General features: G+C 67.7%; 52 protein-coding genes (1 of these 52 running past the window's edge). 32 read left to right on the top strand and 20 right to left on the bottom strand.

The annotated features are described in order from the left end of the window. Positions 1–1,075, top strand: partial view of an aspartate aminotransferase family protein gene (locus DIZ26_RS01225; RefSeq protein ID WP_112236763.1) — the 3' portion only. Its footprint begins 215 nt before the window's first position; only the last 1,075 of its 1,290 coding nucleotides appear in the window; the start codon falls outside the window, past its left edge; it ends in the stop codon at positions 1,073–1,075. Position 1,076: 1 nt separating this feature from the next. On the opposite strand, the gene DIZ26_RS01220 is transcribed toward DIZ26_RS01225, so the two are convergent. The 5 genes from DIZ26_RS01220 to DIZ26_RS01200 form a co-directional block, all read right to left on the bottom strand. Beyond that, complete coding sequence (locus DIZ26_RS01220) at positions 1,077–1,982, bottom strand: aminoglycoside phosphotransferase family protein (RefSeq protein ID WP_112236761.1); 906 nt, start codon at positions 1,980–1,982, stop codon at positions 1,077–1,079. A gap of 41 nt (positions 1,983–2,023) precedes the next feature. After that, complete coding sequence (locus tag DIZ26_RS01215) at positions 2,024–2,887, bottom strand: amino acid ABC transporter permease (protein ID WP_112237174.1); 864 nt, start codon at positions 2,885–2,887, stop codon at positions 2,024–2,026. Beyond that, positions 2,887–3,534: an amino acid ABC transporter permease gene (locus DIZ26_RS01210; protein ID WP_112236759.1), complete on the bottom strand. Its 648-nt coding sequence runs from the start codon at positions 3,532–3,534 to the stop codon at positions 2,887–2,889. Before DIZ26_RS01210 ends, DIZ26_RS01215 begins: the two co-directional genes overlap by 1 nt. A 70-nt stretch (positions 3,535–3,604) precedes the next feature. Further along, entirely contained in the window at positions 3,605–4,525 is a 921-nt protein-coding gene (locus DIZ26_RS01205; RefSeq protein ID WP_112236757.1) for a glutamate ABC transporter substrate-binding protein, read from the bottom strand. Between the two features lie 66 nt (positions 4,526–4,591). Further along, positions 4,592–5,353 carry an amino acid ABC transporter ATP-binding protein gene (locus DIZ26_RS01200; protein WP_198675820.1) on the bottom strand — a complete coding sequence of 254 codons (762 nt, stop codon included), beginning with the start codon at positions 5,351–5,353 and terminating at the stop codon, positions 4,592–4,594. A gap of 255 nt (positions 5,354–5,608) precedes the next feature. Between DIZ26_RS01200 and DIZ26_RS01195 the strand changes: the two genes are divergently transcribed. Then, a complete protein-coding gene (locus tag DIZ26_RS01195; RefSeq protein WP_112236755.1) occupies positions 5,609–8,281 on the top strand; it encodes a glycosyl hydrolase in 2,673 nt (890 codons plus the stop codon). 68 nt (positions 8,282–8,349) lie between these two features. Here DIZ26_RS01195 and DIZ26_RS01190 read toward each other — a convergent pair whose 3' ends face one another. Next, positions 8,350–9,909, bottom strand: a complete 1,560-nt coding sequence (locus tag DIZ26_RS01190) for an amidohydrolase family protein (protein WP_112237170.1) — start codon at positions 9,907–9,909, stop codon at positions 8,350–8,352. A 509-nt stretch (positions 9,910–10,418) separates the two neighbouring features. On the opposite strand from DIZ26_RS01190, the gene DIZ26_RS01185 reads away from it, so the two are divergent. Genes DIZ26_RS01185 through DIZ26_RS01175 form a run of 3 tightly spaced genes read left to right on the top strand, consistent with a single transcriptional unit; the run spans position 10,419 to position 14,141 of the window. Next, entirely contained in the window at positions 10,419–11,954 is a 1,536-nt protein-coding gene (locus DIZ26_RS01185) for an outer membrane protein assembly factor BamB family protein (RefSeq protein WP_157979520.1), read from the top strand. A gap of 32 nt (positions 11,955–11,986) precedes the next feature. Continuing rightward, positions 11,987–13,477, top strand: coding sequence for a tRNA (N6-isopentenyl adenosine(37)-C2)-methylthiotransferase MiaB (gene miaB, locus DIZ26_RS01180; protein WP_112236750.1), 1,491 nt, complete (start codon positions 11,987–11,989; stop codon positions 13,475–13,477). Between the two features lies 1 nt (position 13,478). Continuing rightward, on the top strand, positions 13,479–14,141 hold the full coding sequence (locus DIZ26_RS01175; RefSeq protein WP_112236748.1) for a phosphotransferase: 663 nt from the start codon (positions 13,479–13,481) through the stop codon (positions 14,139–14,141). 11 nt (positions 14,142–14,152) lie between these two features. On the opposite strand, the gene DIZ26_RS01170 is transcribed toward DIZ26_RS01175, so the two are convergent. The 4 genes from DIZ26_RS01170 to DIZ26_RS01155 all read right to left on the bottom strand — a co-directional run bounded on the left by DIZ26_RS01170 (position 14,153) and on the right by DIZ26_RS01155 (position 17,244). Further along, positions 14,153–16,027 (bottom strand): LamG-like jellyroll fold domain-containing protein, encoded by a 1,875-nt coding sequence (locus DIZ26_RS01170; RefSeq protein WP_112236746.1) that lies wholly within the window; start codon positions 16,025–16,027, stop codon positions 14,153–14,155. 76 nt (positions 16,028–16,103) lie between these two features. Then, complete coding sequence (locus DIZ26_RS01165) at positions 16,104–16,556, bottom strand: NUDIX hydrolase (RefSeq protein ID WP_112236744.1); 453 nt, start codon at positions 16,554–16,556, stop codon at positions 16,104–16,106. Between the two features lie 109 nt (positions 16,557–16,665). Continuing rightward, on the bottom strand, positions 16,666–16,911 hold the full coding sequence (locus tag DIZ26_RS01160) for an antitoxin (RefSeq protein WP_112236742.1): 246 nt from the start codon (positions 16,909–16,911) through the stop codon (positions 16,666–16,668). 90 nt (positions 16,912–17,001) lie between these two features. Then, positions 17,002–17,244 carry a hypothetical protein gene (locus tag DIZ26_RS01155; protein WP_112236740.1) on the bottom strand — a complete coding sequence of 81 codons (243 nt, stop codon included), beginning with the start codon at positions 17,242–17,244 and terminating at the stop codon, positions 17,002–17,004. A gap of 176 nt (positions 17,245–17,420) precedes the next feature. Here DIZ26_RS01155 and miaA point away from each other — a divergent pair, with 176 nt between their 5' ends. From miaA to ggt, 4 genes are all read left to right on the top strand, one after another. Further along, entirely contained in the window at positions 17,421–18,410 is a 990-nt protein-coding gene (gene miaA, locus DIZ26_RS01150) for a tRNA (adenosine(37)-N6)-dimethylallyltransferase MiaA (protein ID WP_198675819.1), read from the top strand. Then, positions 18,397–18,918 carry a SigE family RNA polymerase sigma factor gene (locus DIZ26_RS01145; RefSeq protein WP_112236738.1) on the top strand — a complete coding sequence of 174 codons (522 nt, stop codon included), beginning with the start codon at positions 18,397–18,399 and terminating at the stop codon, positions 18,916–18,918. Before miaA ends, DIZ26_RS01145 begins: the two co-directional genes overlap by 14 nt. 3 nt (positions 18,919–18,921) lie before the next feature. Beyond that, positions 18,922–19,596: a hypothetical protein gene (locus DIZ26_RS01140; RefSeq protein ID WP_112236736.1), complete on the top strand. Its 675-nt coding sequence runs from the start codon at positions 18,922–18,924 to the stop codon at positions 19,594–19,596. Positions 19,597–19,673: 77 nt separating this feature from the next. Then, positions 19,674–21,497 carry a gamma-glutamyltransferase gene (gene ggt / locus DIZ26_RS01135; protein ID WP_112236734.1) on the top strand — a complete coding sequence of 608 codons (1,824 nt, stop codon included), beginning with the start codon at positions 19,674–19,676 and terminating at the stop codon, positions 21,495–21,497. 61 nt (positions 21,498–21,558) lie between these two features. Here ggt and DIZ26_RS01130 read toward each other — a convergent pair whose 3' ends face one another. From DIZ26_RS01130 to DIZ26_RS01120, 3 genes are read right to left on the bottom strand one after another with little or no spacing between them, the layout of a single operon-like run. Further along, a complete protein-coding gene (locus DIZ26_RS01130) occupies positions 21,559–22,785 on the bottom strand; it encodes an FAD-dependent monooxygenase (protein ID WP_112236732.1) in 1,227 nt (408 codons plus the stop codon). Positions 22,786–22,794: 9 nt separating this feature from the next. Further along, positions 22,795–23,082: a hypothetical protein gene (locus DIZ26_RS01125; RefSeq protein ID WP_232828076.1), complete on the bottom strand. Its 288-nt coding sequence runs from the start codon at positions 23,080–23,082 to the stop codon at positions 22,795–22,797. A 10-nt stretch (positions 23,083–23,092) separates the two neighbouring features. Further along, positions 23,093–25,408 carry an ATP-binding protein gene (locus tag DIZ26_RS01120; RefSeq protein ID WP_112236728.1) on the bottom strand — a complete coding sequence of 772 codons (2,316 nt, stop codon included), beginning with the start codon at positions 25,406–25,408 and terminating at the stop codon, positions 23,093–23,095. A gap of 186 nt (positions 25,409–25,594) precedes the next feature. On the opposite strand from DIZ26_RS01120, the gene DIZ26_RS01115 reads away from it, so the two are divergent. The 9 genes from DIZ26_RS01115 (at position 25,595) to DIZ26_RS01075 (ending at position 31,987) form a co-directional block, all read left to right on the top strand. Beyond that, on the top strand, positions 25,595–26,050 hold the full coding sequence (locus DIZ26_RS01115) for a carboxymuconolactone decarboxylase family protein (RefSeq protein WP_112236726.1): 456 nt from the start codon (positions 25,595–25,597) through the stop codon (positions 26,048–26,050). A 25-nt stretch (positions 26,051–26,075) separates the two neighbouring features. Next, positions 26,076–26,366 carry a hypothetical protein gene (locus tag DIZ26_RS01110; protein WP_112236724.1) on the top strand — a complete coding sequence of 97 codons (291 nt, stop codon included), beginning with the start codon at positions 26,076–26,078 and terminating at the stop codon, positions 26,364–26,366. A 70-nt stretch (positions 26,367–26,436) separates the two neighbouring features. After that, complete coding sequence (locus tag DIZ26_RS01105) at positions 26,437–26,946, top strand: SigE family RNA polymerase sigma factor (protein WP_112236721.1); 510 nt, start codon at positions 26,437–26,439, stop codon at positions 26,944–26,946. Next, on the top strand, positions 26,943–27,752 hold the full coding sequence (locus DIZ26_RS01100; protein WP_112236719.1) for a hypothetical protein: 810 nt from the start codon (positions 26,943–26,945) through the stop codon (positions 27,750–27,752). Before DIZ26_RS01105 ends, DIZ26_RS01100 begins: the two co-directional genes overlap by 4 nt. Positions 27,753–27,776: 24 nt before the next feature. Next, entirely contained in the window at positions 27,777–28,628 is an 852-nt protein-coding gene (gene dapF / locus DIZ26_RS01095) for a diaminopimelate epimerase (RefSeq protein WP_112236718.1), read from the top strand. A gap of 84 nt (positions 28,629–28,712) precedes the next feature. Further along, a complete protein-coding gene (gene hflX / locus DIZ26_RS01090) occupies positions 28,713–30,188 on the top strand; it encodes a GTPase HflX (RefSeq protein ID WP_112236716.1) in 1,476 nt (491 codons plus the stop codon). 79 nt (positions 30,189–30,267) lie between these two features. After that, on the top strand, positions 30,268–30,954 hold the full coding sequence (locus DIZ26_RS01085) for a DUF6345 domain-containing protein (protein WP_112236714.1): 687 nt from the start codon (positions 30,268–30,270) through the stop codon (positions 30,952–30,954). 1 nt (position 30,955) lies between these two features. Continuing rightward, entirely contained in the window at positions 30,956–31,672 is a 717-nt protein-coding gene (locus DIZ26_RS01080; RefSeq protein ID WP_112236712.1) for a hypothetical protein, read from the top strand. Positions 31,673–31,687: 15 nt separating this feature from the next. Then, entirely contained in the window at positions 31,688–31,987 is a 300-nt protein-coding gene (locus tag DIZ26_RS01075; RefSeq protein WP_112236710.1) for a hypothetical protein, read from the top strand. A 64-nt stretch (positions 31,988–32,051) separates the two neighbouring features. Here DIZ26_RS01075 and DIZ26_RS01070 read toward each other — a convergent pair whose 3' ends face one another. Continuing rightward, entirely contained in the window at positions 32,052–34,430 is a 2,379-nt protein-coding gene (locus DIZ26_RS01070) for an immune inhibitor A domain-containing protein (RefSeq protein ID WP_232828075.1), read from the bottom strand. Between the two features lie 223 nt (positions 34,431–34,653). On the opposite strand from DIZ26_RS01070, the gene macS reads away from it, so the two are divergent. The 6 genes from macS to DIZ26_RS01040 all read left to right on the top strand — a co-directional run bounded on the left by macS (position 34,654) and on the right by DIZ26_RS01040 (position 42,613). After that, on the top strand, positions 34,654–35,793 hold the full coding sequence (macS, locus tag DIZ26_RS01065; RefSeq protein WP_112236708.1) for a MacS family sensor histidine kinase: 1,140 nt from the start codon (positions 34,654–34,656) through the stop codon (positions 35,791–35,793). Next, on the top strand, positions 35,790–36,431 hold the full coding sequence (locus DIZ26_RS01060; protein WP_112236706.1) for a response regulator: 642 nt from the start codon (positions 35,790–35,792) through the stop codon (positions 36,429–36,431). The genes macS and DIZ26_RS01060 overlap by 4 nt, the downstream gene beginning before the upstream one ends. Positions 36,432–36,537: 106 nt before the next feature. Continuing rightward, positions 36,538–38,835 carry a protein translocase subunit SecD gene (gene secD, locus DIZ26_RS01055; protein WP_112236704.1) on the top strand — a complete coding sequence of 766 codons (2,298 nt, stop codon included), beginning with the start codon at positions 36,538–36,540 and terminating at the stop codon, positions 38,833–38,835. Positions 38,836–38,979: 144 nt separating this feature from the next. After that, a complete protein-coding gene (locus tag DIZ26_RS01050) occupies positions 38,980–40,959 on the top strand; it encodes an ATP-dependent DNA helicase (RefSeq protein ID WP_112237164.1) in 1,980 nt (659 codons plus the stop codon). A 27-nt stretch (positions 40,960–40,986) separates the two neighbouring features. Continuing rightward, complete coding sequence (ligD, locus tag DIZ26_RS01045) at positions 40,987–41,952, top strand: non-homologous end-joining DNA ligase (protein WP_232828074.1); 966 nt, start codon at positions 40,987–40,989, stop codon at positions 41,950–41,952. A 61-nt stretch (positions 41,953–42,013) separates the two neighbouring features. Continuing rightward, a complete protein-coding gene (locus tag DIZ26_RS01040) occupies positions 42,014–42,613 on the top strand; it encodes a GNAT family N-acetyltransferase (protein ID WP_198675818.1) in 600 nt (199 codons plus the stop codon). 126 nt (positions 42,614–42,739) lie between these two features. On the opposite strand, the gene DIZ26_RS01035 is transcribed toward DIZ26_RS01040, so the two are convergent. Together DIZ26_RS01035 and lexA are read right to left on the bottom strand one after the other, a co-directional pair. Continuing rightward, a complete protein-coding gene (locus DIZ26_RS01035) occupies positions 42,740–43,252 on the bottom strand; it encodes a glutathione peroxidase (RefSeq protein WP_112236702.1) in 513 nt (170 codons plus the stop codon). A 48-nt stretch (positions 43,253–43,300) separates the two neighbouring features. Beyond that, entirely contained in the window at positions 43,301–44,077 is a 777-nt protein-coding gene (gene lexA / locus DIZ26_RS01030) for a transcriptional repressor LexA (RefSeq protein ID WP_112236700.1), read from the bottom strand. A 420-nt stretch (positions 44,078–44,497) separates the two neighbouring features. On the opposite strand from lexA, the gene DIZ26_RS01025 reads away from it, so the two are divergent. Next, on the top strand, positions 44,498–44,974 hold the full coding sequence (locus DIZ26_RS01025; protein ID WP_112236698.1) for a LysM peptidoglycan-binding domain-containing protein: 477 nt from the start codon (positions 44,498–44,500) through the stop codon (positions 44,972–44,974). Positions 44,975–45,532: 558 nt separating this feature from the next. Here DIZ26_RS01025 and DIZ26_RS01020 read toward each other — a convergent pair. Both DIZ26_RS01020 and DIZ26_RS01015 read right to left on the bottom strand, forming a co-directional pair. Then, positions 45,533–46,861 carry a Gfo/Idh/MocA family protein gene (locus tag DIZ26_RS01020; RefSeq protein WP_232828073.1) on the bottom strand — a complete coding sequence of 443 codons (1,329 nt, stop codon included), beginning with the start codon at positions 46,859–46,861 and terminating at the stop codon, positions 45,533–45,535. A gap of 207 nt (positions 46,862–47,068) precedes the next feature. After that, a complete protein-coding gene (locus tag DIZ26_RS01015; RefSeq protein WP_112236696.1) occupies positions 47,069–48,019 on the bottom strand; it encodes a nucleoside hydrolase in 951 nt (316 codons plus the stop codon). Positions 48,020–48,355: 336 nt separating this feature from the next. Between DIZ26_RS01015 and nrdR the strand changes: the two genes are divergently transcribed. The 3 genes from nrdR (at position 48,356) to DIZ26_RS01000 (ending at position 52,944) form a co-directional block, all read left to right on the top strand. Continuing rightward, entirely contained in the window at positions 48,356–48,847 is a 492-nt protein-coding gene (nrdR, locus tag DIZ26_RS01010) for a transcriptional regulator NrdR (protein ID WP_112236694.1), read from the top strand. 207 nt (positions 48,848–49,054) lie between these two features. Continuing rightward, the gene (locus DIZ26_RS01005) at positions 49,055–51,934 is read left to right on the top strand and encodes a vitamin B12-dependent ribonucleotide reductase (RefSeq protein ID WP_112236692.1); all 2,880 of its coding nucleotides are present in this window, start codon (positions 49,055–49,057) and stop codon (positions 51,932–51,934) included. Between the two features lie 380 nt (positions 51,935–52,314). After that, complete coding sequence (locus DIZ26_RS01000) at positions 52,315–52,944, top strand: hypothetical protein (RefSeq protein ID WP_112237156.1); 630 nt, start codon at positions 52,315–52,317, stop codon at positions 52,942–52,944. A gap of 175 nt (positions 52,945–53,119) precedes the next feature. Here DIZ26_RS01000 and DIZ26_RS00995 read toward each other — a convergent pair whose 3' ends face one another. Continuing rightward, a complete protein-coding gene (locus DIZ26_RS00995; RefSeq protein WP_232828072.1) occupies positions 53,120–53,404 on the bottom strand; it encodes a hypothetical protein in 285 nt (94 codons plus the stop codon). A 139-nt stretch (positions 53,405–53,543) separates the two neighbouring features. On the opposite strand from DIZ26_RS00995, the gene DIZ26_RS00990 reads away from it, so the two are divergent. After that, complete coding sequence (locus DIZ26_RS00990) at positions 53,544–53,933, top strand: helix-turn-helix domain-containing protein (RefSeq protein WP_198675817.1); 390 nt, start codon at positions 53,544–53,546, stop codon at positions 53,931–53,933. A 139-nt stretch (positions 53,934–54,072) separates the two neighbouring features. After that, positions 54,073–54,282, top strand: coding sequence for a KTSC domain-containing protein (locus DIZ26_RS00985; protein WP_112236690.1), 210 nt, complete (start codon positions 54,073–54,075; stop codon positions 54,280–54,282). 4 nt (positions 54,283–54,286) lie between these two features. Here DIZ26_RS00985 and DIZ26_RS00980 read toward each other — a convergent pair whose 3' ends face one another. After that, positions 54,287–54,610, bottom strand: a complete 324-nt coding sequence (locus DIZ26_RS00980; RefSeq protein WP_112236688.1) for a YciI family protein — start codon at positions 54,608–54,610, stop codon at positions 54,287–54,289. 152 nt (positions 54,611–54,762) lie between these two features. On the opposite strand from DIZ26_RS00980, the gene DIZ26_RS00975 reads away from it, so the two are divergent. Further along, on the top strand, positions 54,763–54,984 hold the full coding sequence (locus tag DIZ26_RS00975; RefSeq protein WP_112236686.1) for a hypothetical protein: 222 nt from the start codon (positions 54,763–54,765) through the stop codon (positions 54,982–54,984). Between the two features lie 110 nt (positions 54,985–55,094). Beyond that, entirely contained in the window at positions 55,095–56,417 is a 1,323-nt protein-coding gene (locus DIZ26_RS00970; RefSeq protein WP_112236684.1) for a serine hydrolase domain-containing protein, read from the top strand. The last annotated feature ends 525 nt before the right edge of the window (positions 56,418–56,942 follow it).

The raw sequence follows: 56,942 nt of genomic DNA, 5'->3' as shown, positions 1-56,942 counted from the left end.
CAGCGGCATCGCCCACACCTCGACGGTGTACCTGATCCGGCGGCAGATCGAGCTGGCCGAGAAGATCGCCGAGTTGTCGGGGATTCCGGACGCCAAGGTCTTCTTCACCAACTCCGGCACCGAGGCGAACGAGGCGGCCCTGCTGCTGGCGACGCAGAAGCGCCGCTCGAACCAGGTGCTCGCACTGCGCAACTCGTACCACGGACGCGCGTTCGGCACCGTCGCGATCACCGGCAACCGGGGCTGGTCCGCCAGCAGCCTGTCGCCGGTGAACGTGCAGTACGTGCAGGGCGCGTACCGGTATCGCAGCCCGTTCAAGGATCTGCCGGACGCGGAGTACATCAAGGTCTGCACGGACGACCTGCGGGAGGTCATTCAGACCACCACAGCCGGCGACGTCGCCTGCATGATCGTGGAGCCGATCCAGGGCGTCGGCGGCTTCTCGTCCCCGCCTGACGGCCTGTACGCCGCGTTCAAGGAGGTGCTCGACGAGTTCGGCATCCTGCTCATCTCCGACGAGGTGCAGACCGGCTGGGGCCGCACCGGCGAGCACTTCTGGGGGATCCAGGCGCACGACGTCGTACCGGACGCGATGACGTTCGCGAAGGGCCTCGGCAACGGGTTCGCCATCGGCGGCGTGGTCGCGACACCCGCACTGATGGACAGCCTGAGCGCGAACTCGTTGTCGACGTTCGGCGGCAACCCGATCTCGACCACCGCGGCGAAGGCGACCATCGACTACCTGCTCGACAAGGATCTCCAGGCCAATGCGGCCAAGCGCGGCGCGCAGTTGATCGACGGCCTGCGCGGCATCTCGGAGGAGTTCCCCGAACTTGGTGACGTCCGCGGCAAGGGCCTGATGCTGGCGGCCGAGATCGTCACGCCGGACGACAACAAGCCGGATCCGGCCGCCACGGCGAAGCTGCAGCAGGAGACCAAGAACCGTGGCCTGCTGATCGGCAAGGGCGGCCTCTACGGCAACGTTCTGCGGATGGCGCCGCCGATGACCCTGACCGAGGAAGAGACCACCGAGGCGCTGGAGATCATCCGCGACTCCTTCAACACCCTGCGCTGAGCTACCCGGCCGCCGCGTGGTCCTTGAGGACCTCCTCGATCACGCGGCGGTTGGTGGCAACGCTCTCCTCGTCGGTCCCGAGGTCGGCGGCCATCACGATCAACGCCTTCCACAGCGCCCATCCACGCGCGCGAGCCCAAGTGCCTGCGTCCTGATCGACCGTACGACGGAATGCCTCGCGCCCGGCCCCGTCGAACATCGTCCAGGCGATCACCAGGTCGCACGCGGGGTCGCCGACCCCCGAAGTACCGAAGTCGATCACTGCAGAAAGGCGGCCGTTCTCGACAAGAAGGTTGCCGCTGGCAATGTCTCCGTGGAACCACTTCGGCGGCCCGTCGTACACCGACCCGATCGCGGCCTCCCAGACCTCAGCCGCGGCAGCGGTGTCGAGGTGTCCCTCGAGTACTTCGAGCGCCTGGCGGGTCTCGCCGTCGTAGTACACCGGCGGCGTACCCCGATAGAAACTGTGCGCCCCGGCGACCGGCCCGTCGGTGGCATCGCACTTCTGCAAAGCCAGAATGAACTCGGCCACTGCCGTCGCGAACTCGACCAGGTCGTCGATCCGCTCCGGTGCTGCCGTCTCCCCGGCCAGCCAGCGCCGAACCGACCAGTTGAACCCGTACCCCTCGCCCGGAACCCCTTTCCCCAAAGGCTCCGGCACCGCAACCGGCAACTGCGGCGCCAGGACCGGCAACCACCGATCCTCCTTGTCCACCGCAGGCGCATACCCCGCCGCGGTAGGCAACCGCACCGTCATCGAGTCCCCCAACCGGTAAGTCCGGTTGTCCCACCCCTCCACCGCCACCGGCTCGACCGCCAACTCCCCCCACTGCGGAAACTGCGCCTTCACCAGCCGCCGCACCAACCCCACGTCAATCCCGGCACGACCGTCGTCCTGCGAAGTCATCCCCGCAGTCTTCCTTCAGCCGCAGACCGAGGCAACGCGTTTTAGGCGGCGCCGCCGTCGTCGAGGGGGGCGGCGGTGACGGTGGTTCCTGGGGCGATCTTGCGGTTGCGGCGGGTGCGGGCTTCGAGGTACCGGGCCAGCAGGGAGAGCAGGGAGCACAGGCCGATGTAGATGACCGCTACGACCATGTAGGTCGGGATGTAGGGGAAGCCGAATTCGAGGCGGCCGCCCATCTGCTTGGCGACGTACAGGAGTTCGTTGTACGTGATGATGAAGCCGAGCGCGGTGTCCTTCAGCAAGACGACGAGCTGGCTGACGATCGCGGGCAGCATCGCTCTGACTGCCTGTGGCAACAAGATCAGCCGGACGACCTGGTTCTTGCGCAGTCCCATGGCGTAGGCAGCTTCGCGCTGGCCCTTCGGTACCGCGCTGATCCCGGCGCGGAAGATCTCGGCGAGGACGGAGCCGTTGTAGAGGGTGAGGCCGAACACGACGGCGTGAAACGGGGTCAGGCCGAGGTGGTACTGCAGGCTGCCGTAGTAGAAGAAGAACATCAGGATCAGCAGCGGGATCGCGCGGAACAACTCGACGACCAGGGTGGCCGGAACGCGGACCCATTTGTGGTCGCTGATCCGGGCGGCGGCGAACACTGCGCCGAAGATCAGCGCGAGAACGGTGGCCGCCCCGGCTGCCCGCAGCGTGTTCAGCAGGCCGGTGAGCAGTTCTTTCTGGATGGCCTTGTACTCGAACTGCGCCCAGCGCCGGGCGGCGAACTGCCCGTTGTCGTTCAGCCGCAGAACGAGCCAGATGACGACGGCCACAACGGCCACGATGACGACGACATTGAGGATCCGGTTGCGCAGTCTCGCGCGCGGGCCCGGAACGTCGTAGAGGACTGCGCTCATCAGGCTACCGCCGTCCGTCGTTCGGCCCACCGTTGCAGGAAGACCAGGGGAGTGATCAGGATCAGGAAGCCGATGGTGATCCAGACCAGCGTGAGCATCTGGTTCTCACCCCGTTCGGCCATGGCCGCCGGGATCGCGCCGGCTTCCAGGACCGAGAACCCGGCCGCGATCGTGGTGTTCTTCAGCAGCGCGATCAGCACACTGGTCAGCGGTGGCACGATCGCGCGGAAGGCCTGCGGGAGCACGACGATCGTCAGTACCTGCATGAACGTCATTCCCACCGCACGGGCAGCCTCGGCCTGACCGGGGGAGATCGTGTTGATACCTGCCCGGACCACCTCGCAGATGAACGCGGAGGTGTAGAAGGTGAGGGCGGCCACGGCCGCCCAGAAGAAGGTCGGCAGGCTGAGCTGCGTCTTGGCGGCGCCGAAGAAGAGGAATGAGAAGACCAGCGTCAGCGGCGTGTTCCGCAGCGTGTTGACGTAGCCGGTGCCGATGCCGCGCAGTGCCGTGACCGGGGAAACGCGGAAGCCGGCCAGAACGGTGCCCAGGATCAGACTGAGGACGCCGGCCACCAGGAACAACCTGAGCGTCGTCCAGAAACCGTCCCGGAACAGTTCCCAGTTGTCGGTGAGGACCGAGAGCATCGCGACCTTCCAGAAGAGGGGGACAGCCAGGGCGACCCCGGACGAACCGGGGTCGCCCTGACCCGATGGATCAGTACTTCTCGAGCGAGGGCGGTGTCGCGGCGGCGCCGGACTTACCGAGCGTCTCGTCGTACAGGGCCTTCCAGGTGCCATCGGTGAAGGACGACTCCAGGCCGGCGTTCACCTTGTCCCGCAGAGCCTTGTCGGTCAGCGGGAGGCCGATGCCGTACTTCTCGGTGCTGAACGGCTTGCCGACCACGCGCAGCTCGTCCGGCGCGTTCGCGGCGTAGCCCTTGAGGATGGCGTCGTCGGTGGTGACGGCGTCGGTCTTGTTGTCCAGCAGCTGGGAGACGCACTCGGAGTAGGTCTTGAACTCGGAGATGTTGCTCGCCTCGGTGAGCTGCTCGTCCTTGACCCGCTGGATCGGGGTGGAGCCGGTCGCGGAGCAGACCTTCTTCCCCTTGAGAGCGGTCTTGCCGGCGTCCATCGACGTGTCGGACTTGCGGACCAGGAGGTCCTGACCGGCGACGAAGTACGGTCCGGCGAACGAGACCAGCTTCTTGCGCTTGTCGGTGATCGAGTACGTGCCCACGTAGTAGTCGATCTGTCCACCGCCGATCGCGGTCTCGCGGTTCGCGGACGGGATCTCCTGGTACTCGATCTTGTCCGGGTCCAGGCCGAGCTGCGCCGACACCATCCGGGCGATCTCGATGTCGAAACCGCAGCGCTTGCCGTTGGCGTCCTTGTAGCCGAGGTTCGGCTGGTCGGCCTTGACCCCGACGACCGCGTGGCCGCGGGCCTTCATCTTGGTGAAGGTCGGGCTGCCGGTCACGTCCGCGCCGCTGGCCACGGTGAACTTGTGCAGGTCGCCGCAGGAGCCGGTGGTGCTGCCGCCGCCACCGGCGGTCGGCGAATCGTCCTTGCCACAGGCACCGACGGTCAGCGCGAGCGCCGCGACGCCGAGAGTGGCGACGAGGTTGCGCATTCTCATTGAGGTTCCCCTTCGTGTGTTTTTACTGCAGTTGCGGCCTGCCCACGGGGCCTGCCGGGCGTCTGGTCAGTGCTTGAGGATCTTCCCGAGGAAGTCCTGCGCACGCCGGGAGGTCGGGTTGGTGAAGAAGGTCTCGGGGCTGGCCTCTTCGACGATCTCGCCGTCGGCCATGAACACCACCCGATTGGCCGCGCTGCGGGCGAAACCCATCTCGTGGGTGACCACGACCATCGTCATGGACTGCCTGGCCAGGTCGATCATCACCTCGAGGACCTCCTGGATCATCTCCGGGTCGAGGGCCGAGGTGGGCTCGTCGAACAAGATGACCTTGGGCTCCATCGCGAGCGCGCGAGCGATCGCGACGCGCTGCTGCTGGCCGCCGGACAGTTGCGCCGGGTACTTCGAGGCCTGGTTGGCGACCCCGACGCGCTCCAGCAGTTCCATCGCGCGCTTCTCGACGATCTTGGGGTCGGCCTTGCGGACCTTCAACGGGCCGAGGGTGACGTTTTGCAGGATGGTCTTGTGGGCGAAGAGGTTGAAGCTCTGGAAGACCATGCCGACGTCGGCGCGGAGGTTGGCCAGGGCCTTGCCCTCGCTGGGGAGGGGCTGGCCGTCGAGGGTGATGGTGCCGGAGTCGATCGGTTCGAGCCGGTTGATCGCGCGGCACAGCGTGGACTTGCCGGAGCCGGACGGGCCGATCACGACCACGACCTCGCCCTTGTTGATGGACAGGTTGATGTCCTTCAACACGTGCAGGTCGCCGAAATGTTTGTTGACGCCCGTCAGGGCGACGAGACCAGTTGTCGTCACGGTGCCGGAATCGCTCATGGCGAGAACTTATCGGAGCCGGGGGTGAGCCGCACGGCTGCGGGGTCCCACGGAGGTAACGATCTGCGACCGAGGTGCCGTTGAGTGACCGATTGGTTACGCACCGAACGATCGTGCAGGATTTCCCTTTGTTCCGTCTCTCGTCGCCGCGATCCCTACCGTTGAGCGCACCCCGGACGTATGGTCCGAGCGGCTGTGTGCTACGGGAGCGCCGCCAGACCAACGGCGCCCCGCCGAAATATGTCGGAGAGTGTCATGCGTATCTCGCTGACCGGACGTACTCGAAAGATCCTGGCAGGTGTCCTCGGTGTGGGGCTTGTCGCCGCCGGCGTGGGCGGCTATGCCGGCCGGTACGAACTCAAGGAGGAGTGGCTCAAACATCAGTGGGCCGACAAGCACTACAACGCGGCGGTGATGGAGAAGGCGCTGATGATCGCCGGCGGCAACCCGTCGGAGATGCAGAGCGAGTCCAAGGAAGCGTTCACCATCGCCGACGAGTTCGAGCAGGCTCGAACGGCACCGGGAATCGTTGCCCCGGGCGCGTACTCCGCGGCCTTCGCCCAGCTGACCGCGATGCAGCACACGGCCGGGACCTGGAGCGACGTCACCAAGGTTCCCTACAACGCGGACGACCCGCGCTACCGCGACTGGTATTCGAACTCCAGTGGTGGCGCCGGGCACGTGACCGGCCGGATCACCGGCCTCGCCGCCGACAACTCGAACCACGTGTACGCCGCCGGCGCGAACGGTGGCGTCTGGCGCTCGAGCGCGGGCGGCGGCAACTGGACCCCGCTGAGCGACTCCCTGCCCTCACTGAGCGGCGGTGACCTGCAACTGGCCGGGGACGGATCGCTCTGGTATGCGACCGGCGAGGCCAACACCGGCGGTACGTCGTACGTCGGGTCGGGCGTCTATCGCCTGGCTAATCCGACCTCGGGCGTCTTCGCTCCGTCGGACCGGGTCGGTGGCAAGGAACTCGAGTCGACCACGGTCGGCCGGCTGCGCTGGGGTGGCGGCCAGGTGTTCGCCGCGACCAACCGCGGTGTCTGGTACCACGACGCGTCGACCAAGGCGGGCGCCTGGAAGGTCGCGTTCTACCCGAACCCGGACTTCATGCCCGAGATCAAGGACGACGCCGGCAACGTGCTGGTGCCGGCCGGAACCCAGACGGGTGGCGCCACCAACGCGGCGTACAAGAACATCGTCAACGACATCGCGATCGACCCGAAGAACCCCAAGCACGTGATCGCCGCGATCGGCTGGCGGTCGGGCGACACCTACAACGGCTTCTACGAGACGAACGACTTCACTGCCGGTCCGTCGAGCTGGAAGCGGCTGAACGTCGTCCTCGGCGGTATCAAGAACAGCACCGACGTCGGCTACACGACCTTCGCGTTCTCCAAGACCGGCGACCGGTTGTACGCGCTGGTGCAGCAGCCGAGCAAGATCAACGGCAGCACCAGCCTGGCCGGCATCTTCGTGTCGAAGACCGGCAGTCCGGCCGGTCCGTGGAACAAGATCGCGGATCCGCAGATCCTGCACAACAGCGGCTCCGCACTGAGCCGCAAGGGCTACGCCGTCGGCGTACAGGCCTGGTACAACCAGTTCCTCGCCGTCGACCCGGCCAACGCCGACCACGTCTGGGCCGGTCTGGAAGAGGTCTTCGAGACCACCGACGCCGGCTCGCACTGGGCGACAATCGGCCCGTACTGGAACTTCGGCTTCGGCTGCTGGGACATCTCGGACGCGAAGAACACGTGCCCGATGACCCCACACTCGGACCAGCACTCCGTTGCCGTCGGTACGGCGGGAGGCAAGCCGGTCGTGTTCGTCGGCAACGACGGCGGTCTCTACCGGCGCCCGGTGAACGGTCAGATCAACGCGAACAAGAACGCCACCGACTGGTCGTCGCTCACCGACGACGGGACCATGGACGCGCTGCAGTACTACTCGGTGTCCGTCGGCAAGGACACCAAGAACGGCGGCGTCGTGGTCTCCGGCGGTCTGCAGGACAACGGAGTCTCGAACCTGTTCTCGGTCAAGCCCGACGGCAGCACCAGCGAAACCGAGATGGGCTCGAACTTCGGTGGTGACGGCGGTGACGGCGCGGCCGACCCGCAGAACGGGTGCAACCAGCTCCAGGAGTACACGTCGCTGGCGGTCAAGATCACCAACAACTGCGCGCTGAACCCGGGTGCGTTGAGTATCGACCAGGCGAGTTCGTGGAGTCTGGACCCGGGTGACCCGGCGCCGCGGTTCATCGCGCCGGTCGCGATCGACTCGGCGAACTCCAGCGGGTTCATCGCCGGTGGTCAGTACGTCTACACCTCCACCAAGGGCTGGGGGATGCGGAGCGCCTCGGAGTGGACCAAGGCGTTCGACCTCGGCGCGGGTCACTCGGCGACCGCGGTCGCGATGCGCGGCGGCGTCGGCTGGGTGAGCTGGTGCGGTCCGTGCAACAACGCCGGGTTCGCTCGCGGGCTGGCGACCAACGCGGGTGGCAGCTGGCACCAGGTCACGCTTCCCGGCACCTTCCCGAACCGGTACCTCGCCGGGGTAGGGATCGATCCGGCGTCGGGTCAGCACGCGTACGTCGCGGTGAACGGGTTCTCCCGCCGCTTCACCGAGGGACCGGGTGCGGGTGTCGGCCACGTCTTCGAGACCAAGGACGGCGGCGCGACCTGGACGGACATCTCGGCGAACCTGCCCGATATCCCGACCAGCGCGGTCAAGCAACTGGCGAACGGTGCGCTGGTGGTCGGGTCCGACCTGGCGACCTTCTACCGGGCGCCGGGTGCGACGAACTGGCAGGTCCTGGGCAACGGTGCGCCGACGACAACCGTGATGGACATCGAAGCCGGGCCTGACGGCCGGGTGTACGCCGCAACTCACGGCCGCGGGATCTGGAGCATCACCCCGCCGGCCTGAGTCACTCCAGCCAGGACGGCTCGCTCTCTCGAGGCGAGCCGTCCTGCTGTCCTGTCGTTCCCTGTTGGTCAAGCGGGGCGGCTGGTTCCGCAGCAGCCGCCGGTGGCGATCGCGGCGGCCGAGGGAGGCTGCTTCACCGCGGTCTCGACGTCGGCGAGCATCTTCTGCCGGGCAGCGGGAGAGATGACCCGGCCCCGAGTGATGACCGAGTGGATCCGCCGGGTGTTGCGGATGTCCTGCAGCGGGTCCGCGTCGAGTACGACGAGGTCGGCGAGCTTCCGCGGCTCGACCGTACCGGTGTTCAGCCCGAGGAATCGCGCGGGCTCGATCGTCGCAGCGGCCAGCGCCTGCCTCGTCGATGCGCCGGCGCCGACGAGCAACTCGAGTTCGTCGTGCAGGGCGAAGCCGGGTACGGAGTACGGCGTACCGGTGTCTGTGCCGGCAAGGACCGGTACGTCGTGTGCGAACAACTCGCGGACGAATCGTTGCCGGTACTCCCACATCTGCTGCTGGTGCGCGATCTCCTCGGCACCGCGGTTCGCCTTGTAGAGCGTGTCCATCACGTACTCGAACGTCCCGATCGAGTCCTCACTGAGGTACTTCAGCGTCGCCGGATCCGGACCGGTGAAGTCGGGCAGGTCCAGCGCGTGGTGCATGGTCAGCGTCGGCGTGACTCGGGTCCGGTTGCGCCGGAGCGTGCCGAACACGTCGGCCGCCCGTGCGGGGCTATAGGTGTTCGCGGCGATCCACTCGATCGGGTGCATCTGGCGGAACCAGCCGTTGTAGTCGCCGGTCTTGACGGTGATGGCGCGCTGCATACGGCGTACGTCGGCCTCGCGAGTCGACACAGACAACGCCAGCGAGTGGATGTGCTCGATGCTGCGCTGCCCGGCGGCGCTGACCTGCTTGATCGACACCTGGTCGGGCGCATGCCCGTGCACGGTGAGTCCCTGCTTCTTCGCCTCGTCGAGAATAGCCCGGTACGCCGTGGGGCTGAGTCGCGAGTACACCTTGACGAAGTCGGCGCCCTCGCCTTTCACCAGCCGTACTGCGGCCCGCGCGCCTGCCTCGTCCTTCACCACCAGCACGTGCAGCAGGTTCGGGTCCCACAAGGTCGGGTCGCCGTCGATGATCTGACTCGCCACAACCATCCGCGGTCCGAGCAGGGTGCCCGCCTCGATCCGATCACGCCAGTCGTACAGAACGGGGTCCGGGGCGGCCATCTCGCGGACCGTGGTGAGCCCGTTCGCCAGGTAGAGCGGCGGCGAGACGTGCTTATCGCCGAGCGAATGAACGTGCATATCGGCAAGCCCAGGGATGACGAACTTGCCGGACAGATTGAGCTCAATAGCACCACGCGGCACCGGCAACCGGCCGACTCCGATGATCCGATCGCCGCTGATCAACACAGTCTGATGCTTGTCCCGCCTCCCGCTGACCACGTCGATGACGGTGACATCGGTCAACGCGGTGATCCGGGTACCACGCTGATTGCGCGTGCTGATGCCGGAAGTGGCAGCGGCGGGGGAGATGGCGGCGGCGGAGGAGTTTGCGGAGAAGGAGCCACCGGCAACCACTGCGACCCCGGCGGCGCTACGAGCGAGAAATTGACGACGAGAACTGTTCATGGGTTCCAGTGTTGTGGCGCGGACCGCTCGCAACAGGAGTCGCAGAACCCCGATCACGGGTAGTGCTAACTCCACCCCCACCCCGTCGCCGGCGGGCGCTCCTGCGTCGCGTCCTTCGATGTCTGGCTCCCACCCGCCCTGGGGCGCGGGCGCCTGCGTCGCCTGCTGAGTGGGTGCGTGGCTGGGTTTGCCAGCCAACCATCCGTTGCTTGAACGAAAGACAGGCGAGTGGCGATGGTGGCAGACGACATCGACATGGGACTCGACTGTCAAGGACGTCGGCCTACATCGGCCGCGGAGCAGCCGTGCCCGTAAGACCTCCCCGCTTCGGAGGCGTTCGGCGGCCTGAGCCAACACATCTTGCAGACGACGAGTAAGGCTGCGCACCTGCTGGGTCGGAGCCGGATGCCGAAGGGCTCGACGCCGGAGCGCCCGTAGGCGGCGGCGTGGGCGAGACGCGCGCTCGCCTACAGGCAGTGGGACCCCGCAGCCCACCTATGCTCTGCCGGGTGAAGTTTCAACTGGTCGCTCGTGGGCGGGCAATCTTTCTGGGGATCCTCGCGTTGGTAGGCCTCGGCGCCGTGGGGTGGGCGATCGCCGTACCGCGACCGGTCCTCTACGTCCTGGGTCTGCTGCTCTGCGCACCTCTGATCGTCCTCCTGGCCGCTGAAATCGTCCGGCGGCGCACGTCGCGGCGGCTGATTCTCTGGTCTGCCGGGTTGCTAGCCGCGGTTGTTGTGCTGGTGGTTGCGATCGCGGTTCCGCGGGCGGCTCTGGACGGTCAGAGCCGATCCGGCGTCAAGTGGTCCGCATCGCTGGACGATCGGGTGCCGATGATGAGCGGAATCTCGGTCTGGGCGATCGGTGACCGTATTTATCTTTTGAGCGCCGAGCAGCCGCTGCGGTCCTACGAGAAGTCGACGGGCCGGTTCGTTGCCAGCTATCCGGCAGCCCGGTACGAAAAGACGGCGGTCGCTGCCGACGGTTCGGTCGTCGGCTGGTCGGCCTCCGCCGAGGGCGGGGGCAACCTGACCTACTACGCCCGCGACGGCGAGAAGCTCTGGGCCAAATCCTTCAAAGGTCGCGGGGCGATCGGCTCGCTCGGCTACTTCACGCCTGTCGTGGCGGCGTCCGAGGGGCTGGTCGTGCTCGCGGACTGCAAGTTCAGGGAGTTGAGTGAGGCCAAGCCCTGTACCTGGACCGGCGTCGACAAGACGGGCAAGACCGTCTGGACGCAGCAGGACTACCGGGCGGCCGAGAACTTGGCAGGGCGGACCCGCATCTTCCGCCGTACGGTCCCGGCGTTGCCGTCCGTGGTGGTGGGGCTGCGTCAGGTGGACAAGGAGCGCCGCGAGTACGTCATCCGGTCCGCTGCCGACGGCCGTGAGCTGAACCGGCACCTTATCCAGCCGCTGAGCGCGCTCGGCTTGCAGGGTGATCTGACCGTGATCGCGGAGAAGGTCGATGACAACTGCCAGCTGCTCGGTTTCCGCGACGGCAAGCAGACGGTCGCGACCTCGGGAATGCCCTGTCTGCAGGGGATGGACACGGAGTACGCAGGCACCCTTCAGCTCACCCCCGAACGGGCGTACCTGCTGGAGGGCGGGAATGCGCGGACGGTGTCGCTGAAGGACGGCAGTTGGCGGTCGATCGGCGGCCTGACCATCTCCACCGGTGACGAGCCGGCGGTGGCTGGGTCCGACGAGATCGTCTACCGCAGCGGCGGCACCCTCACGGCCGTCGACGCCGGCAGTGGCGACCAGCTGTGGAAGAAGGACGTTCCAGGCGACATCGTCGGGATGTACGTCGACAACGGCGGCCTGCTGGTCTTCAGCAAGCCGAACGTCCACAACCCGTTCCTGTCCCACGCCGACCAGGACGAGCGGGCGATCCAGGTCACCTCGTGGGTGTCGCGGACCGGGAAGCAGACGGCTTCGCTGCTGGTCCGGAACGGCAACGCGACCCGTGGCGCCTCAGCCGGCCCGGGCCAGAGCTTCCTGGTCGCCTACGACGTCCCGGCTGTGCGACTGGTCGGTGCCGACTGAGACCGCCGTACGACGTAGGCTTGGTGGCTGTTATGCGTACATATGAGGTCCGCACCTACGGGTGTCAGATGAACGTCCACGACTCCGAGCGCCTGCGCGGGCTGCTGGAGGACGCGGGCTATGTCCGTGCGCCCGAGGGTGACCAGGCCGATGTGGTCGTGTTCAACACCTGCGCGGTCCGGGAGAACGCCGACAACAAGCTGTACGGCAACCTCGGTCATCTCGCGCCGGTGAAGGCCAAGAAGCCGGGGATGCAGATCGCGGTCGGCGGCTGCCTGGCGCAGAAGGACAAGGCGACCATCACCAAGAAGGCGCCCTGGGTGGACGTCGTGTTCGGCACCCACAACATCGGTTCGCTGCCGGTGCTGCTGGAACGGGCCCGGATCGCCGAGGAGTCCCAGGTCGAGATCCTGGAGTCGCTCGACGTGTTCCCGTCGACGCTGCCGACCCGCCGCGAGTCGCCGTACTCCGCCTGGGTCTCGGTCAGTGTCGGCTGCAACAACACCTGCACGTTCTGCATCGTCCCCGCGCTCCGCGGCCGCGAGAAGGACCGCCGGCCGGGCGACGTACTCGCCGAGGTCGAGGCACTCGTTGCCGAAGGCGTGCTCGAGGTGACGCTGCTCGGCCAGAACGTCAACTCGTACGGCGTGGAGTTCGGCGACCGCTACGCCTTCTCCAAGCTGCTCCGCGCCTGTGGCGGCATCGAGGGGCTCGAGCGGGTCCGGTTCACCTCGCCGCATCCGCGCGACTTCACCGCGGACGTGATCGAGGCGATGGCCGAGACGCCGAACGTGATGCCGTCGCTGCACATGCCGCTGCAGTCCGGCTCCGACCAGATCCTCAAGTCGATGCGCCGTTCGTACCGTCGCGATCGCTACCTGAAGATCATCGAGGACGTGCGCGCGGCGATGCCCGAGGCGGCGATCACGACCGACATCATCGTCGGCTTCCCCGGGGAGACCGAAGAGGACTTCCAGGGCACGCTCGACGTGGTCCGGCAGGCGCGGTTCGCGGGCGCGTTCACCTTCCAGTACTCCAAGCGGCCCGGCACTCCGGCGGAGTCGATGGAGGACCAGGTGCCGCGCGACGTAGTACAGGACCGCTACGAGCGGCTCGTTGCTTTGCAGGAAGAGATGGCCTGGGCCGAGAACAAGGCGATCGTCGGCCGGTCGCTCGAGGTGCTCGTTGCCGAGGGGGAGGGGCGGAAGGACGCCGCGACCCACCGGCTGTCCGGGCGCGCGCAGGACAACCGGCTGGTCCACTTCGCGCTGCCCGAGGGTGTCGAGAAGCCGCGTCCTGGCGACATGGCGACCGTCGAGGTCACGTACGCCGCTCCGCATCACCTGGTCGCGGACGTCTTCGGCTCCGTACGGCGTACTCGCGCAGGCGACGCGTGGGAGCGCCTGCAAGACGCGCCGGCCACATCGTCGGCTGCTTCGCCCGGCGTGATGCTCGGGATGCCGCAGATCGGCGTGAAGCCCGCCCCGCTCGAACCCGCCACGGGCGGCTGCCAAGTTGGCTGACGTGATCCCAGCCGACGCGGAGCCGTTCGCCTCGGGGCGGGACGCGGATGTCTACTCGATCGACGACGCGTGGGTGCTGCGGCGGTATCGCAACGGTTATCCGGTGCGCGACGAGGCCGATTTCATGCGCTGGGTCGCGAAGTACGACTACCCGGTGCCGGCCGTCCGCCAGGTCGACGGTGCCGACATGGTCATCCAGCGCCTCACCGGCCCGACCTTCGCCGACGCAGCGCTGGCAGGCGACATCACCGCGGTCGAACTAGGCCGCCTCCACGCCGACCTGCACCGCCGCCTCCACGCGATCCCACCCCCGAGCGGCACCCCCGGCCTCGTCGTCATGCACGGCGATCTCCACCCCTACAACGTGATCCAGACCGCCGACGGTCCCGTCGTGATCGACTGGCGGAACGCGGAAGAGGGCCCGCCGGAGTTCGACATCGCCATGACAGCGATCATTTTCGCCCAAGTAGCACTGGACCCGGGCTGGGCCACCCTCTCTCCACTCCTCCGCGAGTCGTTGGCGACCTATCTCGCCAACTCCATCGACCCCACGCCGGGCCTCGACGCCGCCCTGGACTCCCGCGGTAACAACGTCACTCTTACCCCGGAAGAGCTGGCCCTCCTCCCGGCGCAGGCCGAGCTCATCCGTTCACTCCTGCGGTAGCTCATCTGCGCTTATGCAGTGAGGAACTGGTTCGGCTTCAGGGCATGGTCGACGATGCGGATGTCGCCTATCCAGCCGGCGAAGCCCTGGTCGATGGTGTTGGCGTAGTGGCCGGCGCCTAGGAGCCAGGGGGCGCCGGTGGTGCTGAGGCCGTTCGAGGGGGTTGCCGGATTGCGGAGGAGTTCCGACGAGTCGACGTACAGGGTGCTGTGTTTGCCGTCGTTGACGACTGCCAGGTGGAACCAGCGGCCGGCGAGTTGTTCGTGGCCCCAGTTGGTGAAGGTGTCGTTCTGGTCGAGCGGGTAGACCGCCCACTGGACCTGGCGACCGCCGGAGAAGCCGAGCTTGGCGACCGGCTCGAACGGGTCGCTGCCCGTTTTCCCGACGTCGGCGCCGGTACCGAGTCGGCTGAGCAGCCCCTCCCAGGCGTGGTCGGCGCCGTCGTCGGCGAGTTTGACGAAGGCTTCGATCGTGTAGCCGGTGCGGAAGGCCTGCCGGTTCAGCGGCGCGTTGTCCGCAGTACGGAGGTAGCCGCCGCGCGCAGGATCCTTGCCGCCGGCAAATATCCAGCTCGCGTGCGCGGGCTGGTCCGGGTGATGGTCGGTCGAAGGCTTCAGGCTGTCGGCGGGACTGTCCGGCAGCAGGACCGGCGTGAGGTCGTTGCCGCGCCCGGACCGGTCGATCACCTTGCTGCCAACGGCTCCGTCGAGTCGCCAGTACGCAAGCGTGCCGGGGATGACCAGTTCGCGGGCCGGGCGTTCCGGACGGACCGGCCGCGGGTCGAACCCGGCGAAGCGGGCGGCGAAGTCGAGCGGTACGGAGAAGCGGTTGGTCTCGTCGGTGAGTTCGACTTCGCCCTCGGCGAGCAGGCTGCGCCGGGCCGGCTCCTGGTCAATGATCCACGGCGAGATGGTCTCGACGTCGATCGTGTTGCGCGCCAGGTCGAAGTGGTAGAGGCGGATCATCGCCGAGCCGCCGTAGTACCGGTCCTGGTAGTTGGTGATGTGCAGGTGCACGTCGTGACCGGCCTTGTTCTGCCGGACCACGCGGCCGGACGGCCAGAAGTGGCCGTTCAGGGTGAGGAAGATCTGGTCGTTGCCGTCGACAAGTTGTTCCCAGACGCGGTTGCCGTGATCGGAGAACCTCGCGACCGGGTCGCCCGCGTCGGCGTACACGAGCTCGTGGATGGTCAGGATGACGGGCATCCGAGGGTGCTCGGCGATCACCTTGCGGGCCCAGGCGAAGCCGGCGTCCGACGGCCGCCAGTCCATTGCCAGCAGCAACCATTGCCGGCCGGCCGCGCGGAACACGTGGTACGAGTTGTACCCGTCCGGCGTCGAACCGCCGTACGTGCTCGATCTGCGGAACCGGTGCGGCCCGAACGTCTGCAGGTACGGCGTATCGCCGCGCTGGTCGTCGGTGCGGCCGTCGATGTCGTGGTTGCCCGCGAGCACGGAGTACGGCATGCGGGCGCGGTCGAGTACGTCGAACACAGGACCGGCCTGGGCGAACTCCAGCGCGAGCGCGTTCTCCACCACGTCGCCCAGATGCGCGGTGAAGACGATGTTGTCGGCGGCGCGCTGCTCGATCAGATACTCGAAGCTCGCGGTCAACGGCGCGGGATCGCCCCGATCGGTGTCGAACAAGTACTGCGTGTCCGGCACGACCGCGAGCGTGAAGCGCGGGCTGTCCGGATTCCCGGTACGCCGCGCGGCCGCGCTCGTGGTGACCAAGGCGCTGTCGTCCATCGTCGAGGCGCCGGCCGTCGTACTGGCGGAGGCCGGTGAGAGGGCGCCCGGCAGAGCGCCGACCCCGAGCGCGCCGACGCCGGCGGCACCGGCCTGAAGCAGCCGCCGCCGGCTCGTACCGTCGTTCTGGATCGTCATTCAGAGCCTCCGCAGTCGTTGACAACGAAGGCACTGTAGGGCTCCTCACCCCGCCCGACGGTGAACAGCCGGAGAACTACTCGAAACCTTGCGCGATGATCGCGGGGAGTCCGCCGGATCGGACCCCGGCGAGGACTCGGGCCTCGTGGGGGACGACCGGGTCGGGGAGGTTGTCCAGGGAGTACCAGCCGAGGCCGGCTGCCTTGCCTGGCTCCATCAGGCGGGGCTCGCCCTGCCAGCGGGTGGTGATGAAGAAGAAGTCGACGCGTTCGTCGATCGGCTGCCCGTTGCCGCCGGTGCGGTGCATCGCGGTGAGGGGGACCAGGTCGGCCGGGTCGATCTCGACGCCGACCTCCTCGCGCACCTCGCGGATCGCCGCGGCGAGCACCGACTCGTCCTTCTCGACATGACCGGCGGGCACGGCCCAGTAACCGTCCATGTAGCCGGTGTCGGCCCTGAGCAGCAACAACACCTCGTCGCCGCGCCGAAGTACGACGTACGCCGCGGGAATCACCTGGAACCGATCCATGCCCGCAACCCTAGACGGACCCGCCGACCACCCGATCCGGCGAGGCGGGGGAGGGGAAACAGTGAAGGGCCGCGAGGGGGAATCCTCGCGGCCCTTCGGAGACGCGACGTCAGGCGGGGTTGTTCGGCCCGTTGGCGATGTCGTCGTCCTGACCGTCGAGACCGTCGAGACGGTCCTTGGCGACGTCGACACCCTGGTCGATCTTGTCGCCGTACTTGCCGCCGGTCTTCTCGTCAACGAAGTCGCCGGCCTTGTCGAGGCCCCCACCGACCTGGTCGCCGTGCTGGTCGACGAGGTCGGTCGCCTTGTCCTTGAGTTCCTCGGCCTTGCCCTTGAACTTGTCGAAGATGCCCATCTCGTGGGGCTCCCATTCCTAGCGTAGTGAACTACTTACAGACAGCTAGCGGCGATCTTCCCACCTGGAAGCCCTTGAGTGTGGGATGTCTCAGTTTCCGCCGGCCGGCGGCGCCTCGACGTCCCCGCCGCTCTCCTCCGGGCCGTCCCCACCGACCTCGACGTCGCCACCACTCTTGGCTTCGACGTCCCCACCACTCTTGGCCTCGACGTCGCCACCGCTCTTGCCCTTCAGCTCCACATCGCCGCCGCTGCGCTTGGCGGCGTCGAACTCGCCGTCCAGGTCCAGGTTGTCCTTGGCCGCGTCGGTCTCTTCGTCGAACGGATTCGTCACTGTATGTCCTCCCGAGTCGGTACTGCGGTGAATGTGTCGGCCCCCCACAGCGGACCGCACTCCTTGCCCCCGTTCCTACCGAACACACAGGGTCATCACAACCCTCTCGGGCCCGTCTTGGGCAAGAGTTCACGCCTCGTCACGTGGTTCAGGGCAGGCACTGTCACACTGGGCGGATGGTCGTGCCACTCGTCGTCGCGGTCGCCGGTCCCACAGCGGCCGGCAAATCCGACCTCTCCGTTGCCCTGTGCAAGCGATTGCGCGGTGAGGTGGTCAACGCCGACGCCATGCAGGTCTACCGCGGGATGGACGTCGGTACGGCGAAGATCACCGTCGCCGAGCGGCAGGGCATCACCCATCATCTGCTCGACATCCTCGACGTCACGCAGACCGCGACCGTCGCGGAGTTCCAGCAACTCGCCCGGGCCGCGATCGACGACTGCCTGCGGCGTCAGGTGGTGCCCGTGCTCGCCGGCGGCTCCGCGCTGTACGTCCGCGCCATCCTCGACGATTTCGCCTTCCCGGGCACCGACCCCGCAGTACGGGAGCGGCTGGAAGCCGAGCTGGCCGAGCACGGATCCGGCGAGTTGCACCGGCGTCTCGCCGAGGTGGACCCGCCCGCCGCCCAGCAGATCCTGCCGAGCAACGGCCGGCGGATCGTGCGCGCGCTGGAGGTCATCGAGATCACCGGTACGCCGTACGTCGCGACGCTGCCCGAGCACACCTACATCTACCCGGGTGCGGTTCAGGTCGGACTCGACGTACCCCGGCCGGTCCTCGACGAGCGGATCAACGCCCGGGTGGACCGGATGTTCGAGAACGGGTTCGTCGACGAGGTGCGCGATCTGCTCGGCAAGGGGCTGCTGGACGGCCGTACGGCGAATCGCGCGCTCGGGTACTCCCAGGTGATCGCGTTGCTGGCCGGTGAGCTCAGCGAGGCCGAAGCGCGCGAGCGGACTGCTCAGGCGACCAGGCGGTTCGCGAGGAGGCAGGATTCCTGGTTCCGCAAGGACCCCCGGATCACCTGGCTGGCCTACGACGATCCCGACCTGGTGGAGCGCGCGGCAACCGTCGTACGAGAGTCCGTAGTACAGGGCAACCGTTCGGCGCCGAGTGGCGTAGTTGAGGTGGAAGAAGGCCTGGGGGCTGTGGATGCGAGGGGGTGACCGCGAGGCCGAGTTCCGCGAGTACGTGCTCGCGGATCGCACCAGACTGATGCGTACGGCGATGCTGCTCACCGCGGGCGATGTGCACACCGCCGAAGATCTGGTCCAGACCGCGTGTACGAGGGTGTACGTGCACTGGCACCGGATCCGGCACGAGGGCGCGGGGCCGTATGCGCACCGCATCCTGGTCAACGCCTTCCTGGACGAGCGCCGCCGGGCCGGCCGCCACCCCGAGGTGGTGACCGCCGAGACGTTCGAACCGCGGCTGTCCGAGGAGAAGGACCAGGTGGACACGCTGGCCGTCCGGCGCGCGCTGCTCGACCTGGCGCCGCGGCAACGGGCAGTCCTGGTACTGCGGTACTTCCAGGATCTCGACGTGGCCAGTTGCGCGCGGATCCTGGAGTGCACCGAGGGGACCGTGAAGAGCCAGACGGCGAAAGCCTTGAAACGACTGAAGGATCTGATGGCCGAGGACCCGGCCGCCGATCCCGCGACCGGGAGTAGTTGAGACGTGGACGACGTGAAGTTGCTGCTGACGCGGTTCGCCGACCAGGCGGTCGACGGCCTGCCGCCGGCCGACGTGGACGCGGATGTGGCCCGTGGGCGCCGGGCGCTGTTCCGGATCCGCGCGCGCCGCCGTACCACCGGTGTGCTCTGCATCGCCGCGGTCACCACGGCCGTGTTCGGCTTCGGCAACCAGTTGAAGTGGTGGGGCGGTTCCGACAAAGAGGTGGCGACCGGTGGGGCGCCCGCCAAGGCGCCCGTGACTCCGACGTCGGCTACGCCACAGAGCGAGGAGACGATCTCGACCTTCGCCGGTGCCGCGCTGGAGCTGGTCCCGAACACCAAGCCCTGGAGCACCGTCGCGTGCACGCTGGTACCGCAGGGCTGGACTCCGAAGACCCCGATCGCCGCTGACCGCGTAGTACTGACGCCTCCGAGTGCGCGAACGTCCGACGACCAGGCCACGCTCGTACTGCGATCCGCCGCCGACGCGCAGAGTCTGTCGTCGGTGCGAGTGACGCAGGCCGGTGGCAAGGTCTTCCACATCGGGACAGCGGCCGGTCGCGAGGTCGGGCAGGTCAAACTCGGCGAGCGGTGGCTGGTGGTTCAGTTGCCCGCCGAGCACCCCGGCTGGGACGACATCTCGCTGCAGCGGTTCATGGCTTCCTGCTCAGTGTCCTGACACGGTTCGACTGGCGTTTGCGCCGCTGAGCAGGTAGGCAGGGCCTGTCCCTGTACGCCGACCCCGCGGAGGACCCGGTGACACCGAAAAGCTTGGCCGCAGCCCTGACGGCTGGCGCGCTCGTCCTGTCCGGCCTGACTGCCAGTACGGCGGTCGCCCACCGGCACGCCCCGCCGGCGAAGACGCCCACCGCGATCGGCTTCGGCGGCGCCGTCGCCTCCGTCGATGCCGACGCCACCAACATCGGCCTCTCGGTACTGCGCCGCGGCGGCAACGCGGTCGACGCGGCAGTCGCCACAGCGGCCGCGCTCGGCGTGACCGAGCCGTACTCCGCCGGTATCGGTGGCGGCGGCTACTTCGTCTACTACAGCGCCAAGAACCACAAGGTCTACACGCTCGACGGCCGCGAGACCGCACCGGCGACGATGCCGAACAACGCCTTCATCAACCCGGCGACCGGCAAGCCGTACAACTTCTTCCCCGAACTCGTCACCTCGGGCGTCTCGGTCGGAATCCCCGGCACGCTGGCGACCTGGGACTCGGCACTGCACAACTGGGGATCGCTGTCGCTCGGCAAGGCACTGCAGCCCGCCGCGAACCTGGCCGACCGCGGCTTCGTCATCGACCAGACCTTCCGCAACCAGACCCTCGACAACAAGGCCCGCTTCTCGGCGATCACGCCGACCGCCAAGCTGTACCTGCCGGGCGGAGACGCGCCGGTGGTCGGATCGGTGTTCAAGAACAAGGACCTGGCGAAGACCTACGAACTGCTGGGACGCCAGGGCCCGTCCGCCTTCTACACCGGGCCGATCGCGCATGAGATCCAGAAGGTCGTGCAGACCCCGCCGAAGGCGCCGGGTGCGACCTTGCCGGTGATGCCCGGCTATCTGACGACCGCTGACCTGGCGAAGTACAAGGTCATCAAGCGGGACCCGACGAAGGTCCACTACGACGGGCTCGACGTCTACGGGATGGCCCCGTCGTCGTCGGGTGGAACGACGGTCGGGGAGGCGCTGAACATCCTGGCGCCGCAGCACCTGTCGAGGATGTCGACCCCGCAGGCTCTGCACACGTACCTCGAGGCGTCGGCACTCGCCTTCGCCGATCGGGCTGCCTACGTGGGCGATCCGGCGTACGTGAATGTGCCGGTCAAGGAGCTGCTGTCGCGCGGCTTCGGCGCCGAGCGGTCCTGCTTGATCGATCCGCAGCACGCGTTGGTGAAGCCGTTGAAGGCTGGTTCGCCGGACGGTTCCTACTCGCCGTGCACTCCGGGTGTCGCGACGACGCAGCGGCCCGACACCGAGGGGTTGTCGACGACGCACCTGGTCACTGCCGACAAGTGGGGCAACGTGGTCTCGTACACGTTGACGATCGAGCAGACCGGCGGCAGCGGCATCCTCGTACCGGGTCGCGGCTTCCTGCTGAACAACGAGCTGACCGACTTCACCGCCGCCTACGACCCCGCCGACCCGAACCGCATCCAGCCCGGCAAGCGTCCGCGCTCCTCGATGTCGCCGACGATCGTGCTCCGTGGCGGCAAGCCGTTCCTGGCTCTCGGCTCGCCCGGTGGCTCGACGATCATCACCACGGTTCTGCAGACGCTCACCAACCGGCTGGACCGCGGGATGACGTTGCCTGAGGCAATCGCTGCACCGCGTGCATCCCAGCGCAACACGGCGACGGTGACCGCGGAGCCGCCCTTCATAGATGCCTATGGCAAGGACTTGGCGCCGTACGGCCACGTCCTCGTCCCCTCCGGCGACGCACTCACCTCCGCAGCCGAGATCGGCGCAGTCGCAGCACTCGAGTTCCTCCCCGGCGGCGGCTACCTCGCAGCAGCCGAACCCAAACGCCGAGGCGGTGGCGCCGCAGGAACCGTCCACCAACTCTGGCCGAACTGAGCCGGTACGACGGAGGAGCAGCCCGAACGCAGCTCCTCCGTCGTCGCTCGGGCTACCTGACCTACTGCTTGGCGGGCGAGGCGGTCGGGGCTGCGGAGTCCGGCACCTCCGCGTAGTCGGGCAGCTCGATGCCGTTGATCGCGCGGCCGACGAGCTCGGTGAACCATTCGCCGGCGAAGTCGGGGATTGGCTCGGCGTCTGGGCCGGGGATGGCGCGGCTGCGGGCGTTCAGCCGGCCGATCTCCTGGTTGGCCTCGACGAACGAGCGCATCCGCGCCTCGTAGCCGGCGAACCCGGCGTCGGGGTCCCACCCGGCGGCGGCCAGCTCTCCGGCCAGCAGGTAGGCGCCGACCAGGGCCAGCCCGGTGCCCTGCCCGGACATCGGCGACGAGCTGAACGCCGCGTCCCCGAGCAGCACCACCCGTCCACTCGACCAGCGGTCCATCACCACCTGGGCGACCTGGTCGAGGTAGAAGTCCGGCGTGTCGTCCAGGTGCGCGAGGATGTCCGGGGTCAACCAGCCCAGGCCCGCCATCCGCTCACGCAGCAGCACCTTCTGCGCCGCGATGTCGCGGTAGTCGACGTCGAAGTCGGCCGAGGCGAAGTAGAACATGGCCATCGCGCGGGCGGCATCCTGGATGGGCCGCAGGAGGGCGGAGCGCCCGGACTCGGGATCCTGGTACTCGAGCAGCCAGCGGTCCAGCCCGAACTCGTTGGGCACACTGTAGAAGGCCAGCACGTGTCCGAGGTGGTGGAGAAACCGCTCATGCGGCCCGAAGACCATCGCTCGCAGCGCCGAGTGCAGCCCGTCGGCCCCGACCACCAGGTCGAAGCGCCGCCGGTTGCCGCCCGCGAAGACCACGTCGACCCCGTCCGCGTCCTGGGCGAGCTCGGCGATCCGGTCGCCGAACACGTACTCGACGCCGTCGCGGGTGTCGTCGTAGAGCACCTGGGACAGGTCCCCGCGCAGGATCTCGATGTCCGCGATGAACCCGTCGCCACCGTCGTCGTCGGCGCGGAAGGTTTCCAGCACCTGCCCGTCCGCGTCCACGAGGTGCGCACCGGCCGTGTCGGTGCACGCCGCGCGCACCGCCGCGTCCAGCCCCATGCGCACGATGACCTCTTTGGCCACCCCGCGCGCGTCCACCGCCTGCCCTCCGGGGCGCAGCTCGGGAGCCCGCTCCACCACCGTCACCTCGGCCCCCCGCCTGCGCAGCCAATGGGCCAGCGCGGGCCCCGCGATGCTCGCTCCCGCCACCAACACCTTGGGTCCGCGTGAATTCGGCATGGGCGGATATTAGCGTCGGTCCGGGTCTCCGAACTGCTTCAATCGTTGAGGTGCTGAAGGCAAAGGTGCTGGTTCGACAGCCGGTTCTTCGGCTGTAGGAGAGTCCAGCCATCCGTCGTACTGCGTCAGCAACTCATCCAGTACTACGGCATCCGTAGCGGCGGGCAGGAGAACCATCCAAGGATGGTCCTCATCGTCGTCCTCGCCCTGGAAATGACCTCGGCGGAGGTTGCCGTTGAGCGCGTCGGCGACGTTCTCCGCGTCCTCGCGTTCGAAGAAGTAGGCGACCAGTTCCACGATCACAAGCCTACTGGGACACCGCGGCGAGGCCCGCCCGTGCGATCGCTGCCTCGCGCGCATAACCGGTCGACTCCGCGAGTTCCAGAGCCTGCTGGTAGATCGCGCGGGCATCGTCGGGCAGGCCGGCTGCCAAGGAAGTCTCGGCGTAGCTGTTGAGGAAGTTGACGGCCCACTGGCGTTCCGCGGATTCCTCGACCAGCTGCAGTGCTTTCCGATGGTCCGCGAGCGCTTCCTCGTAGCGTCCGGCCTCGCGCAGAGCTACGGCCAGGTAGTTGAGGCACCAAGCCTGGTTCTGTACGTGGTCGTCCTCGCGAGCCAGCCGCAACGCCTCGGTCAAATGCGCGATCGCCCGCTCCGGATCCGTCGCGCCGATCGCGGCACCGAGGGTGACCAGAGCGGTGATCGGCGGCGGCCAGTCCTCCGCATCGCTCTGCAGAGCCAGCGCCGTCCGAGCCAGGGCGGCGGCTTCGTAGAGTTGGCCGAGCTGGTACGCCGCCCAGGCCTGGAACGCCGTCGCGTGGGCGACTCCCTTCGGTTGCTGGTCCCGGTCGAAAAGCTCGGCGGCCGACCTGAACAACTCCATCGCCCGCGACGTCTCGCCGAGATCCTGGTGAAGGTAGCCCCGGCGTACCGCGAGAGAGGCCGACTCGGGCATCGTCGCCGCCGCCGATTCGTAGTACTGCAAGGCTTCCGGGAAGCGGCCGGCGCTGTAGCGGGCGAAGCCGAGATCCGCTTGCACCGCCGCGACGACTGCCGGGTCGCCAAGGCGTTCGGCCGCTGCCAACGCGTGCTCGAGCAAGCGGTTCTCGTCGGCGGACGCCGCGCGACGGAAGTAATACGGGCGGAGCAGTCGCGGCAGGCGGCTGACATGGAGATCGGACCCCACCGCCAGAGCCTCGACCAGGTTCGGATATTCCTCGTCGAACCAAGCCAGCGCGGCCTCCTGATCGGCGAACCCAGGCAACGCGTCCGGCGCGGGACAAGGCAGCGGCGTCTCGTCCGGATACGCATACCTCAGCAACTTGCCGGCTGCCGCCGCGCTGTGCAGGTAGTAATCCAGCACCCGTACTACGGCCTGCCGCTGCTCCGCCGATGATTCCTCGGCAGCAGCAAGCCGCCCGGCGAAGGCGCGCACGAGGTCGTGCAGACGATAGACGGCCGGTCGCGGTTCCTGCACCAGGTGGCTGTCGACCAGATCCTCGAGCGACTCCTGCGTAGCTGCCAGGCTGTTGCCGGTGAGCGCCGCCACGACGTACGCGTCAAAAGTTGCTCCAGGCAACAGGCCGAGCAGCCGGAAGGTTCGCCGTTGGCCGTGATCGAGTTGGCGAAGCGACATCGACAAGGCCGTGTCGACATGATCGGACCCGGTTCGCAGCCGGTCGGCCAGGACGCCGATGGTCCAGCCGGGGCGATGCCGCAGCCGCGCCGCCGACAATCTGATGGCCAACGGCAACCCGCCGCACAGCCGTAGTACCTCGGCCGTCGCCTCAGGTTCCTTCGCCACCCGGTCGCCCGGGCCGCTCGCCTGCTGGAGGAGTTCGATCCCATCGGCATCGCCGAGCACGTCCAACGACACCGGCGGTACTTGATCGAGCTCGACGAGCCGGTTGCGGCTGGTGATCAGGACAGCGCTTGCGCCGGCTCCGGGGAGCAACGGCCGGGCATGCTCGGCGTCGGCGGCATTGTCCAGCAGGACCAGCACTCGCCGCTGCGCCAACTCCGCGCGCCAGAGCGCAGCGAGCTCCTCCACCCCGGCCAGGCTGTCGGCAGTCGGAATCTCCAGCGCAGCCAGCAACATCCGCAGCGCCGCGACAGGCTCCAGCGGCTCACGGCCAGGCGTGAAACCGTGCAGATCGAGATACAGCTGACCATCGGCGTACTCCGGCGCCAGCTGATGCGCCAGATGCACCGCCAGGCAGGTCTTCCCGACGCCGGCCATCCCGTCGATCGCGACCGCCCGCGCTGCGGTCAAGCTCTGTCGCACCGCGTCGAGTTCTTCCTGCCTTCCGGTGAAATCCGCGACGTCCAGTGGGAGGTCGTTGCGGCCGGCCACCTTCGGGCGCGCTGCGGCTGGTGGCGGCGGAAGCTGGGACGCCTGCTCCCAGAGCTCGCGCAGCGGCCGGGGGTCGCGCTGCACGAGGCGGCACAACGCGACGACCGACGACCAGGGTGGCAGGCTGCGACCCGCGAAGTACCGCGACAGCGACGACGAGCTGATGCCGGTCGCACGCTCCAACTCGCGCAGGCTGCGCCCGGACAACTTCTGGATCGCCTGCAACCGCCCGGCCAGCTCGGTCCGGGGCGATTCGGCCCGCTGTGTCACGCCCCACCTTCCGCCCTGTCCCAGCCCGGGACGATCTCTTCGCTGCAGGTTAGTGCAGGTGGGAGGCCGGTCGGCTGTCCCACGGTGTCCCACCGACGTCGCCGGGACGGTGCTCCCGATGGTCCGATCGGTCCTGTTCACACCGAACGAACCGAACGAGAGACCAAGTCGAGAAGGAGCAGCACGATGCAGTCACGGATGAAGAACCCGGTCATGGTCATCACCGAAGCGATGGGTCCCGCGCAGCAACTGATGGGCGCGGCCAAGCTGGGCGGCGTACCGGACACCACCCTGGAACTGGTCCACCTGCGGGTCAGCCAGATCAACGGGTGCAGCGCCTGCGTCGACGGCGGCACGAAGACCGCCCGCAAGAACGGCGAGACCGACGACCGTCTGGGCACGGTCGCCGCGTGGCGGGAGACGTCGTACTTCACCGACGCCGAGCGGGCCGCGCTGGCGCTCGCCGAAGGCGCGACCCGGCTGGCCGACGGCGCCCGGGGAGTCTCCGACGAGGTCTGGGACGAGGCCGCCAAGTACTACGACGAGCGAGGGCTGGCCGCGCTCGTCCTGATGATCGGGGTCACCAACCTGTTCAACCGGCTCAACGCCACCACCCGCCAGATCGCCGGTGCCTGGGGCTGAGCGACGACGTCCCGAGGAGGACGCGATGACGACCACCGTACGAATGCACACCTACCGGGTCAGCCCGGATGAGCTGACCGAGTTCCTCGGCCGGCGGGCAACCCTCGTCGCCGACCTGCGGGCGGAGCACCCGGGTCTCACCCAGGTCGAGCTGATCCGCCTGGAAGACGGGACCTACCGCGACACCTGGCACTGGGACTCCTTCGAGCAGATGGCTGCCGCGTTCCCGGCGGCCGGCTCGCCGCAGGCAGTTGCCGTCCAGGCGTTTCTCACCGACGCCGATGCGCTGAACGGCGAAATCGTCGACGAGCACTGACCGGAACTTCCGTGCAACCGATCGGTGACCTGGCCTGTAGTTCAGGGTGAGATCGAGGACAGGGGCACGGATGAGCCGAGACGGTGAGTTTCTGGAGTACGTCGCCGCGCACCGCGGCCGAATGCTGCGGACCGCGCGGTTGCTGGCCGGCGGGGATCACCACTGGGCCGAGGACCTGGTCCAGACCGCGCTGACCAAGTTGTACGTGCACTGGGGCAAGGTGCGCCAGACCGAAGGCGTTTCGTCGTACGCCGATCGCATCCTGATCAACGCGTTCATCGACGAGCGCCGTCGGTTCTGGCGCTCCCGGGAGACCAGTACCGCGGAGTTCGACGACCCGCAACCCCCTCGCGGGCCGGATCACGCCGACCGATTGACGGTGCTCGACGCACTCGCCCGACTACCCCGGCGGCAACGGGCGGTGGTGGTACTCAGGTACTTCCAGGACCTCGACGTGGCCGCCGTGGCACGCGTGATGGACTGCAGCGAAGGCACCGTGAAGAGCCAGACGGCACGCGCCCTGACCAAGCTCCGAGATCTCATCGACGACCCTCTGGACACCTTGGAGCGTGCCCGATGACCAACCTCAAGAATCTCCTGGACGAGGCGGCCGGCAGCGAACCACAGCTCACCGACGCCGATCTCACCGCCGACCTGACCCGCGGCCGCCGCTCACTGCGTCGCCGCCGCATCGCAGGCATCGCGACCGCTGCCACCGGCACCGTCGCCGCCGTAGGCGTCGCCTTGTCGCTGGCACCGTCCGTCGGATCCACCGACACGGCCGCGGCCGGTGATGGGCAGCAGACCGTCACCAAGACCTGCGGACAGCTGCGAACCGACTACGGACTGAAGGTCACCGAGTCCTCGGTGGCGCACGAGATGGCAGAGATCAAACTGGAACTGCCCGGCTTCGTGGCGAAGCCGGCGGTCCGGCCGCGGGACGGCCAGACGGTGGGCACGATCACGGTCACGAACTCGGTCTGGGACATGGTGACCTTCACCGACAAGCCGACCTTCACCACCAAGGGAACGGTCCAGGTGCCGCCACCGGGTGAACATGGCTGGTCGGACGAGGCATGGAGGCAGGTGGCTCGCAACTGCCTCGACCGCAGCAACGCAGTGGCGAGCGTGAAACTCGTCGCCAGCGGCAAGCAGTTGCCGGGTGCCAAGCTGTGGTGCGACCTGAAGCCGGCCGGCTGGACCCCGGTGGTCCGGCCGCCCGCAAACGGCCAGTACCGGTTGGACTTCCTCCCGCCGGGCGGCGGCGCCCCGCTCGTCGTCAGTGCTGACGCCAAGCGGGTCAACTCCTTCACCATTCCGTCAGCGGCGAAGCTCAATTCGGGAACCCAGCACCGGTTCACGGCGTCTTGCCACCCGGTCAGGTAACGCCTGCCCCGTAGGATCAGGGGTGTGGGAGAGACTTTCAGCTGGCTCAAGGGGCACGGCACGGAGAACGACTTCGTGCTGTTGCCGGATCCCGACGGGACCGTGCACGGGGACCTGGATGCCGCGTTGGTGCGGTTCCTGTGCGATCGGCATGCCGGGATCGGGGCCGACGGTGTCCTGCGGGTGATCGAAGGGTCGAAGCAGGCGTACGTCGAGGACGGCGGCGCCTGGTTCATGGACTACTGGAACTCCGACGGGACGATCGGGGAGATGTGCGGCAACGGGATCCGGGTCTTCGCCCGGTACCTCGCCGAGGCAGGGCTGGTCGGGGACAAGCCGGTCCGGATCGGGACCAGGGCCGGGGTCAAAGAGGTCTCGTTCAACGACGACGGCACAATCACCGCGGACATGGGCGAGCCGAGCTTCCCGGGCCCGGCCGGCATCGTTGTGGAGGCGAACGGTCACCAGTGGCCGGCCCTGCACGTGAACATGGGCAACCCGCACGCCGTTGCCTTTGTCGACGATCTCCGCGAGCCCGGCGCGCTGGTGGATCCGCCGACCTGGTCCCCGGCCGAGGCCTACCCGAACGGCGTGAACGTCGAGTTCGTCGTCCGCCAAAGCCCGAACGAGGTACAGATGCGCGTGCACGAGCGCGGCTCGGGGGAGACCCGGTCGTGCGGCACCGGGACCTGTGCCGTGGCGGTGGCGTCCGCCCGGGCGGCCCGGCAGGAGGCACCGGTCACGTACAAGGTCGGCGTACCGGGGGGTGAGCTCACCGTCACGTGGCGTGAGGACAACCACGTGGAGATGACGGGGCCCGCCGTGATCCACGCTCGCGGTGAGTTTTCGCGAAGCTGGCTGCCCGCTGAGGCGTAGTACGGGGAATTCGGTACCACGTGCGGTCGTTGGACTGTTAATCGGGTCGCCTGTCCGGGCGCTCCGTGCCACGATGGAAGGTATATGACGACCCAATCGCATTCATACGAAGAAACAGATGTCGAACTCGACCTGGACCAGGGCGAGGACTCGGACTCTTCGTCGGGTTACGACAACTCGCTGAGCACCGAAGGACTCGAGCTCGAGGAACGCCAGGCGCTACGGCGCGTGGTCGGGATGTCGACCGAGCTGACCGACATCAGCGAGGTCGAGTACCGCAAACTTCTGCTGGAGCGCGTCCTGCTGGTCGGGGTGTGGACCGAAGGCAGTGCCGAGGACGCCGAGAACTCGCTCGCCGAGCTGAAGCTGCTCGCCGAGACCGCCGGTTCCGAGGTACTGGACGGCGTCATCCAGCGGCGCAAGAAGCCGGACCCCGCGACCTTCATCGGTAGCGGCAAGGTGCACGACCTGCGCGACCTGGTCGCGTCGCTCGGTGCCGACACCGTGATCGCCGACGGCGAGCTCGCGCCTGCCCAGCTGCGCAACCTGGAGGACAAGCTCAAGGTCAAGGTGGTCGACCGGACCGCGCTGATCCTGGACATCTTCGCCCAGCACGCGAAGAGCAAGGAAGGCAAGGCCCAGGTCGAACTGGCCCAGCTGCAGTACATGAAGCAGCGGCTGCGTGGTTGGGGTGGCAACCTGTCCCGCCAGGCCGGTGGCCGGGTCGGTGCGGCCGGTGGCGGTATCGGTGGCCGTGGTCCCGGTGAAACCAAGATCGAGACCGACCGGCGCCGGATCAACACCAAGATCGCCAAGCTGCGGCACGAGCTGAAGGCGCTGAAGGGCACCCGCTCGACGATGCGCCAGGAGCGCCGCCGGCACTCGATCCCGTCGGTCGCGATCGCCGGGTACACCAACGCCGGCAAGTCCTCGCTGCTGAACAAGATCACCGGTGCCGGAGTGTTGGTCGAGAACGCGCTGTTCGCGACCCTGGACCCGACCACTCGGCGTACGACGACGTCGGACGGCCGCGTCTACACGTTCACCGACACGGTGGGATTCGTCCGGCACCTGCCGCACGACATCGTCGAGGCGTTCCGCTCCACGCTGGAGGAGGTCGCCGACGCGGATCTGCTGCTGCACGTGGTGGACGGTTCGCACCCCGACCCGCTGGCCCAGATCCAGGCGGTCCGCGAGGTGCTCGCCGAGATCGGCGCGGGTGACGTCCGGGAGATCATCGTGATCAACAAGGCCGACCTGGCCGATCCGATGGCCCTGGCGCCGATCCTGCACCGGGAGCCGCACGCGATCGTGGTGTCCGCGCGGACCGGCGACGGCATCGACAAGCTGACCGCCCTGGTCGAGGCGTCGCTGCCCCAGCCGGACGTCTCGGTCGACCTGCTGCTGCCGTACGACCGCGGCGACCTGGTCTCCCGGATCCACTCCGAGGGCTCGGTCGACACCCTGGAGCACACCGGCGAAGGCACCCGCCTCGCCGCCCGGGTCCACGCCGGCCTGGCCGACGAGCTCGCGCCGTACGAGGTCAGTACTACGCACTGAGCAAGCACGATCCGAGGGCGTCGCCGAGGTCTTGGCGACGCCCCTCGCCGTGTGTCATCCTCCGCTTAGGGGTGGGGGAATGACCGTTCGTGTCGGTGTGGCCTGGTCGACGTACTTCCAGCGGCCACTGAATCAGCGGCTCCGTTACCGGCGGCTGCGTTACGCCTATCGTGCGCCCGTACTGTTCCTGCAGGGCATGCTCGGTTCGGGCGCCGACATCGAGGTGATCGACCTCGACGAGAATCTGGTCGGCGCCAGCCTCGGCCGCGGCAGCGCCGCGCAACGGGTCGACATCCTGTACGTCGCGACCCACGGGATGACCACGGCGAACGGATTCGCGCTCGGCCTGCACTCGGCCGACTGGTCGCTGCTGAGCGGTGGCTTCGGCGCCGGCGGCCCGGCGATCGTGGTCTTCGACTGCTGCAACCTCGTCGATCTGACGGTCGCGCAGTGGGACGACGTCTGGCGTACCGCACAGCTCGGGCCGCAGCTCCGGCTGATCCTCGGGTTCTCGACGCCGGCATCCGTGTCGCAACAGGCATCCATCCGCGGTACGGCGTTCGCTCGCGAGCTCGGGCTGCAGACGGTGACCGACGCCTGGTTCGCCTCGATCCAGAACACCAGTTACGTCGGCACCGACCGGCCGATCTCGATCGCGCTCGGCGACGACGATGCCGATGCGCAGTACCAGCTCGACAACCTGCGGATTGGAGCCTTGCCCGGTCCGCGAACCAGCGCCGTACCAGGCGTGGCCTGGAGGTCGTGAGATGCGCTGGCAGGAGCTCTCCGCGGGGGACGCCGGCTACTGGGCGGCCGAACAGATGTCCCGGTCCGACCCGCTGCCGACGATGGTGTTCGCTCCCGTCGAACGCCAGGTCGCCGAAGCTCGGCAGTTGCTGGCGCAGCGTGGCCTCCCCGGCGACGTACTGAGCTGGTCGGGGACGGTCCGGATGCGCAGCGAGTACGGCGAGTCGGCGTCGGAGTGGGAGGCCGCGATGGAATATCTCGCGATGACCGAGAGCTCTCGCGATTTCGATGTCGACTCCGAGGACGAGCTGCCGGGATTCGTGACGCGGCAGGTCTCGACCCGGCTGTACGAATGGCAGTCGATCGGCCCCGGCGGACGGGTGACGGCGTACGACCTGCCGCACGCGCATTTCGTCGACGTGACGGTGAGGCCGCTGGTCACCCGGATCCGGGGCGGCCGCTGGCGCCCTCCCGAGCAGGTGGAGACCGCCGTCCGGGCGATGGTCGGACCGGCCCGGGACTACCGGCTCCGGGCAGTCTTCGGGTACCCCGAACCGTCGGCGTACGAGGCGGCGAACCTCGTCCGGCCCGCCTTCGTCTTCGTGCTCGACGGACCCTCGGACGGCGAGGGACCGAGGTGGCGCGTCGGTATCGCCGTACCGGCGACCTTCGGCGGTGAGGGCGATGCCGAGCCGGATGACGACGGCGGCGACATGGATTCCGACTGGTGCGTGTGACGTGGGGAGGCTCGGATGAACGACTGGGTGGTGTACTTCGGTATCGCGCTGGGTGTGCTGGTGGCGGTGCTGTACCCGGTTCTGAAGGGGTACATCCAGAAGGACTTCGGGCCGACCGCGGCACCGGGGCTGCCGCCGTGGGTGGCGAAGTACGCGCGGCTGTTCGTGTTCTGCTTGCTGTCGGCCCTGATCGTGATGGCGGTGTTCCGGGCGGCGAAGCCGGACGTGAAGATCACCTTCTGGGTCGCGATCGTGATGGGCTTCGGCTACGAGGCGACCGTGGAGAAGGTGTTTCCGAGCCTGACGAAGTTCTGAGTCCGGACAGGCCGGCGGCCCTGGGAGTTGCTCCCAGGGCCGCCGGTTTTTGTTGCTCAGGGCATTAGCTGCGCTTCGAGACCTTGACGGTCATCGAGGTGCCGCTCTGACCGGTGACCTTGATGTTGACCCCGTTGTTCGGGATCTTCACACCGGCACTCGGAAGCTCCGGGTACCAGTAGGTCTTGCTGTCGTTGAACGTCGGCACCGCTGCCTGGCCACGGATGTAGCTGGGCTGGCCGTTGAAGTGCAGCGTGAACGAGTCAGCCTTGGTGAGCCCGAACGGAGCGTCGTAGCCGCTGACGCGCGGGCGCCAGACGGTTCCGTCGATCCGGTTGATCGGGACCGGCCGCGAGTCGATCGGCAGCGCACGGCCCGAACCCGGGTGCACGCTGGTGTTGTTGTCCGGCGTCGAGGTGTCGACGTACCAGATCAGCAGACCCGGCTGGTACGGGAAGTGCTCGACCTTGTCCGGCTGGGTGTTCAGGAAGCCGAAGTTGTACGGGCCGGTCTTGAGGTTCGCGTCGTACGAGATGTGGTTCACGTTCGTCGCGATGTAGTAGTTGTCGTACAGCGTGGTGATGCTGCCGCCGACGGAGGTGAAGCCGTTCAGCGTCCAGCCCTCGGGTGACGTCTCCGCACCCGAGTCGACCACCGTGGTGGTGCCCGAGGTGACCTTGAGGTCGTCGACGAAGAAGCCCTTGCCGCCGGCCGCCGTGTCGGTCACGTAGTGCAGCTGCAGGCCGATCGTCTTGCCCGCGTAGGCGGACAGGTCGAAGGTGGCCGGGACCCAGCCGGCGCTGGTGCCGTCGATGCCGTTGCCCTCGGCCGCCTTGGTGATGCTGCCGGGGATCGCCTTGTAGCCGGTGCCGTCGTTGACCTCGACGTAGGCGTAGTCACACGGGTCCGGACCGCAGTCCTCGATGTCGTAGTTCGCCTGGAAGGTGAGGCTGGCCGAGCCGGCCGGCAGGGTGACCTGACGGCTCATCGAACGGTCGAGGTTGTTGCCCTGCCCGCTCCACCACTGCTTGCTGCCGACCGGGGGAGTGACCAGCGGACTGACCACCTGCTTCTTCGGCAGCGTGACCACCAGGCCCTGGGCCTTGGCGGTGTTGTACTCGAACGGGCCGAGCTCGACGGTCCGGTTCTGGCCGGAGTTCACGATCTCGTAGTCCAGCCAGCCGAGGAACATCTTGTCCCAGGCGCCGAAGTCGGCCGCCTGCTCGCCGATGCCGCCGTCGGTGGGCTTGCTGACCCGGCTCTGCGCCATGATCGTCCACCAGTTGACGCCGTTCTCGCCGCCGGCCGTGTCGTACTGGTCCGGCAGGCCGAGGTCGTGGCCGTACTCGTGCGCGAAGACGCTGATGCCGCCGTTCTCCGGCTGCACCGTGTAGTCGCCGACCCACATGCCGGTGTTGCCGATCTGGGCGCCACCGATCGGGAAGTTCGCCGGGCCACCCGGGGTCTGGACGCGCCAGCGGTGCGACCAGATCGCGTCCTCACCCTGCTGCGGGTCACCATCGGCCTGGTCGCCACCGGAGTGGACGATCTGGAAGTGGTCGATGTAACCGTCGGGCTCGTTGAAGTTGCCGTCACCGTCGTAGTCGTAGCGGTCCCACTGGTCGTACGTCGCCAGGTCGGCCTTGATCTGCGCGTCGGTCTGACCCTTGGCCTGCTGGTCCACAACCCACTGGTTCACGGCGTCCTGGACCAGGGCCCAGGTGTTGTTGCAGACGTTGCCGGCGCACGGGAAGCCGTTCGACCGGCCGTAACGGGCCTCGTTGTAGGGCACCTTCACCCAGTCGCTGACCTCGCCGTTGACCGAGTAGCGGCCGGAGGACTGCTTCTCGTAGTACTTCTTCACCGAGTTGCCGTTGCCGAAGTACAGGTCGCGGTAGTGCTGCGCCGAGTAGTCGGGCTGCCAGACGGTCGAGTTGTCCACCGCCCGGTTCGGGGCCGGGATCGCGTTGTGCAGCGGGCCGTCGAAGGTGGCCGGACCGGGCGTCGCCGGGTCGGTGTCCTGGTCGGGGTAGCTCGGGTGCCGCTGGTTGCCGAACTCGGCCAGGATGACGAAGATCTTGTCGGTCTTCTCCCGCGACAGCTCGACGTACTGGTCGACCTTGCCCTGGGCGTTCGTGACGCCGTCGGAACCCTTCGCCTTGGTGCCCAGCTTCATCACCGTGCTGGCGCCGCGCTTCTCGGCCTTACCGGTGCCGTTCAGGAGCTTGGTGATCGCTTCCTGACGCAGATCCCGGCGCTTGTCCTCCAGCGGGTTCGGCAGCTCGTCAGAGGCCGGTGCCTCGCTGGCGTTCGTGGTGCCGCCCGAGAGCGGCTGCTGTGTGACGGCGTTCCCGGCCTGGTTCATGCTCAGACCGAAGGTCGCCGCAATAGCCAGGCTGACCAGCCCGACAGTTACCTTGCGCACGTTTCCCTCCCAGCTCATGAAAATCCACTCCGTCAGGTGGTTACGGAGTGTGCATACTGCTCCCCCGAGCGTGTACTTCTGCGCGACAGTACGGGGAAAAAGCGGGTTGATGAAGTGGTTCGGCGGAATTTCCCAGGTAACTGCGGGGAATCATGCGCGCACAGACCTGAGTAAGACCACTCAGTCGAGTGGAGTACCTGCACGCAGCGTCAGGGACCGGCTGGTTGGCACACTGTCCGGCATGGAGGATGTCCGGTCGCGTGGTGACACCGCGGACCTGCTGTTACCGCTTTGGCGTGCGCTGATCGTATTCCGGGTGATCACCTGGTTCTTCGCCTGTTTCGGGGTGTGGACCCGCTGGGACGGCATCCACCGGCACTCCGGAGCGGTCGTCCAACTCGCGATCATGGGCCTGTGGACCGTTGTCGCCTCCATCGGCTACAGCAGGCATTGGGGCCGCCGGAACACCCGGCTGGCCCTCGCGGACCTGGTGGTGACGGTCGGCTGCATGTACGCGACCCTGCTGGCCCAGCCGCTGTTGGACATTCGCGGCGGAGCCTCCGTGCTCACGTCCGTCTGGGCAGCGGGTCCGGTGATCGCACTGGGCATCTCCCGCGGCCGCGACGGTGGCCTGCTCGGCGCCGCGACCATCAGCCTCGCTCTGTTGTCCTTGCGTGGCGTCGATCACGCATCGAAGATCCTCAGCAACGTCCAGCTGCTCCTGGTGTCCGGACTCGTCGTCGGGTACGCAGCGACCACCATGCGCCGCGCCAACGCCCGGCTGCGCGAAGCGATTGCCGCCGAGAGCGCCGCGGCCGAACGGCTCCGCCTGGGCCGGTCGATCCACGACGGAGTACTGCAGGTGCTTGCCCAGGTGCAACGACGCGGTACTGCGATCGGCGGCGAGGCAGCCGAACTCGCGGCCCTCGCTGCCGAGCAGGAGGTCGCACTGCGCGCGCTGATGGCCTCCCGGCCGCTCAACGGCGACCGCGGCCGGATAGACCTGTGCATGCTGCTGATCCCGTTGGCCACGACGCGGGTGGACGTCGTCGTACCGGCAGGGCAGGTGTTGTTGCCCACGGCCACTGCCACCGAACTCGTTGCCGTCGTCAAGGAAGCTCTGAGCAACGTGGACAAGCACGCCGGGCCGCACGCGCGCTGTTGGGTGGTCGTCGAGGACCTCGGTGACGAGGTACTGCTGTCCGTCCGCGACGATGGAACCGGGACGACACCCGACCGGCTCGTACAGGCCAGGTCCGACGGGCATCTCGGTGTGAGCCAGTCGATCCGCGGCCGGATCGCCGATCTGGGCGGCAGTGTCTCGGTCCGGACCGCTCCCGGCGAGGGGACCGAGTGGGAGATGAGAGTGAGCAGCAGATGACGCGGGTGATGATCGTCGACGACCACCCGATGTGGCGCGAGGGCGTCGCCCGGGACCTCGGTAGCCGCGGGTACGACGTCTGCGCGACCGCCGCCGACGTCTCGAGTGCAATCCGGATCGCGCTGGCGACCCGGCCGGACGTGGTGGTGATGGATCTGCAGCTGGGCGAGGGATCCGGCGTCGATGCGACCCGGGAGATCACTGCTGCGCTGCCGGACACCAGGGTGCTCGTGTTGTCGGCCAGCGCCGAGCAGGCCGACGTACTGGCTGCAGTGAAGAACGGTGCGTCCGGCTATCTGGTGAAGTCTGCGTCGCTGGACGAGTTCGACGACGCAGTACGGCGTACTGCTGAGGGGGACGCCGTCTTTAGTGCTGGGCTGGCCGGGTTGCTGCTGGGGGAGTACCGGCGGCTCGGAGCAGGACCGGAAGTGCCTCAGCTCACCGAGCGCGAGACCGAGGTACTACGACTCGTCGCGCGCGGCCTGACTGCCCGCCAGATCGCGACCCGATTGGTGCTGTCCCACCGGACCGTCGAGAACCACGTGCAGAACACACTGCGCAAACTGCAGCTTCACAACCGTGCCGAACTCGTGCGCTACGCCATCGAACACGGCATCGACTCCGCCGAAGAGGCTTAGGCCGTAGCGGCCTTGTGTTGCTCCATACACTGTGCGTTCCACTCCCAGTGATCTGCTCTGAGTCACGACACCCCTACCCAGGGTGCCCACCTCCCGGAGGCTGTCAGTGAAACGCTCGTCCCTCGTCCGAGCGCTGTTCGCGTTCCTCGTCCTGGCCGCGTCCGGCTACGTGGTGACGACCGCGAAGCCACAACTCGGCCTGGACCTGCGCGGCGGCACCCAGATCGTGCTGGAGACCAGCGACTCGCCGACGGTCAAGGCCGGCAAGGAGACCACGGACAAGGCCCTCGAGGTACTGCGACGCCGGATCGACGCGCTCGGGGTCAGCGAGCCGAGCGTCACCCGGCAGGGCGACAAGCGGATCATCGTCGAGCTACCGGGTGTCCAGGATCCCCGCGAGGCCGCGAAGGTGATCGGCAAGACCGCGCAGTTGACCTTCCACGAAGTGCTCGACCACGTGGCGGCCAAGCCGGCCAAGCCGGCGGCGGGCGACCTCTACCTGCCCGACGATTCGGGCGGCGGCTTCTTGAAGTTGGCGAAGCCCGCGATGACGGGTGAGAAGGTCGGCGGTGCCGACGGGCTGTTCGACACCCAGCAGGCTTCCGGCTGGTTCGTCCAGCTGGACTTCAAGGACGACGGCGGCAAGATCTGGGCGAACATCACCGGCAAGGCGGCCTGCGAGCCTGTCGGTACACCGGCGCGGCGGGTCGCGATCGTGCTCGACAACGAGGTGATCACCGCCCCGCAGGTCGACCCGAACGGCGGCAGCCAGCTCTGCAACATCGGCATCGCGGGCGGCACCAGCACGATCTCCGGTTCCTTCACCGAGGACGAGGCCAAGGACCTGGCCGCGTTGATCGAGGGCGGCTCGCTGCCGGTGCCGGTGCACGTCGTCGACCAGCGGACGGTCGGCCCGTCGCTCGGCAAGGACGCGATCCAGGCGAGCGCGCTGGCCGGCGCGATCGGGATCGGGCTCACCGCGCTCTTCATCATCTTCGTGTACCGGTTGGTCGGCCTGATGGCCGTGCTCGGCCTGATCGCCTACTCGGGAATGTCGTACGCCGCGTTGACCGCGCTCGGGGCGACGCTGACCTTGCCCGGCCTGGCCGGGTTCGTGCTCGCCATCGGGATGGCGGTGGACGCGAACGTCCTTGTTTTCGAGCGCGCTCGTGAGGACTACATCGCGGGCCGCACCGACGGCCTGAGGAGATCTCTGCGCAGCGGCTTCCAGAACGCGTTGTCGGCGATCGCGGACTCCAACATCACCACGTTGCTTGCCGCCGGGCTGCTGTTCTTCCTGGCCGCCGGACCGGTGCGCGGCTTCGGGGTGACGCTCAGCATCGGCGTACTGGCTTCGATGCTGTCCGCGCTGGTGGTCACGCGGGTGCTCGCGGAGTTCCTCGTGTCGCGGAAGTTCGTTCTGCGGCGACCGGCGCTCAGCGGGATCGCAGGTCACGGTCGCGTGCGCACCTGGCTCGAGACGCGTCGCCCACCGCTGATGAAGCACAGCCGGCGGTGGCTCGTCATCACGGCTGTCGCGATCGTCGTCAGCATCGCGGGTGTGGGGATTCGGGGGCTGAACCTGGGCGTCGAGTTCACCGGTGGGCGGCTGCTCGAGGTGAGCACGGCGCAGCGGATCACGCCGGATCAGGCGCGGGCCGCGGTGGCCGAGGCTGGTTACCCGACGGCCGTCGTACAGGCCTCTGGTGCCGACGACATCACTGTGCGGACCGGCACGATCAGCGATGACGAGGCCGAGAAGATCCGCGAGTCGCTGTCCCGGATCGGTGGCAGCGCGGACGTGATCCGCAACGAGAGCATCGGGCCGTCGCTGGGCAACGAACTGCGCAACAAGGCGCTGATCGCACTAGGGGTCGCGTTGCTGGCGCAGTTGGCGTATCTCGCGGTGCGCTTCCGGTGGACGTTCGGCGCCGGCGCCGTACTGGCTCTGCTGCAGAACGTGGCGGTGGTGGTCGGCGTGTTCGCGTGGACCGGCAAGCCGGTGGACGGGATCTTCCTGGCCGCGTTGCTGACGATCATCGGGTACACGGTCAACGACTCGGTCGTCGTCTTCGACCGCATCCGCGAGACCCGCAACGCCCGCTCGACCGAGAACCTCGGCCCGGTCGTCGACACCGCCATCGTCAACGTGCTGCCCCGGACGATCAACACCGGCATCAGCACGCTCTTCATCCTGGCCGCCCTGCTCTTCCTGGGCGGCGACTCCCTGGACGACTTCGCTCTCGCGCTCCTCCTGGGCATCCTCGTAGGCACCTATTCCTCCAACCTGACCGCAGCCCCACTGCTGGTGGAGTTGGAAAGGCGCTACCCAGCTCCGGCGCCCCGCCCGAAGACCAAACAACGCGACCGCGACTCCGAACCCGACCGCGGCGCCGTCGTCTGACCCCGCCCTCGGGCCGCCTTCAGGCCCTACCCGGCTGATCGCGCCACGTCGGCCCGGCTCTGGTCACGGGGTTTTCCACAGGCTGGCGCGAGCTGGTCGGGGATTGTCCGTCGAGCGGGCTAGGGTGATGCGGTGGGTGTCGAAGTGCGTGAACTGCTGGAGGCCGCGGTCTCCGGTATCGGTGGTCAGACGCGTCCTGGCCAGGTGGAAATGGCCGAGGCGGTCAACGGGGCGATGGAGGATGGATCCCATCTCCTCGTCCAGGCCGGAACCGGAACGGGGAAGTCACTCGGGTACTTGGTGCCCGCGTTGCTACACGCCTTGGAGGACCGCCGCGTCGTCGTGTCGACAGCGACGCTGGCGCTCCAGTCGCAGCTGGTGGACCGCGATGTGCCGGCTCTGCTGGACGCGACAGAGAAGCTGTTGCCGCGCCGCCCGGCGTACGCGATCCAGAAGGGCCGGAACAACTACGCCTGCCTGCACCGGATCCGCGAAGGCGCGCCCGACGACGACGGCATGCTGATCGACATCCCGCCGGCCGGCCCGGTCGGCCAGCAGGTACTCGAGCTGCGCGACTGGGCCGAGCAGCAGTTGCTCGACGGCGAGGCAGGCGACCGCGATCACGCGCCCACCCACCAGTACCAGGCCTGGCAGCAGGTCGCGATCGCCGCGCGCGAGTGCCTCGGCGCGCAGAAGTGCCCGTACGGCGACGAGTGCTTCGCCGAGAAGGCCAAGGAGCAGGCCCGCAAGGCCGACATCGTGATCACCAACCACGCGCTGCTCTCGATCGATGCCTTCGAGAACAGGACAGTGCTGCCGGAGCACGACGTGGTCGTCATCGACGAGGCGCACGAGTTGCCCGCCCGGGTGACCGGCGCGGCCGGCGCCGAGCTGTCGCCGCAGATGGTCGAACGCGCCGCCAAACGCGCCCGCCGGTTCGTCGACGACGATCACGCGGACGACCTCATCGACGCCTCCGACGCGCTGCGAGCCGCTCTGGACGAGACGCGCGAAGGACGGATCGAAGCAGCGAACGGCGTGGTTCTCGAAGCCGCCGGTCTGGTGCGGGACGCGGCGCGGGCTGTGTACTCCGATCTGAACAAGAAGTCCGACGACGCCGACAACGATCCCGACGGTGCGAAGCGGCAGTCCAAGGGCGCGGTGAAGGAGATCTTCGACGTCGCCGAGCGGGTCGCCGCGCTGAGCGACCTCGACGTGGTCTGGCTGGTCGACCGGGAACGCTTCGGCCGCGAGCTCCGGATCGCGCCGCTCACGGTGGCCGGCTTGCTGCGCGAGCTGGTGTTGAAGGACCGGACCGTCGTCCTCACCTCGGCGACGCTGACGCTCGGTGGTGACTTCGACGCGATCGCCCGGCAGGTCGGCCTGCGACCGTCCGACAAGCTGGCCGACGGCGAGGAGATGCCTTCCGTCGATACCGACTCCGACACCGGGCCACTGCCATGGCGCGGGCTGGATGTCGGCTCCCCGTTCGAGTACGAGAAGCAGGGGATCCTGTACGTCGCGAAGCACTTGCCGCCGCCGCATCGTGACGGGCTGGGCAAGAAGCAGTTCGACGAGATCATCGACCTGATCACGGCCGCTGGTGGTCGAACGCTCGGCTTGTTCTCGTCCCGGCGGGCAGCCGAGGCCGCGACCGCCGCTGTCCGCGAGGCGACCGACCTGAAGGTGCTGTGTCAGGGCGACGCGCAACTGGGGGAGTTGGCTCGCGAGTTCATCGAGGACCCGGAGACCTCTCTGTTCGGCACTCTGTCGCTGTGGCAGGGCATCGACGTACCGGGCTCGACCTGCAACCTCGTCATCATCGACCGGGTCCCGTTCCCGCGCCCCGACGAGCCGCTGATGGCCGCCCGGCAGCGAGCCGTCGACGAGGCGGGCGGGAACGGCTTCATGGCCGTCGCCGCGACCCATGCCGCATTGCTGCTCGCCCAGGGAACCGGCCGGCTGATCCGGCGTACGTCCGACCGGGGTGTGGTGGCGATCCTGGACCCGCGGATCGTGACCGCGCGGTACGGCGGTTATCTGCGCGCCTCCTTGCCACCGATGTGGCCGACAGCCGATCGTGAGAAGGTGCTCGGCGCGCTGAAACGACTCCAGGACACCTGAGCCGATGAGTCCTGCCCGGGGGATCCGTTGAGTCCGGCCGGTGGTCCGCCGGTGCTGCCGATGATGGCGGCACTCGGACCGATGCCGACCGGCCCCGGCTGGTCGTACGAGATGAAGTGGGACGGCATCCGGGTCATCGCCGAGGTCGACGAGGACGGTTGCCGGCTGTGGTCCCGCAACAGTCGCGACGTGTCCGCGGGGTATCCGGAGCTGGTCGGGCTGGCCGGCGACACCGGGTTGCGGCTGCCCGCAGTACTGGATGGTGAGATCGTCACGCTGGACGAGAACGGGGCGCCGTCGTTCGGATTGCTGCAGCGTCGGATGCACGTTCGCGATCCACGTCAGCTGGCGCAGCTGATCAAGCAGGTGCCGGTGTCGGTGCGGGTGTTCGACGTACTGCGGTTCGACGGCCAGTCGTTGCTAGAGGCAACGTACGACGAGCGCCGCAGGTTGCTCGAGTCGCTGGAGTTGTCCGATCCGTTCTGGGAAGTCCCGCAGAGCTACGCCGACGGCGAGGAGGCGCTCGAACTGTCGGCCTCCACCGGCCTCGAAGGCGTGGTCGCCAAGCGGCGCAAGTCGCGGTACCTGCCGGGCAAACGCAGCGCGGACTGGGTGAAGGTGAAACCCGTCCTCACCCGGGACGTCATCCTGTGCGGCTGGCATCCGGGGGAGGGGAACCGCGAGGGCAAGATCGGCTCCCTGTACTGCGGCGCCTACGACGGCGACGACCTCGTTCTGATCGGCAAGGTCGGCTCCGGGCTCGACTTCGCCATGCTCGAAATCCTCAGCGCCGAACTCGCCGCCCTCGAGATCGACACCCCACCCTTCGACGTCTCGTCGGTCCCCACCTCGGACCGCCGCGCCGCCCACTGGCTCGACCCCCTCCTGGTCGCCGAAGTCACCTACTCCGGCTGGGCCGCCGACGGCCGCCTCCGCCACCCCGTCTGGCGAGGCCTCCGCCTGGACATAGACCCCGAATCGGTAACCCGCTGAAACGTCCTACGCCTACAAATAAGCAGTTCGTCAATGACGGACGGGCTACTAGCCTGGCGCGATGACGGAAAGTGGCGACCTTGAAGACGGACAATTCGAGCCGGTGATCCGGGAAGAGCGCGCTGGGGATCATGGAGTTGTGCGGGAGGTTCAGGCGCGCGCGTTCGGGGACGGGGAACGGGTTCCGGACCTGGTTGACGCCTTGCGTGTGGCTCCGGCGTCGCTTGCGCCGTTGTCGTGGGTCGCGACCGTCGATGACACAGTGGTCGGGCACGTGATGCTCAGCGGTTGCCGCTTGGATGCTTTGCCTCGACTCGTCGACGTGGTCACGCTGTCGCCCTTGGGTGTCCTCCCGGAGTACCAGGGCAGGGGAATCGGCACCCGGCTCGTGGCGCACGCTCTCGCGGAGGCCGACCGTCGCGGCATTCCTCTGGTGTTCCTGGAGGGTTCACCGCAGTACTACGGCAAGCGCGGGTTCATCGACGCGACAGCGGCCGGCTTTCGTCCGCCGACCTTGCGCTACCCGCCCGGTGCTTTCCAGGTCGCCAAGCTCTCCTCGTACGAGGACTGGATGACCGGCACCTTCGTATACTCCGACACCTTCTGGGCCATGGACTGCGTGGGCCTGCGAGGCGATCACCTCGGAACACCCGCAACCTGATCCGCGAGCCCGCCGATGTCCTTCAGCACGCGTCGGGCGAACGATCTGGGCACGATCCGCCTTCGTTCTCCCGCGCGACGAGTACTGACCAGGGTGGACCGGGTATCGATTCCACCCTGTGGGGGATCAGTCGCTTGATTCGCGCCGGCTCGGGGCCGGTACGGCGAGCGCCGCCTCGATCTTGTCGGCGAGCTTCTCCGGCGTGTGGGTCGGGGCGTAGCGGCCGATGACGCTGCCGTCGCGGGCGATCAGGAACTTGGTGAAGTTCCACTTGATCCGCCCGCCGAGCAGCCCACCTTGCTCCCGCTTGAGCCAGTTGTACAGCGGCAGTGTCTTCGACCCGTTCACGTCGATCTTGGCGAACATCGGGAAGGACACGTGATAGATCGTCGAACAGAAGTTCGCGATCTCGTTCTCGTCGCCGGGCTCCTGGTGGCCGAACTGGTCGCAGGGGAATCCGAGCACGGAAAAACCCTGCTTGCGATACGTCTTGTACAGCTTCTGCAGGCCGGAGTACTGCGGGGTCTGGCTGCATTGCGAGGCCGTATTCACCACCAGGAGCACCTGGTCACGGAAGTCGGCAAGAGACTGTTCATTGCCTTCGATCCGGGTGGCACTGAAGTCATAGACAGTCGTCATATCTCAATCCTGACATGTCCGCGCTGACTCCGCTCGCCGTCTGAGATGTCAGACACGCCGCAGAACGGTTACGACCTTGCCGAGGATGGTCGCGTCCTTGCCGTCGATCGGCGAGAAAGCCGGGTTGTGCGGAAGCAGCAGGATCTCGCTCTTGGTCTTCTTGAACGTCTTCACCGTCGCCTCGCCGTCGATCATCGCCGCGACGATGTCACCGTTCTCCGCGTTCGGCTGCTGGCGGACCACGACCCAGTCGCCGTCGCAGATCGCCGCCTCGATCATCGATTCACCCTTGACCCGCAGCATGAACAAGGTGCCCTCGCCAACCATTGCCCTGGGCAACGGGAAGATCTCCTCGACCTCCTGCTCGGCCAGGATCGGCCCACCGGCGGCGATCCGGCCCAGCACCGGCACGTACGCCGCGTCCGGGTGCGCGTCGCCGGCCCCGGTCTCGTCGTACGCCGTCTGTCGCACCGAGCCGACCGATCCGCGGCGCGCCGCGGCGTCCGCGACCTCGCCCGGATAGCGGACCTCGATCGCGCGCGGCCGGTTCGGGTCGCGGCGGAGCAGGCCCTTCTGCTCCAGGACGCGGAGCTGGTGCGACACCGACGAGGAGCTGGTCAGCCCGACCCGCTCGCCGATCTCCCGCATCGAGGGCGGGTAGCCACGGCTGTCGACCGAATCGCGGATGACGTCCAGCACGCGCCGCTGCCTCGGGGTGAGACCGGTGGCGTCCGCCGGACCGTCGGGCAGCTCGGACACGGTCGGCCCGGTGGCCTCCGCGCTCAGGCGTCCGTCCTTGCTGGAACCGCTCGGCGTCCTGGCCATCGGCTGGCAACTCCCTCGGATCAGGCCGGCAGTCGCACCCCCGGCCAAGCTTTCAACGACTGAGAAGACCGTAGACCGAATCCTGAGATTCTTCAAACATCTGTTCGAAGGCGTGTCGGTTCGCACGTTTGTTCGTGTGTCAGGTTATAGAGCCTGTTCGTCGGCTCGGGTGGCGGGAATATCCACGGCGTGTCGTGGTTGGAAATGGTTGCGTCCCGGGCGCGGTTCGGTTAATCATTCGTACAGGCGTTCGATCGAACAGGTGTTCGGGTCCGGGTGCCGGAACGGCTCGCCGGTGAGTTCGCCGGGTGGTCCGTTCGAGGGGACCGATGGGGTCGCTCGACGAAAACTGTCGGCGGCGGCCGATAGACAGAGATCGACACCGCAGGACGAGGTCTGAACGAAGGTCTGGAGGATCCGATGAGTACAGCGGCCCTGGCAGCAGGCGCGACTCAGGTGACAACCGTGCCCGAGGTGGACGGCAACCGCCCGACCAGGCGCCGCCGCATCGCGGGGACGACGACCGAGCGCCTGCCCGTTCGTGCCTGTTCCGGTGACGACCTCGGCCGGCACCACCAGCTCGCCGAGATCGAGCCGCCGGTACTGCGTCTGACCAGACGCGGCCGGATGCTGCTCACCACCGTCTCGGTGCTGGTCTTCGGCGCCGCCATCGCCGTACTGGGCCTGCGCGTCGCCGGTGTTCTCGACCCGGCCCCGCAGTTCACCCACACCATCTCGGTCCAGGTCGGCGCCGGCCAGTCCCTCTGGTCGATCGCGCAGGAAACCAACCCGACCGACAACCCCGCGACCGTCGTCGAGCAGATCGCCACCCTGAACAACCTCCGCACCCCCGCCGACCTAACCCCCGGCCAAACCCTCCAGGTCCCCGTCCGCTAACCCACCACCGACCCGCAAAGCCTCCTCGCCAGGCCTCCACCCCACTCGACCACGTCGCTCAGCCACCGCGCTCGCCCACCTGGCTCGACCACCGCGCTCGACCACCGGGCTCGGCCGCCGCACCCGATCACCTGGCTCGACCAGCTGGCTCGACCGCCCGCGCTCGATTACCTGGTCCGACCATCGCGGTCGACCACCTTGCTCGGCGATCGCGCTCGACCACCGGGCTCGGCCGCCGCGCCCGATCACCTGGCTCGACCACCGCGCTCGACCACCGCGCTCGACTCCCTTGCTCGACCATCTGGCTCGGCCGGCGCGCCCGATCACCTGGCTCGACCGCCGCGCTCGATCACCTGGCTCGACCGCCGCGCTCGACCAGTTGGCTCGACCGCCGCGCCCGATCACCTGACTCGACCACCTGGCTCGACCATCGCGCTCGATCACCTGGCGCGCCCACAGGGCTCGGCGACCGCGCTCCGCGCCAGGCTGGTTGTAGTTCTGTGCCCCGGTGCCGCCTCTGGTGCCTGTCTGCTGGTCGACCGGGTGTCTGGCGGTTGGTTAGTTGTTGAGCAGGGTTGATACCTCGACTGCTTGGCCGGTTTCGAAGGAGCGGTTGGCTGCGAGGCCGACCAGGAGGGAGCGCGCGCCGTCGTGGTGGTCGGCGCTGCGGCCGAGCGGATCCTCGCCGGGGGAGCCGAAGAGCGACTCCAGCAGTCGCGCGTCTCCGCCGCCGTGACCCTGGCCCAGCTCGTGATGCAGCAGCGTCTGCGGCGGCTTCCAGAGTGGGTGCAGTGTCAGCAGCGCCTCGGTCTCACCCGGCGCCGCATCCCCGTGCTGCACCGCCGTCGCATGCTGCTGCTCTTCAGGGGGAGTAGCGAAAGTGTTCTCCCGCACGAGCAACTCCAGCCGTCCCGCGCTCCCATTGAAGCCGATCCGGTAGCCCTCCCACGGTGAGTACGCCGTGAGGTGGTAGCTCAGCGAAGCCCCCGAGGCATAACGGACCAGCACCGCCATGTCGTCCTCGATCGTGATCCCGTCGCCGAACACGTTCTGATCCCGGTGATACCCGTCCTCGTGCTCCGCCTCGAGATACAACTCCCGCAGTACGTCGTTCGCCGCCAGCTTGATCGCGAACGGATCGTCCGCGGCCGCCGGTGATCCATCGGCCCGCTCGTACTCGCGAGCCAGCCCGCGCCGCCGCCCGTTCTCGGCGCCGTAGAAGAACAACTTGCCATCGGCAAAGACCTTCACCGGCTCGGAATCGATCCACCAGTTCACCAGGTCGAAGTGATGCGTCGCCTTGTGCACCATCAAACCGCCCGCGTTGGACTTCTCCCGATGCCAGCGACGGAAGTAGTCGGCGCCGTGCCGGACATCGAGCAGCCATTCGAAGTGCACCGAACCGATTTCACCGATGACGCCCGACTGAAGCACTTCGCGGACCTTCTCGTGCACCGGGTTGTAGCGATAGTTGAACGCCACCCGCACCGATCCGGCCGCTTTCTCCGCCGCGTCGAGAATGCGCCGGCAACGCGCCGGATCCATTGTCATCGGCTTCTCCGTGACGACGTCCAGCCCCGCCTCGAGCGCGCTCACGATGTACTCGTCGTGGGTGCGATCCATCGACGTCACCACGACGACATCGACCTGCTGTTCCTTGAGCATCCGATCGAAATCACCGGCCCCGTACTGCGGAACGCTTGCGTGCCCGAATTTCTCGGCCAGCCGCCGGTTGTGGACGGCCATCCGGGTCTGGTTCACGTCGCAGAATCCGGCGAGTTCCGCGCGATCGGCGTACGGGCCGGCCAATGCGTCGACAAAGGTCTGCGCCCGGGCCCCCAATCCGACCACGGCATAACGACGGCGGGCTTCGGTCGCAATAGCCACAAGCGCTCCCTGAGCAGACGGCAAACGCTTACCACCCAATCATGCGCGCCTCACACCGAACAACCCACCTGACCGTTTCCGGACACGCACCCACGATCCGCAGCCGCCGCCGGCTCACGGGTTCACAGGCTCCGGCGGCGTCAGCTCAGCTCAAGGGTCCGCGGGCGCGTGCGGCGTCGGCCCAGGGGTCGTGGAGTTGCGGCGGCGTCAGTTCACGGTTTGGAGCCAGAGGTCGGCGTAGCGGCGGGCGTCGACTGCGGTTGCGACCTGGACCACGGTCGGTGCGGCGCCGTGTGGGTCGCTGCTGAGGTCTTTCGACCAGTCGCGCGTGTCGACGATGGTCCGGCCGCGCGACCAGCTTCCCGACAGCTCGACCCGTAGCGGGAACGCCTGCGTGGTGAGGCCGTCCGGATCGATCACCGCGCACACCGCTCCGCCGTCCCCGATGCTTGCTCCGTCCGCGCCGTACAGCTCGCTCCGCTTCTCGATAAGGGCCCGAGCGAGGTCGGCCGACGCAGAACCCTTCAATTCGCGCGCCTCATCGAGCGTGATCAGCACGTCGTAGAACACGTCGAGCCCGTACATCGTGACCGGTACGCCGAGTTCGCCCGCCGCGGCCAGCACGATCGCGGCCGCCTCGGGGTCGGTCCAGATGTTGAACTCCGCCGAGGCCGTCGCATTGCCGATCCCGGCGGCGCCGCCCATGAAGACGATCTCGGCGAGTCCCGCCGCTGCTTCCGGGTACGTCCTGAGCAGCAGCGCGATGTTGGTCATCGGAGCCAGCGGGATCAGCGTCACCCGCTCGCCGCTCCGAGCGGCCTCGAGCAGCACGTCGCGCAGAAGCTCCACGGCGTGCCGCGGATCCGTAGTACGGGTTGAGCGGGGCCAGTCGAGGTTGCCGAGTCCGTCGACGCCGTGGACGTGCGGGGCGGCCCGAACCGGTTGCAGCAGCGGCAGTGCGGCTCCGCGAGCTACTGGGACGTCGGGGCGGCCGGCTGCTTCCAGGACGGTGAGCGTGTTGATGACGACCTCGTCCAGGCCGACGTTGCCGCCGACGCAGGTCACGGCTCGCAGGTCGAGGTCCGGATGGCGGGCGGCAAGCAGCAGCGCACAGGCGTCGTCGAGCCCCGTGTCGACGTCGAGGATGACCGGTTTCATACCCACATCCTCACCCATCCACCAGGCCTCGACGGACCCGGCCAGGGCCTGCCGGGCGCGCATAGTTTGCGCCTCGAAAGGGCCGTCGGGACGGCGCCACGCGGGAGTACATGAGGTCGCGCGAGTGTTGGAACAAGGAGACGCGCGCGGGATTCGGGCGTTCTTGCAAACTGTCGGAGGCGGGACGTAGCATCCCTAGATGTAGTAGTTACACGCCTGTAGTTCTCCACAGGTAGTGGTTGGTTACTCACAGGTCATGCACAAGTTGTCCCCAGTTCGATCCACAGGTCCACCCCTGCGAAGGGCGGTGGAGCCGCTCGGGAGGAGTGATCCGACATGCACTGTCCGTATTGCCGGCACGTGGACTCCCGGGTCGTCGACAGCCGGGTCGCCGAGGACGGCGGAGCGATCCGCCGGCGCCGGCAGTGCCCGGTCTGCGAGAAGCGGTTCACCACCGTCGAGCAGATGCAGCTGACGGTCGTGAAGCGCTCCGGCGCGACCGAGCCGTTCAGCCGGGAAAAGGTGATCAGGGGCGTCGGCAAGGCCTGCAAGGGCCGGCCGGTGGACGACGACGCGCTGGCCCGGCTGGGGCAGCGGGTCGAGGACGCGCTCAAGGGCGGCGGCTCGCCGGAAGTGCCCGCGCACGAGGTCGGCCTGGCCATCCTCGGACCGCTGCGGGAGCTGGACGAAGTCGCGTACCTGCGGTTCGCCAGCGTCTACCGGCAGTTCGAGTCGGCCGACGACTTCGAGACCGAGATCGCGTTGCTGCGCGCCGAGAAAGAGCCCGAGGGCACCGAACCGGCCGCACACGGGACACCACAGACATAAATCGGGGATCCGCACGACCGGCAGGACGCAGTACAGAGCAGTAGGCGGTACAGAGCGACACGTAGTACGGGACGACAAGCAGTACGCAACACCACGTGATACAGCAACACGCAGTACAGGGCAGGACGCAGTGCAGGCAGGGCGAAGTACGCGCAGGACTCAACGGGGCGGTCCCGACAGACCGCAGACACAGGGCGAGGAGCAACCATGACAGAGACGGTGACCGGCCATTCGGGGTCGACCAAGAGGTCGACGGCCGGGTTCCGCAGGGGCAAGAACGTCCCCGCGGGACTCACCATCGAGCGCATCTTCACGACCGAGGGCGTCCACCCGTACGACGAGGTGACGTGGGAGCGTCGCGACGTCGTGCAGCAGAACTGGAAGACGGGTGAGACCGTCTTCGAGCAGCGCGGAGTGGAGTACCCGGACTACTGGTCCGTGAACGCCTCGACCATCGTCACCACCAAGTACTTCCGCGGCGCCGTCGGTCACGACAACCGCGAGTGGAGCCTCAAGCAGCTGCTCGACCGGGTGGTCAAGACCTACCGCAAGGCCGGCGAGGAGCACGGGTACTTCGCGACGCCCGCCGACGCCGAGATCTTCGAGCACGAGCTGACCTGGATGCTGCTGCACCAGTACTTCAGCTTCAACTCGCCGGTCTGGTTCAACGTCGGTACGACGTCGCCGCAGCAGGTGTCGGCCTGCTTCATCCTCGCCGTCGACGACTCGATGGACTCGATCCTGAACTGGTACAAGGAGGAGGGCCTGATCTTCAAGGGCGGCTCCGGTGCCGGTCTGAACCTGTCCCGGATCCGGTCCTCGAAGGAGCTGCTGCAGTCCTCCGGCGGTACGGCGTCCGGCCCGGTCAGCTTCATGCGCGGCGCGGACGCGTCGGCCGGAACCATCAAGTCCGGCGGCGCCACCCGGCGCGCGGCCAAGATGGTCGTGCTGGACGTCGACCACCCCGACATCGAGGAGTTCGTCGAGACCAAGATGCGCGAGGAGGACAAGATCCGCGTCCTCCGCGACGCCGGGTACGACATGGACCTCGGCGGCCGCGACATCACCTCCGTGCAGTACCAGAACGCGAACAACTCCGTCCGCGTGACGGACGAGTTCATGCGTGCGGTGGAGGAGAAGGGCGAGTTCGGCCTGCGGGCCCGGATCGACAACTCGATCATCGAGACCGTCGACGCCCGCGAGCTGTTCGACAAGATCAGCCACGCCGCCTGGGCCTGCGCCGACCCCGGTCTGCAGTACGACGACACCATCAACGACTGGCACACGACGCCGGAGACGGGCCGGATCACCGCGTCCAACCCCTGCTCGGAGTACATGCACCTGGACAACTCGTCCTGCAACCTCGCGTCGCTGAACCTGATGAAGTTCCTCAAGGACGACGACACCTTCGACTCGGAGAACTTCGTCAAGGCCGTCGAGCTGATCATCACCGCGATGGACATCTCGATCTGCTTCGCGGACTTCCCGACCGAGGCGATCGGCGAGACCACCCGCGCCTACCGCCAGCTCGGCATCGGCTACGCCAACCTCGGCGCACTGCTGATGGCGACCGGCCACGCCTACGACTCCGACGGTGGTCGCGCACTGGCGGGCGCTATCACCTCGCTGATGACCGGTACGTCGTACAAGCGGTCGGCCGAGCTGGCCGGCGTCGTCGGCCCGTACGACGGCTTCGAGCGGAACAAGGAAGCGCACGCCCGGGTGATGCGCAAGCACGCCGCGGCCAACGACGCGATCCGGACCCTCGACGACATCGACAAGGACGTCCACAAGCACGCCACGGCAGCCTGGGACGCGGTACTGAAGGTCGGTGCGAAGAACGGCTGGCGGAACGCGCAGGCCTCGGTGCTCGCACCGACCGGCACGATCGGCTTCATGATGGACTGCGACACGACCGGGATCGAGCCGGACTTCTCGCTGGTCAAGTTCAAGAAGCTGGTCGGCGGCGGCTCGATGCAGATCGTCAACCAGACGGTGCCGCGGGCGCTCCGCAAGCACGGGTACACCGAGGAGACGATCGAGGCGATCGTCGAGTACATCTCCGAGCACGGTCACGTCGTCGACGCGCCGGGGCTGAAGACCGAGCACTACGAGATCTTCGACACCGCGATGGGCGAGCGCTCGATCAAGCCGATGGGCCACGTCCGGATGATGGCGGCCGCGCAGCCGTTCCTGTCCGGTGCCATCTCGAAGACGGTCAACCTGCCGGAGACGGCGACCGTCGAGGAGATCGCCGACGTGTACTTCCAGGGCTGGAAGCTCGGCCTCAAGGCACTGGCCGTCTACCGCGACAACTGCAAGGTCGGCCAGCCGCTGTCGGACTCCAAGTCCGCCAAGGCCAGCGCCGCTGCCGACGCGGCCGCCGCGGAGCCGGTCGTCGAGAAGGTCATCGAGTACCGGCCGACCCGCAAGCGCCTGCCGAAGTCGCGGCCGTCGCGGACCACGTCGTTCAGCGTCGGTGGCGCCGAGGGCTACATGACCGCCGGGTCGTACCCGGACGACGGTCTGGGCGAGGTCTTCCTGAAGATGGGCAAGCAGGGTTCGACCCTGGCCGGGGTGATGGACGCCTTCTCGATCGCGATCTCGATCGCCCTGCAGCACGGTGTGCCGCTGGAGACGTACGTCCAGAAGTTCACCAACCTGAAGTTCGAGCCGGCCGGTCTGACCGACGACCCGGACGTGCGGATGGCGCAGTCGATCATGGACTACATCTTCCGCCGGCTGGCGCTGGACTACCTGCCGTTCGAGGACCGGGCGGCGCTGGGCATCTATTCGGCCGACGAGCGCTCCCGTCAACTCGACACCGGTTCGTACGAAGCCCCGGTAGAGGTCTCGGAGGCCGAGTCACTGAAGGCCGTCGAGCCGGTCGCAGAGAAGCCTGCGGTCGAAGAAGCCGGCGCCAAGGTCCTCGACACCTCCGAGGTCCGCACCACAGCAGAGATGTTCGAGCTCATCACCGGTACCTCGGTCGACGCACCCCTGTGCTTCACCTGCGGCACCAAGATGCGCCCGTCCGGCTCCTGCTACGTCTGCGAAGGCTGCGGCAGCACCTCCGGCTGCAGCTGACCCCTAGTTGATAGCGCCACGGCCCCCGGGAACTTCCCACATCCCCCGGGGGCCGCAGCGCGTCCAGCCCTCGCTGCAGAGCTACAGCAACCACCCCGGCGACAGCGTCACGCAGTACTGGCTAGCGGCCGGAGCGCTCTGAGTCGGCGGGGGCTGCGCCTGTTCCGCCGAGGGCGAAGAGGGTTGCTTCCTCGTTGCCGGTGAGGTACCCAGACCGAGCCCCGGGCATGGTCGTTCGGTTGCTCAGGGTGATGGTCTGAGCGGGCGTTTTTCCATGTCTGCAACGGTATGTGGACCTCGGGCGGAAACTGTCGACGGGCTGGGTCATGATGGTTTCCGGGACCCTCGGAGGCGGGGGTCGGCTGGTGAAGGGGTGGGCGATGAAGAACCGTCTGATCACACTGGTAGACCTGGGGCTGGACAGTTCGTTCGACGCCTCGATGACGTTCGTCCAGGGCATCACCAGCAATATCAACGCCGGCTGGAACCGGCCCGTGATCGACGTCAACTTCGTCCGCACCCGGGATCATGAGACGGCGTTCTCAGCCCTGACCACTCCGTCGTCGGTGCTGCACGTGATGGCGCACGGTGACCACAGCGAGGAGCCGTCGTTCCTGAGCACCGACGGCGAGACCCAGGTCTCGCTGACCGCCCTGGCCGACTGGTTCCTGGATCGCCAGTGGGGTATCGCCAGCGGCGTCGTCATCGCCGACGGCTGCAAGACCGGCATCGGCAAGTGGCAACGAGCGATCCGCGACTGCCTACAGGACGACATCACCTACATCGGCACCAGCACAGTGATCGGCTGGTACGAAGCGACCGTCTTCTGCTCCGCCTTCTACGGCGCCCTGATCCGCAACCGCGGCCGCGGCAAGAGCCCCGCCGAGCAAGGCTGGGACGCCGCCCAACGCGCCATCCGCGCCTACGAAACCCTCACCGACGCCCGCTGCCCCTACAAACCAGTAACCCTGACCCCCAGCCGAAGAGCCCTCCGCTCCCTAGCCGGCTGACGTCACATCTGGAAGGCCGGACGCCGCGCCAGTCTGCAGCCGGCGCGGGTTCTGTGGCGCCATACCGCCTTCGGTCGCACGTCGACATCCAGCCGGCTGACGGGCGCGTTTCAACGTACCGAGGGGGAGGTAGGGCCGGCGGCCGTGCAGGGGGTTGGGCGCCGGCCCTACCGGATCAGGTGTCGAGCCAGCGGATGGTGGTGGCGCCTTGGTGGCCGTGGATGGTGAGGAGGGCGTCGATGCCGTCCTGCCAGACGGTGGTGGTGGGGTAGCGGCCGCCCCAGTGCAGGGTGACTGTGCCGTCGGACCACTCGACACCTTCGGCGACGACACCGGTACCGCTCACGCCGGAGACGTCGGTGTGCCGGACCAGTTCGAAGCGACGTGGTCCGGCCGCGGTCGCCACCTTGAGATGGCGTCGCCGCAGGAGCTCTGCCGGTCTACCGCTGATCTTGTCCATGCCGGACAGTCAACGCTCGCTCGCCTGCCCGGACCATGAACTGAAGCTGTATCCACAGGGCACTGAACAGGCCCCAAATCGTCACTCGATCGACGTAACCTGATTGCAAGGAGTGATCGAGATCGCGAGGAGCGAGCCGATGACAATCATCGACCAGTGGACCGGTAGGCATGCGCACGCGTTGCGCACCGCCATGCGCCTGACCAACGAAGCTTTCGCCGAGCACCTGGGCGTCGCCCCACGGACGATCGCGAAGTGGCGGGAGCGGCCAGAGATGGTGCCGAGTCCACAGCTCCAGGAGGCGCTCGACACCACGCTCAACCTTGCCACCAAGGAGACCCATGCCCGCTTCATCGCGAACCTCGGCGTCGAGAGCCGGCCCGCTCTCGACGAGTCACTGCTCAGCCAACTCCACACCGCCGTCGGCGACCTGACCCGGGTGCTCGCCCGAATGGCCGCCGAGCCGGTGACGCCTCGCGCCTCGTCTCCGGGCGAGCTCCCAACGCAGGCGGGCGCGCGGCACGCGTAGTACGGAGCCGGGGCACGCGTCGCGCCTCGTGCCCCGGCCAACTCCCGACACAGGCAGCCGCGCGGCACGCGTAGTACGGAGGCTGCTGCGCGGCACGCGTAGTACGGCTTGCTGGTGGCGGTGATGAAAGGGTTGCTCCATGAGGCGGCGACCGGTGGATTCCGCAAGCGTGCGATCAGTCGGCTACAGCATGTCCAGCCGAACGCTGGAGATCGAGTTCGTCAACGGCAGCGTCTATCAGTACTTCGACGTGCCGCAGCCGACGTACGCCGGTCTGCTGGCGGCCTCGAGCATCGGCAACTTCGTCAACACCCAGATCAAGCCGTACTACGAGTTCGCCGAGGTCTGAGCTGCTACATCGGGATGATCTCGAAGATCTCCACGGCGAAGCGGCCCTTCCCCTCGGACAGGAAGGGGTGCCCCTCGAGCAGGGCGCGTGCGGCGTCGAGGTCGTCGGCCTCGATGATCGTGTAGCCGTTCTGGTCGCTGGGCTCGGCCGGTCCGCCGTCGTCGCGTACGGAGGCGCGCGGTGCAAGGGGGTTGCCCTGGTCGACGATCGAGGCGGCGGCCTTGCCCATCCAGTCCGTCCACGCCTTCATCTGCTCCTCACCCTGCTCCGCGGTGAAGTCCTCCATCGGGGTGGCCGGACCGCGGTACAGGTACAGGTACTTACTCATCGTGCTTCCCTTCGCCGGCGCTCCTGGTGAGCGTTTCTTGCTTGACGATCGAGCGCGTCGCGAATCGACAGCGGTCCGCACCGTTTTCGCGGAGTCAGCGAAGGGCACCTGTTCGTGGTCACACGGGGTTGTGTCGTATCCAGGAGGTGGACATGAGCACTCGCACTACGACTGGTTCTCGCGTGATCACAGTCATCGTCGTGTTGTGGTTGCTGATCGGACTGGCTGCTGCCGCGCAGCGGAACTACTTCGCCGGCTCCGATGCGACCTGCGCGAAGGTGGGTACCACTTTGGTGACCATCGTCGCCGGGCCGCTGAACTACATCGGTGCGAACCCGAAGATCGACTGCTCGGCACCGCAACCGTCCAAGTAGACCGCTCGATTCACCGGTAGTGCGGCTGCGGAGCCCATGGGTTCCGCAGCCGCGGTGTGCTGGCCCTCCACCGTGGTTAGGCTTCGACCATCCGACCGGGAGGCGACGGCGTGACGAATGTGGTGAAGGCTGAGATCGAGGCCGATCTCGCGGAGTACCAGGTCCCCGGTGTCAGTTGGGCTGTGATCGAGGGCGGCGAGTTCGTCGAGCGCGGATCCGCCGGTCTGGTAGACGCAGGCGGCAGCGATCCGGTGACAGAGCGGACGTTGTTCCAGGCCTGCTCGATCAGCAAACCCGTTGCTGTGCTCGCGGCCCTCCGCCTTGTCGACCAAGGCCTGCTCGACCTCGACGAGGACGTGAACAGCCGACTCAAATCGTGGCGGGTTCCACCGACAGGCGATTGGCAGCCAGTCCTCACCCTGCGCCAGTTGGTCAGCCACAGCGCCGGCCTCACCGTGCACGGCTTCCCCGGATACCCGTACGGCGAAGAGCTTCCGAGCCTGCGCCAGATCCTCGACGGCGTGCCGCCGGCGACCAACTTCGGCGTACGGGTCGACACTGTGCCCGGCGCCCAATTCCGGTACTCCGGCGGCGGCACCCTCGTCGTACAGCAACTCCTCGAGGACGTCACCGGTACGCCGTTCCGCCAGCTGATGCAGGAGTTGGTGCTCGGCCCACTCGGTATGTCCGACAGCGACTACGCCCAGCCGCTCCCCGAGGGCCGGCACAACCAGGCCGCCGTCGCACACGACGACTTGGGCCGACCCACCGAGGGACGCTGGCACAGCTACCCCGAACTCGCCGCGGCCGGCCTCTGGACCACGCCGAGCGACCTCGTCACCTTCGCCCAAGCAGTCAAGAACTCGTACGACGGTGTCGCGGGTGCGCCGTTGTCGCTGGAACTTGCGCGCGAAACCCTCACGCCGCAGGTGCCGTCGTCCGAACGGATCGGCGGACTCGACGCGCTCGGCCTGGGCCTGTTTCTCGGGCAAGGTGGCCGTCTCTTCGGACACAGCGGGTCGAACGCCGGGTTCAGGTGCCACCTGCTCGCGTATCGGGACACCGGGCGAGGCGCGGCGGTGATGACGAACGGCGACAACGGGAGCTGGGTGGTCGAGAAGGCCTTCGTGAGTATCGCCGCGGCGTACGGGTGGGAGGACTATCCCGCCGAGGTCAGTGAGCGAGTCGTACCGGATGCCGAGGTGTTGGCAGGGTGGGCCGGGACCTACCGGCTGCGGGAGGGCTGGAGTTTCGAGGTTGAGTCTTCCGGGACAGAGCTGATCGTGAAGTTCCCTAGGCAGTCGCCGGTGCGGTTCCGGGCGATGGCGGGGGATCGGTTTGGCGCGTCGACGGCCGACACGGAGTTGCGGTTCGACGACGGGGGAGTGGTGTTCGTACAGAACGGCGAGGAGATCCGCTGCCTGCGGGAATAGCCGGCGAAGGGGCTCGGTTATGTGAGGTGTCGTCCAGTACATGACCCCCGGGCCTCACACTCAGCCGCTACGAGCGGCCACTCGCCGAGAGGCGTCTGCTGGACGATGCGGTACTCGATGGGCGGGGAGCTTCGGCTCCTCGCCCATCTGCCACCTCCGCGGCACTTGTGCGGTGGGGGATCATGGTGGAAGTCAGCCGCGGCGACGCGGGGGACTGGTGTGACCAGAGGGACGGCGGCAAGCGCGCCGGAGGTGCTTTGCAAGGGTTCGGCCAAGGTGCCGACCTCGATTTGCATCTTCACCGCGAATGTCAGCGCGGTGTGCGTCCGATTCTTGAGAACTCAACAGCGTGCCGAAAGTCAATGCCGAAATTTAGCATTAACCCGTTTCACGGCATTGGATGATCCTGGTCCACTCCGAACCTATTCTGGGTTTTGGGTGTGGGGTTGTCTGTTGTTCGTGTTCGGATTCCTTTGAAAATATTGATTCAAGTCAGTTTGATTTGTTTCTGATGTTCAAAGGATC

Source organism: Kribbella monticola, assembly GCF_003261635.1.
GTDB classification, from domain to species: domain Bacteria; phylum Actinomycetota; class Actinomycetes; order Propionibacteriales; family Kribbellaceae; genus Kribbella; species Kribbella monticola.
Note: the sequence above shows the minus strand (reverse complement) of the source record. Positions and strands in the feature narration are given on the sequence as shown.

Bases quoted from the DNA above. Each gene is read 5' to 3' on its own strand.
- DIZ26_RS01070 (WP_232828075.1), bottom strand. From the start codon at position 34,430: ATGAGCTGGGAGGGAAACGTGCGCAAGGTAACTGTCGGGCTGGTCAGC.
- nrdR (WP_112236694.1), top strand. From the start codon at position 48,356: ATGCACTGTCCGTATTGCCGGCACGTGGACTCCCGGGTCGTCGACAGC.
- DIZ26_RS01115 (WP_112236726.1), top strand. From the start codon at position 25,595: ATGCAGTCACGGATGAAGAACCCGGTCATGGTCATCACCGAAGCGATG.
- DIZ26_RS01210 (WP_112236759.1), bottom strand. From the start codon at position 3,534: ATGCTCTCGGTCCTCACCGACAACTGGGAACTGTTCCGGGACGGTTTC.
- DIZ26_RS01145 (WP_112236738.1), top strand. From the start codon at position 18,397: ATGCGAGGGGGTGACCGCGAGGCCGAGTTCCGCGAGTACGTGCTCGCG.
- DIZ26_RS01060 (WP_112236706.1), top strand. From the start codon at position 35,790: ATGACGCGGGTGATGATCGTCGACGACCACCCGATGTGGCGCGAGGGC.
- DIZ26_RS01105 (WP_112236721.1), top strand. From the start codon at position 26,437: ATGAGCCGAGACGGTGAGTTTCTGGAGTACGTCGCCGCGCACCGCGGC.
- miaB (WP_112236750.1), top strand. From the start codon at position 11,987: ATGCGTACATATGAGGTCCGCACCTACGGGTGTCAGATGAACGTCCAC.
- DIZ26_RS01025 (WP_112236698.1), top strand. From the start codon at position 44,498: ATGAGTACAGCGGCCCTGGCAGCAGGCGCGACTCAGGTGACAACCGTG.
- DIZ26_RS00990 (WP_198675817.1), top strand. From the start codon at position 53,544: ATGACAATCATCGACCAGTGGACCGGTAGGCATGCGCACGCGTTGCGC.
- DIZ26_RS01190 (WP_112237170.1), bottom strand. From the start codon at position 9,909: ATGAACAGTTCTCGTCGTCAATTTCTCGCTCGTAGCGCCGCCGGGGTC.
- miaA (WP_198675819.1), top strand. From the start codon at position 17,421: ATGGTCGTGCCACTCGTCGTCGCGGTCGCCGGTCCCACAGCGGCCGGC.
- DIZ26_RS01100 (WP_112236719.1), top strand. From the start codon at position 26,943: ATGACCAACCTCAAGAATCTCCTGGACGAGGCGGCCGGCAGCGAACCA.
- DIZ26_RS01005 (WP_112236692.1), top strand. From the start codon at position 49,055: ATGACAGAGACGGTGACCGGCCATTCGGGGTCGACCAAGAGGTCGACG.
- DIZ26_RS00995 (WP_232828072.1), bottom strand. From the start codon at position 53,404: ATGGACAAGATCAGCGGTAGACCGGCAGAGCTCCTGCGGCGACGCCAT.
- DIZ26_RS01170 (WP_112236746.1), bottom strand. From the start codon at position 16,027: ATGACGATCCAGAACGACGGTACGAGCCGGCGGCGGCTGCTTCAGGCC.
- DIZ26_RS00975 (WP_112236686.1), top strand. From the start codon at position 54,763: ATGAGCACTCGCACTACGACTGGTTCTCGCGTGATCACAGTCATCGTC.
- DIZ26_RS01165 (WP_112236744.1), bottom strand. From the start codon at position 16,556: ATGGATCGGTTCCAGGTGATTCCCGCGGCGTACGTCGTACTTCGGCGC.
- hflX (WP_112236716.1), top strand. From the start codon at position 28,713: ATGACGACCCAATCGCATTCATACGAAGAAACAGATGTCGAACTCGAC.
- DIZ26_RS01040 (WP_198675818.1), top strand. From the start codon at position 42,014: ATGACGGAAAGTGGCGACCTTGAAGACGGACAATTCGAGCCGGTGATC.
- DIZ26_RS01200 (WP_198675820.1), bottom strand. From the start codon at position 5,353: ATGAGCGATTCCGGCACCGTGACGACAACTGGTCTCGTCGCCCTGACG.
- DIZ26_RS00985 (WP_112236690.1), top strand. From the start codon at position 54,073: ATGAGGCGGCGACCGGTGGATTCCGCAAGCGTGCGATCAGTCGGCTAC.
- DIZ26_RS01000 (WP_112237156.1), top strand. From the start codon at position 52,315: ATGAAGAACCGTCTGATCACACTGGTAGACCTGGGGCTGGACAGTTCG.
- DIZ26_RS01085 (WP_112236714.1), top strand. From the start codon at position 30,268: ATGACCGTTCGTGTCGGTGTGGCCTGGTCGACGTACTTCCAGCGGCCA.
- macS (WP_112236708.1), top strand. From the start codon at position 34,654: ATGGAGGATGTCCGGTCGCGTGGTGACACCGCGGACCTGCTGTTACCG.
- DIZ26_RS01035 (WP_112236702.1), bottom strand. From the start codon at position 43,252: ATGACGACTGTCTATGACTTCAGTGCCACCCGGATCGAAGGCAATGAA.
- DIZ26_RS01160 (WP_112236742.1), bottom strand. From the start codon at position 16,911: ATGGGCATCTTCGACAAGTTCAAGGGCAAGGCCGAGGAACTCAAGGAC.
- DIZ26_RS01015 (WP_112236696.1), bottom strand. From the start codon at position 48,019: ATGAAACCGGTCATCCTCGACGTCGACACGGGGCTCGACGACGCCTGT.
- DIZ26_RS01215 (WP_112237174.1), bottom strand. From the start codon at position 2,887: ATGAGCGCAGTCCTCTACGACGTTCCGGGCCCGCGCGCGAGACTGCGC.
- DIZ26_RS01205 (WP_112236757.1), bottom strand. From the start codon at position 4,525: ATGAGAATGCGCAACCTCGTCGCCACTCTCGGCGTCGCGGCGCTCGCG.
- DIZ26_RS01130 (WP_112236732.1), bottom strand. From the start codon at position 22,785: ATGCCGAATTCACGCGGACCCAAGGTGTTGGTGGCGGGAGCGAGCATC.
- DIZ26_RS01075 (WP_112236710.1), top strand. From the start codon at position 31,688: ATGAACGACTGGGTGGTGTACTTCGGTATCGCGCTGGGTGTGCTGGTG.
- DIZ26_RS01110 (WP_112236724.1), top strand. From the start codon at position 26,076: ATGACGACCACCGTACGAATGCACACCTACCGGGTCAGCCCGGATGAG.
- DIZ26_RS00980 (WP_112236688.1), bottom strand. From the start codon at position 54,610: ATGAGTAAGTACCTGTACCTGTACCGCGGTCCGGCCACCCCGATGGAG.
- lexA (WP_112236700.1), bottom strand. From the start codon at position 44,077: ATGGCCAGGACGCCGAGCGGTTCCAGCAAGGACGGACGCCTGAGCGCG.
- DIZ26_RS01195 (WP_112236755.1), top strand. From the start codon at position 5,609: ATGCGTATCTCGCTGACCGGACGTACTCGAAAGATCCTGGCAGGTGTC.
- DIZ26_RS01220 (WP_112236761.1), bottom strand. From the start codon at position 1,982: ATGACTTCGCAGGACGACGGTCGTGCCGGGATTGACGTGGGGTTGGTG.
- DIZ26_RS01080 (WP_112236712.1), top strand. From the start codon at position 30,956: ATGCGCTGGCAGGAGCTCTCCGCGGGGGACGCCGGCTACTGGGCGGCC.